Origin of the sequence: Brasilonema sennae CENA114 (genome assembly GCF_006968745.1) — a bacterium.
Classification (GTDB): Bacteria; Cyanobacteriota; Cyanobacteriia; order Cyanobacteriales; family Nostocaceae; genus Brasilonema; species Brasilonema sennae.
In genome coordinates this window covers 2166736-2224406 of record NZ_CP030118.1, presented here as the reverse complement: position 1 = coordinate 2224406, position 57671 = coordinate 2166736, and the positions used below count along the sequence as shown (strand labels likewise).

General features: G+C 42.1%; 49 protein-coding genes and 2 pseudogenes (2 of these 51 only partly in view). 15 read left to right on the top strand and 36 right to left on the bottom strand.

Going from position 1 to position 57671, the window contains the following annotated elements:
- Together DP114_RS09415 and DP114_RS09410 are read right to left on the bottom strand one after the other, a co-directional pair.
- Positions 1–1495, bottom strand: the 5' portion of a protein-coding gene (locus DP114_RS09415) for a CHAT domain-containing protein (protein ID WP_169265198.1). Its footprint begins 95 nt before the window's first position; only the first 1495 of its 1590 coding nucleotides appear in the window; its start codon is at positions 1493–1495; its stop codon lies beyond the left edge, outside the window.
- A gap of 271 nt (positions 1496–1766) precedes the next feature.
- The gene (locus DP114_RS09410) at positions 1767–4055 is read right to left on the bottom strand and encodes a PP2C family protein-serine/threonine phosphatase (RefSeq protein ID WP_169265199.1); all 2289 of its coding nucleotides are present in this window, start codon (positions 4053–4055) and stop codon (positions 1767–1769) included.
- A gap of 858 nt (positions 4056–4913) precedes the next feature.
- Between DP114_RS09410 and DP114_RS09405 the strand changes: the two genes are divergently transcribed.
- Positions 4914–5183, top strand: a complete 270-nt coding sequence (locus DP114_RS09405; RefSeq protein ID WP_169265217.1) for a hypothetical protein — start codon at positions 4914–4916, stop codon at positions 5181–5183.
- A gap of 561 nt (positions 5184–5744) precedes the next feature.
- On the opposite strand, the gene ndhM is transcribed toward DP114_RS09405, so the two are convergent.
- Entirely contained in the window at positions 5745–6119 is a 375-nt protein-coding gene (ndhM, locus tag DP114_RS09400) for an NAD(P)H-quinone oxidoreductase subunit M (protein WP_169265200.1), read from the bottom strand.
- Positions 6120–6171: 52 nt separating this feature from the next.
- The gene (locus DP114_RS09395; RefSeq protein WP_169265201.1) at positions 6172–6717 is read right to left on the bottom strand and encodes a LeuD/DmdB family oxidoreductase small subunit; all 546 of its coding nucleotides are present in this window, start codon (positions 6715–6717) and stop codon (positions 6172–6174) included.
- Positions 6718–7190: 473 nt separating this feature from the next.
- Between DP114_RS09395 and DP114_RS09390 the strand changes: the two genes are divergently transcribed.
- Complete coding sequence (locus DP114_RS09390; protein ID WP_048869887.1) at positions 7191–7469, top strand: Npun_R1517 family heterocyst differentiation transcriptional regulator; 279 nt, start codon at positions 7191–7193, stop codon at positions 7467–7469.
- 795 nt (positions 7470–8264) lie between these two features.
- Here the strand turns inward: DP114_RS09390 and DP114_RS09385 are convergent.
- The 8 genes from DP114_RS09385 to ctpB form a co-directional block, all read right to left on the bottom strand.
- The gene (locus DP114_RS09385) at positions 8265–8960 is read right to left on the bottom strand and encodes a response regulator transcription factor (RefSeq protein ID WP_169265202.1); all 696 of its coding nucleotides are present in this window, start codon (positions 8958–8960) and stop codon (positions 8265–8267) included.
- A gap of 245 nt (positions 8961–9205) precedes the next feature.
- The gene (locus DP114_RS09380) at positions 9206–9946 is read right to left on the bottom strand and encodes a class I SAM-dependent methyltransferase (RefSeq protein WP_171975964.1); all 741 of its coding nucleotides are present in this window, start codon (positions 9944–9946) and stop codon (positions 9206–9208) included.
- A complete protein-coding gene (locus DP114_RS09375) occupies positions 9927–10700 on the bottom strand; it encodes a polysaccharide deacetylase family protein (RefSeq protein ID WP_169265204.1) in 774 nt (257 codons plus the stop codon). The genes DP114_RS09380 and DP114_RS09375 overlap by 20 nt, the downstream gene beginning before the upstream one ends.
- A complete protein-coding gene (locus DP114_RS09370) occupies positions 10693–11424 on the bottom strand; it encodes a glycosyltransferase (protein ID WP_169265205.1) in 732 nt (243 codons plus the stop codon). Before DP114_RS09370 ends, DP114_RS09375 begins: the two co-directional genes overlap by 8 nt.
- Before the next feature lie 307 nt (positions 11425–11731).
- Entirely contained in the window at positions 11732–12409 is a 678-nt protein-coding gene (locus tag DP114_RS09365; protein ID WP_171975963.1) for a class I SAM-dependent methyltransferase, read from the bottom strand.
- Positions 12410–12438: 29 nt separating this feature from the next.
- A complete protein-coding gene (locus DP114_RS09360) occupies positions 12439–13686 on the bottom strand; it encodes a hypothetical protein (protein ID WP_171975962.1) in 1248 nt (415 codons plus the stop codon).
- Between the two features lie 87 nt (positions 13687–13773).
- Positions 13774–14739: a glycosyltransferase family 2 protein gene (locus DP114_RS09355; RefSeq protein ID WP_171975961.1), complete on the bottom strand. Its 966-nt coding sequence runs from the start codon at positions 14737–14739 to the stop codon at positions 13774–13776.
- Positions 14740–14863: 124 nt separating this feature from the next.
- Positions 14864–16210: a carboxyl-terminal processing protease CtpB gene (gene ctpB, locus DP114_RS09350; protein ID WP_169265209.1), complete on the bottom strand. Its 1347-nt coding sequence runs from the start codon at positions 16208–16210 to the stop codon at positions 14864–14866.
- A gap of 503 nt (positions 16211–16713) precedes the next feature.
- Here ctpB and DP114_RS09345 point away from each other — a divergent pair.
- Positions 16714–17406 carry a YdcF family protein gene (locus tag DP114_RS09345; RefSeq protein ID WP_169265218.1) on the top strand — a complete coding sequence of 231 codons (693 nt, stop codon included), beginning with the start codon at positions 16714–16716 and terminating at the stop codon, positions 17404–17406.
- Positions 17407–17803: 397 nt separating this feature from the next.
- Here the strand turns inward: DP114_RS09345 and DP114_RS09340 are convergent, their stop codons facing one another.
- The 8 genes from DP114_RS09340 to DP114_RS09305 all read right to left on the bottom strand — a co-directional run bounded on the left by DP114_RS09340 (position 17804) and on the right by DP114_RS09305 (position 26385).
- A complete protein-coding gene (locus DP114_RS09340; RefSeq protein ID WP_171975960.1) occupies positions 17804–18706 on the bottom strand; it encodes a hypothetical protein in 903 nt (300 codons plus the stop codon).
- A 296-nt stretch (positions 18707–19002) separates the two neighbouring features.
- Positions 19003–19911 carry a DMT family transporter gene (locus DP114_RS09335; RefSeq protein WP_169265211.1) on the bottom strand — a complete coding sequence of 303 codons (909 nt, stop codon included), beginning with the start codon at positions 19909–19911 and terminating at the stop codon, positions 19003–19005.
- A 142-nt stretch (positions 19912–20053) separates the two neighbouring features.
- Positions 20054–21094 (bottom strand): guanitoxin biosynthesis L-enduracididine beta-hydroxylase GntD, encoded by a 1041-nt coding sequence (gene gntD / locus DP114_RS09330; RefSeq protein WP_169265212.1) that lies wholly within the window; start codon positions 21092–21094, stop codon positions 20054–20056.
- A gap of 452 nt (positions 21095–21546) precedes the next feature.
- On the bottom strand, positions 21547–21849 hold the full coding sequence (locus tag DP114_RS09325) for a hypothetical protein (RefSeq protein WP_169265213.1): 303 nt from the start codon (positions 21847–21849) through the stop codon (positions 21547–21549).
- Positions 21850–21945: 96 nt separating this feature from the next.
- Positions 21946–24273 carry a single-stranded-DNA-specific exonuclease RecJ gene (gene recJ, locus DP114_RS09320; protein ID WP_171975959.1) on the bottom strand — a complete coding sequence of 776 codons (2328 nt, stop codon included), beginning with the start codon at positions 24271–24273 and terminating at the stop codon, positions 21946–21948.
- Positions 24274–24343: 70 nt separating this feature from the next.
- Complete coding sequence (locus DP114_RS09315) at positions 24344–24499, bottom strand: hypothetical protein (protein ID WP_172195180.1); 156 nt, start codon at positions 24497–24499, stop codon at positions 24344–24346.
- A 369-nt stretch (positions 24500–24868) separates the two neighbouring features.
- Entirely contained in the window at positions 24869–25507 is a 639-nt protein-coding gene (locus DP114_RS09310; RefSeq protein WP_169268967.1) for a GNAT family N-acetyltransferase, read from the bottom strand.
- A 29-nt stretch (positions 25508–25536) separates the two neighbouring features.
- Positions 25537–26385 (bottom strand): PD-(D/E)XK nuclease family protein, encoded by an 849-nt coding sequence (locus DP114_RS09305; protein ID WP_169268968.1) that lies wholly within the window; start codon positions 26383–26385, stop codon positions 25537–25539.
- Between the two features lie 325 nt (positions 26386–26710).
- Here DP114_RS09305 and DP114_RS09300 point away from each other — a divergent pair, with 325 nt between their 5' ends.
- The 3 genes from DP114_RS09300 to DP114_RS09290 all read left to right on the top strand — a co-directional run bounded on the left by DP114_RS09300 (position 26711) and on the right by DP114_RS09290 (position 30060).
- Positions 26711–28264 carry a GMC family oxidoreductase gene (locus DP114_RS09300; RefSeq protein ID WP_171975958.1) on the top strand — a complete coding sequence of 518 codons (1554 nt, stop codon included), beginning with the start codon at positions 26711–26713 and terminating at the stop codon, positions 28262–28264.
- Between the two features lie 361 nt (positions 28265–28625).
- Complete coding sequence (locus tag DP114_RS09295) at positions 28626–29468, top strand: lysophospholipid acyltransferase family protein (RefSeq protein WP_169267032.1); 843 nt, start codon at positions 28626–28628, stop codon at positions 29466–29468.
- A 397-nt stretch (positions 29469–29865) separates the two neighbouring features.
- A complete protein-coding gene (locus DP114_RS09290) occupies positions 29866–30060 on the top strand; it encodes a hypothetical protein (protein ID WP_169267033.1) in 195 nt (64 codons plus the stop codon).
- Positions 30061–30356: 296 nt separating this feature from the next.
- Here DP114_RS09290 and DP114_RS09285 read toward each other — a convergent pair whose 3' ends face one another.
- A complete protein-coding gene (locus tag DP114_RS09285) occupies positions 30357–31778 on the bottom strand; it encodes an NADP-dependent isocitrate dehydrogenase (protein ID WP_171975957.1) in 1422 nt (473 codons plus the stop codon).
- A 437-nt stretch (positions 31779–32215) separates the two neighbouring features.
- Here DP114_RS09285 and DP114_RS09280 point away from each other — a divergent pair, with 437 nt between their 5' ends.
- Positions 32216–32929: a GUN4 domain-containing protein gene (locus DP114_RS09280; protein ID WP_171975956.1), complete on the top strand. Its 714-nt coding sequence runs from the start codon at positions 32216–32218 to the stop codon at positions 32927–32929.
- 162 nt (positions 32930–33091) lie between these two features.
- On the opposite strand, the gene mtnA is transcribed toward DP114_RS09280, so the two are convergent.
- From mtnA to DP114_RS35725, 3 genes are all read right to left on the bottom strand, one after another.
- On the bottom strand, positions 33092–34153 hold the full coding sequence (gene mtnA, locus DP114_RS09275) for an S-methyl-5-thioribose-1-phosphate isomerase (RefSeq protein ID WP_171975955.1): 1062 nt from the start codon (positions 34151–34153) through the stop codon (positions 33092–33094).
- A gap of 367 nt (positions 34154–34520) precedes the next feature.
- Positions 34521–35216: an acyltransferase gene (locus tag DP114_RS09270; protein ID WP_169267037.1), complete on the bottom strand. Its 696-nt coding sequence runs from the start codon at positions 35214–35216 to the stop codon at positions 34521–34523.
- A gap of 656 nt (positions 35217–35872) precedes the next feature.
- Positions 35873–36001 carry a hypothetical protein gene (locus DP114_RS35725; protein WP_256379355.1) on the bottom strand — a complete coding sequence of 43 codons (129 nt, stop codon included), beginning with the start codon at positions 35999–36001 and terminating at the stop codon, positions 35873–35875.
- 277 nt (positions 36002–36278) lie between these two features.
- On the opposite strand from DP114_RS35725, the gene DP114_RS09265 reads away from it, so the two are divergent.
- Complete coding sequence (locus tag DP114_RS09265) at positions 36279–37919, top strand: purple acid phosphatase family protein (RefSeq protein ID WP_171975954.1); 1641 nt, start codon at positions 36279–36281, stop codon at positions 37917–37919.
- 208 nt (positions 37920–38127) lie between these two features.
- A pseudogene (locus DP114_RS09260) lies at positions 38128–38583 on the top strand (DUF72 domain-containing protein); the annotation flags it as partial.
- Between the two features lie 26 nt (positions 38584–38609).
- Here DP114_RS09260 and DP114_RS09255 read toward each other — a convergent pair.
- Both DP114_RS09255 and DP114_RS09250 read right to left on the bottom strand, forming a co-directional pair.
- Positions 38610–39230: a transposase gene (locus tag DP114_RS09255; protein WP_256379390.1), complete on the bottom strand. Its 621-nt coding sequence runs from the start codon at positions 39228–39230 to the stop codon at positions 38610–38612.
- 85 nt (positions 39231–39315) lie between these two features.
- Entirely contained in the window at positions 39316–39813 is a 498-nt protein-coding gene (locus DP114_RS09250; protein ID WP_169263472.1) for a helix-turn-helix domain-containing protein, read from the bottom strand.
- Positions 39814–39906: 93 nt separating this feature from the next.
- Here DP114_RS09250 and DP114_RS09245 point away from each other — a divergent pair.
- From DP114_RS09245 to rsgA, 3 genes and pseudogenes are all read left to right on the top strand, one after another.
- A pseudogene (locus DP114_RS09245) lies at positions 39907–40308 on the top strand (DUF72 domain-containing protein); the annotation flags it as partial.
- A gap of 147 nt (positions 40309–40455) precedes the next feature.
- The gene (locus DP114_RS09240) at positions 40456–40884 is read left to right on the top strand and encodes a hypothetical protein (protein WP_169267040.1); all 429 of its coding nucleotides are present in this window, start codon (positions 40456–40458) and stop codon (positions 40882–40884) included.
- 578 nt (positions 40885–41462) lie between these two features.
- Entirely contained in the window at positions 41463–42524 is a 1062-nt protein-coding gene (gene rsgA / locus DP114_RS09235; protein ID WP_171975953.1) for a ribosome small subunit-dependent GTPase A, read from the top strand.
- On the opposite strand, the gene DP114_RS09230 is transcribed toward rsgA, so the two are convergent.
- The 7 genes from DP114_RS09230 to DP114_RS09200 form a co-directional block, all read right to left on the bottom strand.
- A complete protein-coding gene (locus tag DP114_RS09230; RefSeq protein ID WP_171975952.1) occupies positions 42521–43465 on the bottom strand; it encodes a calcium-binding protein in 945 nt (314 codons plus the stop codon). The two genes, rsgA and DP114_RS09230, sit on opposite strands and share 4 nt — an antisense overlap.
- Before the next feature lie 634 nt (positions 43466–44099).
- A complete protein-coding gene (locus DP114_RS09225) occupies positions 44100–45509 on the bottom strand; it encodes a serine/threonine protein kinase (RefSeq protein WP_171975951.1) in 1410 nt (469 codons plus the stop codon).
- Between the two features lie 74 nt (positions 45510–45583).
- Complete coding sequence (locus DP114_RS09220) at positions 45584–46603, bottom strand: serine/threonine protein kinase (protein ID WP_171978146.1); 1020 nt, start codon at positions 46601–46603, stop codon at positions 45584–45586.
- A 118-nt stretch (positions 46604–46721) separates the two neighbouring features.
- Positions 46722–47099, bottom strand: a complete 378-nt coding sequence (locus DP114_RS09215) for a hypothetical protein (RefSeq protein WP_246163094.1) — start codon at positions 47097–47099, stop codon at positions 46722–46724.
- Between the two features lie 142 nt (positions 47100–47241).
- Positions 47242–48963: a TonB family protein gene (locus DP114_RS09210; protein WP_171975949.1), complete on the bottom strand. Its 1722-nt coding sequence runs from the start codon at positions 48961–48963 to the stop codon at positions 47242–47244.
- 306 nt (positions 48964–49269) lie between these two features.
- Positions 49270–50325, bottom strand: coding sequence for an IS630 family transposase (locus tag DP114_RS09205; protein ID WP_171975948.1), 1056 nt, complete (start codon positions 50323–50325; stop codon positions 49270–49272).
- Between the two features lie 152 nt (positions 50326–50477).
- Positions 50478–52997, bottom strand: coding sequence for a TonB-dependent receptor domain-containing protein (locus DP114_RS09200; protein WP_171975947.1), 2520 nt, complete (start codon positions 52995–52997; stop codon positions 50478–50480).
- 225 nt (positions 52998–53222) lie between these two features.
- Here DP114_RS09200 and DP114_RS09195 point away from each other — a divergent pair, with 225 nt between their 5' ends.
- A complete protein-coding gene (locus DP114_RS09195; RefSeq protein WP_171975122.1) occupies positions 53223–53462 on the top strand; it encodes a hypothetical protein in 240 nt (79 codons plus the stop codon).
- An 87-nt stretch (positions 53463–53549) separates the two neighbouring features.
- Positions 53550–53972 (top strand): hypothetical protein, encoded by a 423-nt coding sequence (locus DP114_RS09190; RefSeq protein ID WP_171975946.1) that lies wholly within the window; start codon positions 53550–53552, stop codon positions 53970–53972.
- A 60-nt stretch (positions 53973–54032) separates the two neighbouring features.
- On the opposite strand, the gene DP114_RS36560 is transcribed toward DP114_RS09190, so the two are convergent.
- Positions 54033–54947 carry a TetR/AcrR family transcriptional regulator gene (locus tag DP114_RS36560; RefSeq protein ID WP_216669984.1) on the bottom strand — a complete coding sequence of 305 codons (915 nt, stop codon included), beginning with the start codon at positions 54945–54947 and terminating at the stop codon, positions 54033–54035.
- A 264-nt stretch (positions 54948–55211) separates the two neighbouring features.
- On the opposite strand from DP114_RS36560, the gene DP114_RS09180 reads away from it, so the two are divergent.
- Entirely contained in the window at positions 55212–56195 is a 984-nt protein-coding gene (locus DP114_RS09180; RefSeq protein ID WP_216670012.1) for a Rieske 2Fe-2S domain-containing protein, read from the top strand.
- 89 nt (positions 56196–56284) lie between these two features.
- Here the strand turns inward: DP114_RS09180 and DP114_RS09175 are convergent, their stop codons facing one another.
- Together DP114_RS09175 and DP114_RS09170 are read right to left on the bottom strand one after the other, a co-directional pair.
- Complete coding sequence (locus DP114_RS09175; protein WP_171975944.1) at positions 56285–57199, bottom strand: alpha/beta fold hydrolase; 915 nt, start codon at positions 57197–57199, stop codon at positions 56285–56287.
- 20 nt (positions 57200–57219) lie between these two features.
- On the bottom strand, positions 57220–57671 hold the 3' portion of the coding sequence (locus DP114_RS09170; protein WP_169267052.1) for an SDR family oxidoreductase. The gene runs 373 nt beyond the window's last position; 452 of the gene's 825 nt are visible here — the last part of the coding sequence; its start codon lies beyond the right edge, outside the window; the stop codon is at positions 57220–57222.

The following is a 57671-nucleotide window of genomic DNA, read 5'->3' as shown; positions in this document are numbered from 1 at the left end:
GATGGATTTGTTGCCAACCATCAGATTGACAAACCCAGGTTGTACCGTAGGTGGACAAATCTTGCAAGTAATAGGTTCGCACGGCTTTTGCCCCTGTGAGACTATTTCGACATAATATCTCAGCATGGCGTTTTGAAACCGAAGGCTCTGGAATGACAATATCATTATCTCCGGTGCGCCCGATCCGGGTGATCCCAGGTCGCAATAACGAAGTTTTCCCTCCTGGGGAGAGCGATCGCAAACAAGCATTGGAAACCAAAGAAGCGATTCCCGGAATAGAAGTTTCTGGGAGTTCTGTGATCCCCTCATCAAAATTTTTTATCAGTTCTCCATCATAATCTGGATGCAGGTAAAGAATCGGCAATGTCCAAGCGGGTTGATTGAACCTGTAAACTATTAATAGTTGTTGCCTTGCTTCTGTCACGGCTTCATCAATTGGCAGTCGCTTTCGCAAACCAGCAGTAAAAGCTTGAATAAAAGTCTGGCTTTCTTGAGATGCTATTTCATCACGCATCGCCAATACTGCAGGCAAACCTTGACGTATCAGCACTTCTGCTAAACTGCTGTGAGGCACAGCCTGGTGATTAGCAGCTGCTGGTTGTGCTCCCCAACAAGCATTGAAAACTGCTAGTTTTACACCTGTACGAGTCAATACTTGGGCTAATTCCATCCCATTGAGGGTCATACCCGGTCGCAAAAATAACAAACCTCCGTCTGGTCCTTGCAGACCGTGACCTGCGTAAAACAAGACGTTGTATGCCTTAGTTTCTAGCTGTTGAATTAACTCAATAGGAGTTGGTTGCAGCAGTGTCTTCACCATACAAGGTGCATAACCACTGTTATAGTTTGCTACAATAGAACTATTGGAAAGAGTTTGTTCTAGTATATTGGCTTCTTCATGAAGTTCTAGATGCTTTTCATCCTCGCCCAAAACCAGCAGTATATTTAACCCCTGTTCTGAGCGTAAATACGGTAGAGGTTCGACTTCACTGGTGGTACGACTAAATAGTATGTGTTGCGACAGAGAAATGGCAGATTGACCTGGTTCGCGCTGCATAATTTCCCAAGGCAGGGCAATTAGATTCGGATCACGAACTTCCAGTCGCACGCGCAAACGCGTATGCTGCCCCATAGCAATGCCACGACTGCGTTCAAAGCTATTGAGAATTGATCCGTCAAATACCCAACCCCACAAGCTAATTCCTAAATATTGCATCAAACGAGCAGTGTAACTGGTGGGTTGAGCTGAAGTTGGGGCAGCAAAATCCAGAGGAAGAGGATTTGTCTGTTTGGGTGTTGCTCCTGGGGAAATATCTAAGCGACTGTGACCAGCAAACATTTGCTGCCACTCAAGCCATGCTTGAGTAAGATGTTGAGGCCATAGACAATCATGTAGAACATAGCCACTAGGATAAGGAGCATTCACCACCCAAATGGCGAAACTGTCATTGCCGGTATTGATGAGACGGGCGATCGCCAAGTTAAGGGATGGCATGGATTCGTTAGTCTTGGTTAATCTATAGAATCAAATAATTTCAAATAACAATTTTCAAAGGCAAAATTTCTACCTTTTCAGTTTTTGATTTAAAGTTATATCATCTATACTATTTCGGGCTTCTACCAGTTTATCGAGTTTTTGACGAAGTGCTGCTCTTCGGCTAACAGGTGTCACCTACTTTAACCAGTTATCTGTTATCTGTTATCAGTTTTTGTTAACAACTCTTAAGAGTTGACCCTCCGCGAGATTTCATTGCTGTGGCACAAACTCAGTTGTTCGATTCTCCATCAGGATCTGTGGAAGCGTCTTTTGAGGGCTGACATAGTCTCGCCACTTCTGGTTGAGCTTTGGGGATATTTAATGACTTGAATTTGGAGAATGAAATTTTCACTTCATCTCCTGTCTTGAGTAAAGGTTTTTTTGCTGTGGCAGAAGTTGGTTGTGAGTTAGATGAGCTTGCTTGCCGGTTAATAGAGCAGACTCGCAGATACATACTCGCGTTTTTCTCTGTTTGCTGTTGCTTGAGAATTAGCAAAACACTACCTTTTGGGGCGATCGCGCCTTTTGGGGGCGAGTTCGTTGTTGTGAATTCTATTTCGCTGTTAGTTTGAAGAATCACTCCTGGTGCATTCACATTGTCTTTAGCCGAACTGTCCTGAGAACCACTTGTGATCGGCGGTAGCGGCATAGATGGTATTCTATCCGGACTTATTCTTGGTGAGGAGTTGATAGAGAGCAACTTTGGACCCCATAGATATGCCAACAAACCGATAACAACAAATAGCAGCGGAACAACAATCACCTGTAGCGGTACTTTTAGACTTTTGGCGGGCTTAGTTGTTGGCATTACTTGAGTTTTTTGATTTCTACCCACAGGTGATGCAACTAGTGGCGTTTTGATCGCAGTGTTAGAAGCTATTGGTAATGTAGAGAGGTTAGCAAGGGAAGTGTGAAGGGTTGATTTTGGTTCTGAGTATTTAACTTGGCAGTGTACTAGCGCGATCGTGACATTATCGTGTCCATTTTGAATATTCGCTATTTCTACTAATTTATCTGTGACTTTAGCTATGTCATAATTTTCAGTAAGAATGGGTAAAATTTCTGTTTCCCAGTATTGATCTACGCGGTCAAAGTCACTCAAACCGTCAGAGCACAACAGAAAAACGCTATCTTCGTCGAGAATAAATCGTTGTGAAGTCGGATGCAATGAATTACTAGCACTCATGCCCAATGCCTGCACCAAAGAACCTGATGCTCCCTGTTGCACTGCATCTCGGTATGTGGCATAGCCCAACCGTACCTCACGAGAAGCAACATCGTCATCTAGGGTGACTTGATAGCAACCAGAGCGTGTAATCCAGTAAGCACGACTATCACCAACGTGACCAATGTACATTTGATGAGCAATGGGCAATGCCATTACTAGGGTTGTGCCCATGCGTTGACGCCCTTGCCGATGTTCGTCGTCGTTGCGCTCACTGATGATGTCATTGGCTGCTGCGGTTGCCCCTTCTAACGAAGCAAGTACAATAGATGAGTCTATATGCTCAGAAGGCAATTTCGTCAGTTCATGCAGTTGTTGTTGAATCGTTTCAATGGCTAAAAGTGATGCAACATTGCCTCCCTCGTGTCCACCAATGCCATCACAGACAATAGCTAAACCTGTTTGTGATGGTGGTTTGCTGACAATACTGCCAGCTGGGGGGTAACAAGCATCTTCATTACGTTGGCGACAAGGTCCTGTGTCAGTCTTGGTGACTATTTTGATAAGAGGTGTTTGGGTTTGCCCTAATTGTGTCAACCCCCTGTCTATAATCGCAACGAGTTGCTCACCAGAGTGTATAACTCCCGCAATCAGAGAACGACAAATTTCACTCAAAAATTCGGCGATCGCTCCTTTGGCTTGTGGCTGCAACTCCTGCCAAAATTCCCCGAGTTGGGGTAAACCAGGCGAAGTTTGATTGTCTTGACGCAATTCCAATAAGCGTACTAAAGACCCTTCCACTCTGACTAACTCTGGGTTCAGTAAGCTAGAGGCTACGCCTTCACTCGCCAGAGGTTGCCACAAATTAGCTATCTGCCACAGCAAATTCAGTTGGCGTATTGATGTTGCGTTATGCCAAGCTGTGGTTAATTCGTAAGCAATTTGGACTTCCAAGGGTTCTGTACTGTCTAGCACAGAAAGCGGAGGTTTTTCTAAAAGTAATATTTCTTTATCATAAGTGTCGCCACTTCTCGGCAGGATTCCATAAACTTGGGGTACATGCAAGCGGTAGGGAAATAGCCGCAAGTAAGGTTTTACTGCCTGTGCATGTTCTCCATTTGGCGTTTGGGGCAACAAACCAGGTTTGGTATCCAAAACAAGCGCCTTGCTGATAACCAAATAGCGATCGGCTAATAATTCTCCGGCATTAGCCAAGATTTCCCCGTCTGTCACAGCCCAGAGGAATCGTTTAGGCAGGGGTGTGGAGCATCGTAGGCAAAATTTGTGTGTCAGGGGGTTTGGAGCTTGACAAAGTTCATTTGTGCAGTAGAGCGTTGCCGCATCATTTTCCATAGTCTTCGCACCGATCAGCGGATTGGCATTTTTTCAACAGCATTGGCAGCGGCACTGTTGACCGCTCATTACGATTTGGATTGGATCACGATTTTAACTTGCGAACTCAGGTTCAAATAGTAAAATTTGGAAAAATTTGCGATAAATATAATAGATATTTTTCAGTCGGTAAGCAATGCCACCCACTGGCCTGACTCACACCAAACAGGATAAGGCATAGAAGCGATTTGTGTTGTTTGTTTATCAACATACAGCATTCCCACCCAAATTGGTCGTGAACTCTAAAACTGACCACTAAGGTTATTCTGAGCGAGAAAATTCTTGTTCACAAACGAAAGGGAATAACTGTAGCACGCTCAAAAGCACTCTGGGATGGGTAAAGTCATGTCACTTGGTCATACAGTCCTAGCATGATTACAGATGTATCTTAAAAGAACAGATGTTGGGACTAGAGCTTACTTCACCAAAATTTCATACCTTTACTGACATAACTTTGTCAAAGCTTCATCACCTCCCCTCTTCAGGATTTTCTTTAGAGAAAACTGTGTTTGAAGTCACAAGTTTTTTTCTTTGCTTTTTTTAATTGTCTATCTCAATGTGTATAAAGTGTCAAGTAGCTTGATTTTACACTTTAATCCTGGTTCAAAGAAATTATTCCATCAGAAAGAGGAGATAACTCAGCTTTTTCTCTAATTTATATGTAGGTGGTAATCAATTGACTTTAAAGACCAACAGGTAAAATTAAAGGACGTCTTGCTAGTTACTATTAGCTTTTCACAGTGACTCCTCTTTTGGGTTATTGATTACATGACCATTGCCAATGAAAATTCCACATATTTAAGAATTGGTGAAATCCGAATGGAAGATAACAAAGAAAAAGAAACTCATCGTGCAGTCAACCCTGGTGACGTCATTTCTGAAGAACCAGAAACAGTCGAAGAAAAAACACAACAACTTGCGGTTGATTCTCCAGATATCACGGGTGAACAAATTCAAGTTCCGGCTTTTTTTGGCGTTAAAGAGCCAGATGGTGAAGAAAAGGCTCTCCATCACGTGAGAGATGCAGAAGAGATCTCTGATGTGATTCGCCAAGCACGAGTAGACGAAGAAGGAAATAGAATTTGGTGAAGTGATATTAAACGGTTTGCAGTCAGCAATTAGCTCTGGTGATAGCTTTCTGCTGCCGTTTTCTACTCAAAAATTTCTGAATCTTACTGAGTTGCAATTGTTATAAATTTTATTATAAGTTATCAATTCCTTAAATAGGTGACATCTTGTACCAATAAAAATTAATTTAATTTAGTCACTCAGTATTAAACCAAAAGTTTTTTATTGAGTTGTCTGTCTCAATAAAAATCACGTCATTTCCTTGCGCATCTTTTTAATTTCTACGGTTTTCTACCCAGAGATGCAAGATATGAGCCACGTACCGGTGCGGTTACGCGTTGGCAACACATGAAAAAACCTACAGAGTTTATCTTCATTAATTTGCGACCTCAAAAGGGGTCGCAAATCAAAATTTTGATCACCTTGGACAAAGTTCATCCAAGCAGCGAATTCAGTACCTGATTTATGGTGAGCCGTACTAAGACGCGAGGGCGAGCGTCAATTGAGAAAAACGGTATACTGCAGAGCAGCTTACAATTTACGAACTTTGTTCTCATTCAGTACTGATTTTCCACTTTTACATCACACGCCATTACCTTCAGTATTTTCCTCAGATGCAACTTGGGGTAGCCCCATGCTGTAATTGGTGACGCGTGCGGAAAGATTGTAGCTGACTTCGCCTTTTTGCAAGAGCGATCGCAGAAAATGCTCCAAGTCGGAGCCAATACGGCGTAAATTGTAATCTATCAGGTCTTCCCCACTAGATGCCTCTACCAGTTCATCAAACTTGCGATAGACCTTTTGCAGAGCATCTTCATTCCAGTTGAATTCGTTGTCTGGGTCTACATCTAAGGTTAAAACCTGACTGCTAGGAACAAGTTCTCCATCTTGATCTATTTCGCCGGCAAAAATCCTTATGTGCCGGGTTGTGGACTTAAGCAGCATCGTGTTATCCATAAGCGGTTTTATTTAGGGTTAATCGCGCTCTCAATCATTGTAGACGCAATTCTTAGCGAGAAGAAATCATGCCTGTCTGACGAGCATAAGCAAAAATACCTCCTGCATCAATCACTGGTCCAATTTCTCCTAAAGGTTTGAGATTGTATATCTGATTAAGAGTGTGGTTAATCAGTTGATTGGTTTCAAAATCTATTGATACCTCATGACCAGTCTCAAATTTGTCACATAATCTTTCTTGTGATTCCCAAGGATAAAGTTCTCCTGTTGCAGCACAATTACGGAAAAAGATACGGGCATAAGACTCGGCAATCACTGCTTTGACGCCGCTTGCACCCAAAGCTATGGGGGCATGTTCTCGTGATGAACCGCAGCCAAAGTTTTCTCCTGCCACAATGATGGGGTAAGTTGTTTTGATTTCGCCTGGAGGGATAAATTTGCCGTAACGGTCTGGTAAACCTGCTAAAGCATAACTTCCAAGCTTTTCGTATTCATCTGGTTTGGAAGGAACTAAGGTAAGATATTCGGCTGGAATAATTTGGTCTGTGTCTATGTTGTCGTCCAAAACGAAAATTTTACCCCTAATTACTTTGGTCATTTCAGTTTCCTGCATTTTTAAATGAATAAATTGTACATTTAGTAATTTTACGGAATTATGGTACAGCAACGTCTGGCTATCATTATATAGGAAATAACCAGCGGATTCACTTACGTGTTAACACCAGTTTTACAGTAACAACTTAAACTCTTATTGACTTGGAGAGAAAGTTGATGTAAAAAGCTTTAAAAAGCTTGAACAAGTTCTTACAGAAACTTTATTGCATGGAATCCTAAAAACTGAATAATAGTTATGGTTTACTTGAACCATAGCTATTGCAGAAAACTGAAAAACCAGAGAGTGAAAATCAAACCGGAAGATAAATTAGGAGAGTAAAATGCAATGAGATTGTTTCCCGACAAACAAGGATTGTTAATTCCGACACTTTGAAAGTCAAAAAAGTATACAGAATTCTTGCTTGAAAAATAGCAGATCACCCAAATTACCTCTTAGTACAAGGAAGTCTAAAAGCTATGAACTTTGAAGCATTACCACGCCAAGTAAATAGTGTCGATGTAGGTGTTTATGAGTGCGAAATTCACCTGAAATTCCGGTTGATAGAAGAAAAAAGTCTGTTGAGCGATCGCGACCAACTTTTGCAGGTTCTGCTAGACGCTTTAACCGAGGGTTCTGACGACTTTTTAGAAACCTTGCAAGCAAATGTCAAGGCTCAAGAAGTTTCTGAGTTCAAAGCTTCACCGCAAATGAGACGCCAATTGATGCGCTTACGCAACTCTGCTGAAGCTAGTTAATACTTAAGTTTGTGTCACCCTACTAATGGCAGATTGTGCATTAATTTTTCCTATTGACAGATTCTTCTAATAATGACTTGGCTTGCTTAACCATCCCCCCACAAACCATAGCGCTGGGACTTATAATAGTCCTCACCCTTAGCACTACGGAAACAATGGGTGCCTACTTTAATGTCGTATTCATGCTTTGCTTTTATAACAGGGTTGTGGTTAGTAAAAATTAGATTTCAGTGTAATTCCCCTATCCGCATTATTCCTCTAAGAATCGAAGGAGCTTGAAAAAATCTGAATATTTTACTTTAAAAAAATAAAAATGGAGGAAAATAGCGAAACCTGAACAAATTAGTGTTGTTAGGAGATTTTCCTTTTTCTCAATGAGTTAAGTAGAATCTGTTGTACTTAAACTCAAGCGTGTTAAAATTAATTTCGCTTGCTCTAAATGGAAAAAATTCGGCGTTAAAGTTGCCATAGGTCAAGATCGTTCAGTAATCTACAGATTGCTACGCTCACGCTCGCAACGGGGCACACACCAAACGTATTCCCAAAAGGATAAACGCGCTGGGAGCCGTCCATAATTGCGGTATGGTGTAAAAAGCTGTATTATGCGCTTAGGCGCACGCTACGCGAACGGACGAGTATGACCTGTAAGACTTCAGAGGGCAAACCCAAAAAAGCAAGCCCAGCCCGAGAATCCCATCCGCTTTTAGCGGTGGGAGTCTCAACTCAAAAATTGGGGATGTAAGAAGCAAAATCTTCTGGTGGCTCTGCGACTTTTCAGAACGCAGAGCGTCAATGTTACTTTGCAAGACCGTGTTCTAAAGCAAAACGAACTAACTCTGTACGGCTATTAGTACCGGTTTTACTGAACAAACGGCTAACATACTTTTCTACATTTCGGACACTCGTTTCTAGACGCCGAGCAATTTCTTTATTCATCAACCCCTCAGCGACTAAGTTTAAAACACTTTGTTCTCTAGGCGTTAAATCAATACTAAAAGGTGCTGGAGATTGAGCTATTGCATTTCTTTGAGTTAACAAAGCTTTGATTTGGGCAATCTGATTAGCCAGTTCGGTAATATCTGGCGTATCACCTTCTTCTGTTGGAGTTGGAGTTCTGGCTATACGGCGTTCCAGTAAATTTTCCACAATAGCCACAAGTTCATCTGGATCAAACGGCTTGGCTAGATAGGCGTCAACACCAGCTTGATAACCTTGGATGCGATCAGTCGTCATACCCTTAGCAGTGAGAAATATCACCGGTAGCGATCGCAAGCGAGGATCGTCCCGCAGTTGTTTGAGGAACTGATAACCATCTACCTGAGGCATCATAATATCAGAAATTACTAAGTCTGGTGTATTTTGCTGCATCATCTCCCAGCCCTGTCGGGCGTTACTGGCAACTTGAACGCTAAAACCGCTCTCTTGCAAATAGTCTTTTACGGCTTCACGCAATCCTGGTTCATCATCTACCAGTAACAATTGTGCTGCCATTTACCGTTTCCTTTGCGCTACTTTTCTCCAATTTAGCGAACTTGAGTCACACTGGGCTACTGGTAAGATGGCGAGACTTGCTCGCGAGGGGGGAAACGCTTAACAGGGAAGAGAAAACTCTTCGCAAGCCAGAAGGGGATGGTGTTTCTTGCACTGGTTAAAGGCTTAGAGTGCCCATAGCATACCGCGATGGTTGGTAGTTAAGGCGCTGCTGAAAGCCCACAAATAGCATTAGGGTGGAATGGTTACTTTAGACATAGCTTTTTTGCTGTTCCTAACGCTATTAATGAGATGCCAAGAGGGAAAGAAACTTTAGACTCAAATCCCAGTAAATTTTCTAAGATTGTTGTCTTTACTGACTCGCTTTCTAGTTCGGCTACTGGGTAAGGTTTGCGTAACCACCGACTATAAAATAAGGCTATGGGAATAAGACTGGCTCCGAAATAACGGCATTTACTTATATTGAAGTAAACAGATAATTTATTGATTAATTCTTTGCGATGATAGCGCCGATAATGAGCAAGCATTTCATCGTGATAACCAAAGAGCCATTGTAAAGCTGGTACCGAAATACCTATTAATCCATCTGGTTTGAGTATATCTGAAAACTTTTTTATCACTGCCTGGTCATCTTCAATATGTTCTAAAACATCATTAGAAATGATAATATCGTATTTTTCTGGTGCTATGTAGTCTTCAATAGTCGTGTGATAAAGGTTGAGATTTTTTATATTATTCTCTAGTTTTAACTTTTGTGAAAGCCTGATAGCTTCTATGTCGATATCCAAAGCATCTACTTGCCAAGTTAAGTTTTGCGATAGCAAGATGTTCATTTCTCCAGAACCACATCCGGCATTTAATACCCGCATTTTTGGTGTTTGAGGTAACCAGTTCATTAAAATTTTGTACTTGGTTAGAGAATAGCGATCGCTAGAACGAGCTAAATAATCAGCCAGTTTGTAATTTCTATCTTCTGATGGTTTCATAAAACTCCGAAAAGTAAACAAATTCGCCTTGGGTTTGCAGCCAAATTAAATATTTTTCCAGACGCTCAACCATTTTTTTTCCGGAGTATTTAGTGATATAATTAGGTAGGTGAAAGTGGGTAATATCAGTAAATTCCCACGGATGAAAATAAAGGCTTATGTAATGGTCGTTTTTGAGAGTCAGTTGAGAAGCTAATTTTATTAACGGTAAGGGAAAATTCTTAAAGCTTAACCAGAACAAGGGAAATTTAATCAGCGGTGTAACTGAAACTGGAATATTAACTAAGTTATTTGAGTAATAGGCTGTTCTCGGTTTGAAAAAGTTATTGTATCTTCCTGGGATGTAAGTAGGATTCATAGACGAGTTATACTTGTATCCTGCTTTTGCTATTTCTGTATCATCTACTTTTTGAAGTCTCGGCATCCTGAAACCAAGAACTTTCTGGCTGGTTATTTCTTCCAAGGTTTGCCGTGACTTCTTTAAATCTTCTAATCTAAAATTGCAATGCTCGAAACCATGAGAAGCTATTTCATGTTTTTGGGAAATTTCTTGAATGAGGGGTTTGTAATAGATAGCAAATCTGGCTGTGACAAAAAACGTGGCTTTGATATTTAATCTTGCCAAAACTTGAAGAATTTCTTTTAATCCTTTGTAAGAAATTTCCATTTTTACTGTATCTTCAATTTTTTCACCGTATTCCTCTGGAATATCGAATTCTTCTAAATCAAAGCTGAGTAAAATAATGCTATTCATATTTTTTTAGTATGAAATCATGGTAGACGATTTGCAACAAATCAAATAACATTTCTATTGAATGCTTAAATAATTTGACTTGTGATTTTTTGTATAAATGTTTTTTGGAAACGACAACTGCAATTTCCCCAATAGTATATCTTTTCTTTTTTGCTAAGTATAGCAATTCTACATCAAAGGCAAATCCAGGGATAATTTGAGTTTTAAATAGATCTTTGGCTGCATATTTGTCAAATCCTTTGATTCCGGCTTGCATATCGGTAAAATTTAATTTTAAAAGACTTCTCGATATGAAATTAAATATTCGACCAGCCAGTATTCTCCGAAAATTAAACCCGTTGTTTTTTTCTGGGGTGAGATTTCTACAGCCAATGACAATATCAAAATCTGCTAGTTTTGCTACCATCAAATCAAGGTAGTCTAAAGAGTAAGCTAAATCTCCATCTAAAAAGCAAATATAATCGCCATCTGCATATAAAGCTCCGGTTTTTACGGCATATCCTTTGCCACGATGAGCTTTATAAGAAAGTAATGAAATCTGCTTACTATTGAACAATTGGATTTGACTTTCTAATATTTCTCTAGTTTGATCAGTTGAGCCATCGTCAACAAAAATAAAATCATACCAAGGTTTATTGACAACAAATTTAAGAACTGAAGAAAAAGTCGCAACTATACATTGTGCCTCGTTATAAACGGGCACAATTATGGAAACTGTGTTCATTATTTTCAAGCACTCCTCACACTATTAAATACATCCAACTCAGCTGTCGGGCATTTAAATTACACTTTTTGTGCGTTGGATTCCTGACACTAGGGCATTCTAGCGGGAAAAAAATCAACAGCTAATTAACGCATGACCATATCTATGTATGGTTATGCGACTAGGGATATACTTATTTCTACCTAGAATACCAACCTTGTTTGGGTTAGTTAATAGGTTAAAATAATCAAATTTTAGAAAAAAATGTCGTCGTGGCGACTACAAAATACTCCTTTTTTGGATGTACGACTCATAAAGAACTCACAAATCAGGATTCATACTGGCTTGGAGAATTCTTATTCGACTTGCACCCAAGGAAAAGAATATCACTGTAAGGACGGCGTGAAGGCATAGGCACGACAGTTGGATCTAACCCAGCATTACGAATAGCTTGGAGCGATTCTTCGCTATCCATAAAAAATATACCAGCACCTTTAGTCGGACCAAGCTTAGTCATGAGCCATTCTTGGGCATAGGTTATAGTATATTTCCACTGGGGACGATGACTGTGGGTTTTCCAAATCAGCACACCGTTTGGTTCCAAAGCACAAGCGATACTTGTCAGAATTGCACGTTGGATGTCAGGGGGAATCAGGTACATAACATCGGCAATGGTGACAGCGTGGAAAGAAGTATCTGGCAAAACAGCGGCGTCACCAACTTTAAATTGGATGTTACTTCTGTTGCTAACAGTACTTTGTGCAGCGGCAATTTTTTTCGCGTCAATGTCAATGCCAAGTACCTGTCGCTGGGGACTGGTGATGGCTAGTAAGTTACTCAGTAAACCGTGACCACAACCTATATCAAGAATTCTACCCTCCTTTGGTACGTAAGACTCTAACTGATATAAATTACTCAAAAACAGGCGAGTGCGGACAAAAAAGCGATCGCTCAATGGCAATGGATCATACAGTGCTACTAGTGTGCGCAAAATATTGTCAGTCACGGCAAGATTCCTTGCTTGTAGTGATGTCCTTAATGCTTAATAAGTTCCATAAACCAACCGGGTGGATTAATAGGAATTGTTACCTTAGTTCCTGTTGGTGCTTCAATAAACTGCTTTGAATAGTTCTTGAATTTTAAGTCAGCAAATGTAGGATAACGCCAGTCTACTACAATACCAGCAAGCATAATCACCAGAGCAATTCTAGCGGTTAACTGTAGCCGACGCGGTCTTGTTGCACCCAATAGCCAAGTTAATATTGTCACGAATGCAAGCATGGGTATAAACCAGTACCTAACACCTGTTCCAGGACGCCATAAAAGCCACCACTGAGGTACAGTTTCGCTGACTACTGGAGACAAAAGCGACATACCGAAAACTCCAGCAGCAAAGATAGAGAAAAGTCGAAGTTCTAAAGGCGCTTTCAGAAGACAGTAAAGGAATAGGGCGGTTCCTGCGACAGCGATTAAAATTGCTATGATACTATACCCAAAAGAAATAGAGCTGATCAATTTACTGCCTTTTTGTCCTATCAAAGCAGCTAAGAAAACTTGACTCGCAAGAATTTTGGTAAAGAGGTCTGGTGTTGCCCCTAAAGAAGTATGAACGCGGCTAGAATGTCCAGTTAATAGAATAGCTATGCCCTGAACGACAGCACCTGCAGTTAAACCTAAAAGTAAAATAAATGACCATCTTTGACGACGTAACCACCAAATGATTGCAGCAATAGGTGCCAGCAAAACCGAAAATGGTCCACTTAATCCTGACAACAGGATGACTGCGATGTCAAAAACTTGCCATACTAGAAGGCGGCTGGGTGTTGCTAACACGACCATGCAGGCTAGTATTGCTAAGTGCCAGTGTGCATTAGTGATGTTGGCATGAGTTTCAAAAGAGTTGGGTAAAGCTAAATACAGAAGTCCCAAAAACAACCTAGTCCGAAGGTTTGGGATTAACTGCGAGAAGCGCACCGAAGCAATAAGATAAACTGGCAGAATCTGAATAACAATTGCAGTTAAATTGAAAATCAACGGTGCCCATAGCAGTGGGAAAAATTGCACAAAACCAGCCGTCAGCCTGGAAATAGTTTGGAAGTAGCCACCCTTAGGCAAAACCAGGGATTGGATTATCCCGAGATTATAAGCTTCAGCATACCAACACTTGCCATCTTCAGCCCAAAATTGTGCATTGAAAAGTGCATCTGGTCTTCTGGAAACCAGAATAGCAAAAGCAGTTATAAAGATCAAAACTTGAAGACGCCAGCCAGCATGCAGCTTCATTTGTTGTTTGTCGATTCGTTGTACTAAGCTGTTCGGGATTTTACCATTTGGCTTGGTAGTATGGTGTCAATCCAAAATCTCAAATCTCTACAACGACTCAATTATCTTGGCATTCTCCGGCAACTTCGCTTCTGTTTGCCCAGCCGCACGTGCGCGAGCCGTGTACAATCCAATAGGAGTACTCACTAAATCTACAAGGCTAGCTTTTCCTGCTAAAGCTTTCACGCTGTCTTTTGGTAGTTCCTTCAACAACCAGCGTCCTAAAAGATAGAAGCATTCGCTGAGTGTGATATCCCGCATTAAATCCACACCGTGAAGTTCATGCAAATAGCGATTTGAGCGTCCGTAGCGCCGCCATTGACTTTCTAGTTCCTTGAGTGTGGCGCGGTGGCGGTGCTTCACAATGGCATTGGGGGCAAATTCCAAACGTCCAATTTTTTGTTGCAAAATTCGCCAACACATATCAGCATCACCTCCACTGGTTAGGTAGGGACGAAACAAACCCACTAGTTGCAAAGCTTGGCGTCGAATTGCTAAATTTGCTGTTTGACCGTAGGGACAGAAGGGATGAGCAAGAGTGTGCTTTTGTGACAGGGTTTCTTGGCGTTCTGCATGCTGTTCTAACAGGGTTTTTCCTGGTAGCGCCAAAATCTCACCGGCGACAAGGACAATATCTTGGTTGACAAAAGGAGCAATTAATGCATTTAACCATTCTGGTTCTGGACGACAATCTGCATCGGTAAAAGCAAGTATCTCACCAGTTGCGGCACGAATGCCAACGTTACGGGCGGCGTAGGAACTTTGGATCTGGTTCTCGCTTTTGGGACGAATTGTGATTTGGGTATTTTCACTCCCTTGTTGAAGTAAGGCAAAAGTGCGATCGCCACTGTTATTATCTACCAGCAAATACTCTACCTGGTGTTTTGGGTAAGTTTGAGCCGATAGACAACACAGCAACTCTGGTAAATCTGCCTCACCGTTATAAATAGGTATAACCACCGATACCTTTGGCAAGAAGGTATTAGTGGTTGTTTCAACTGGTTCATGATTCATGGTTTTGAGATTTTGGATTAAGAATTGAGGACTGTGGGTTATTTTATTAACAGCTAAGCACTCACCACTACTTACTAACTAGTCCTTTATCCAATATTTCCAATCCAAAATCACTTAACTTTAGCTAAAGTTTCAAGTCTACCGCGCTATTAGTCATTGGTTGTTGCTGCGACTGTCGGTTTTGTTGTGTGGGTTGAGCAAAGTTGTTACTAGACAAAGCTGCTAGCGCACGCGCGTATTGAGGATCGCTCTTAGTTCCGATCAAATCCGGATTTGCTGCGAGTTGACGCTGTTGTGCCTCTGTCAGATCTAATTTGATATCTGGCGCGATTCCCTTGTGGTTGATATCTGTCCCTTTGGGAGTGTAATAATGAGCTATGGTAATAGCTACACCAGAACCATCTGGGAGTTCATGAACTGACTGTACTAAGGCTTTACCAAAGGTTTGACCGCCAACAATTACTGCTCGGTTATTATCCTTGAGTGCGCCTGTCAGGATTTCACTAGCACTGGCTGAATTGCCATCCACGAGTATCGCTAGAGGGCGTTTTGTGATGGCAGTACGATTTGCCTTCATTTCGTCACTGCCTCCGACACGATCCACTGTCTTGACAATTGCACCGCTGTCCATCCACATCCGGGCAATTTCAATACTTGCTTGCAATAAACCGCCAGGGTTTCCACGTAGATCCAAGACAAAGCCATCAACTTGCTTGGTATTTAAATCGCGGATGGCTCGTCGCATCTGAGTTGAGGCATGGGCACTGAACTCACGCAGACGGATATAGCCAATGCGGCGATCGCCTTCTTGCTTTAAGGTGTAACGTACTGTCGGTACTTCAATACTTGCCCGTGTCAAATTCACATCAAAAGTACTTTGCCCAACTCTAGCTAGCCGCAAACTCAACTTACTCCCTGCTTTGCCACGAATGAGCTTTGAGGCATCTTCCACTTTCATTTGACTTGTGGGTTTGCCGTCAATTGCCACAATTTCGTCCCCAGCTTTAATACCTGCTTTCAGTGCGGGAGAATTTTCTATGGCTTCGATAACGGTGAGCTTCTTGGTTTTCTCGTTCAATTCCATCCGAATGCCAATTCCAGAGACTTCCCCAGATGTTTGGTTGGTTAAAGCTTCATACTGTTGGGGATCCATAAATCGAGTGTAAGGATCACCCAACTTTTCTAATGCTTGACGGATGGCAGTGTATGCTTCTTGACGGTTGGTATAGTCTTTACTCAGCAGAGTCTGTCTGACTGCTATCCAATTTTGTTTATTAAATGAGCCATCAACATATTCGCGATTCACTAATTGCCAGACGTTATCGACTACTGCTTTTGGGCTATCTTGCAAAGCTGCACGCACAGAACGACACCAAACTGGACCAAAAGCGGACAACGTAGCGGTTGAGGCGATTGCTCCGCTAATAAAAGCTAATTGGAGCGGCGAGTAACGTTTCGCAGATCGATTCATGTATCTTGACTAGAATAATTGTATTGTTGACAGTGTAGCAATCTGACTTTGCAGGAATTTATAAGTTTTTCTTCCTAATTATGCTTTGTTCATCACTTTTCCTTGATGTTTTTTGAGAAAACTACATATTGTTCAAACAGCTTCTTTACTTTAGCTTACTTTTCCTGCCAGCTAAGTGCCACCATATGATGGTTTCATCAGCAGTGCGATCCAATCCGGCAAAATTGCTTAAAATAGCACTTATGGTCAGGGGAACGCTTAACTCTTAACGCTTAACGCTTAACAGGCAATAGGGAACGCTTAACGCTTAACTCTTAACGCTTAAGTATGAAGTAATAATAAAGGTGTACGAAGCTTCGCAAAAATCTTTGGAGGAGTCCTATAGTACCCTCACCATTAACAGAGCAGTCAACTCTTCTTATGGAAATGTCTACTTCGCTCCTGAAAATAGTGTTACCTATTATACAAAAAAGCTTGTATTGAGTACCGATCACAAACCTAAAGTGACAAACAGCCAACCTAATTCAGTCTCAGAGCGGTTCCACAAAAAACGACAATTTTTGCGAAGACTCGCTTTGGGATTGTGTCTCGTATTGCTTAGCTGGGTAGTTTTTAACACTGTAACCATTATTTCTGCATCTTCTAGGCAAGTAGATGCCTTTTTTGTACTGGGTGGCAGTATTCGTCGGGAAATTTATGTTGCTGAGTTAGCACAACAATATCCACAAACCCCAATTTTAATTTCTCGGGGTTCTCCCGATCCGTGTATTTTGCTTGTTTTTCAACGCCTAGCGCCCCAGAGACTGCAAAACGTTTGGTTGGAAAAGTGTGCGGATTCTACGTTTGGTAATTTTTACTATTCCATTCCCATCCTGCGTCGTTGGGGAGTCCACAAGGTGAAGCTGATTAGTTCTCAAACACACTTCCCGCGTGCAAAATGGATGGCACAAATTCTTTTTGGTGTTCACGGTATTTGGGTAGAAACAGACATTGTTCCAGAACAAGGTGTGCCAGGTAACCAAGAATCTTGGTCAAAAACAGGACTAGATGTCACGCGTAGCTTGTTATGGGCGGGGTTAAGCCGGATTATTCAACCAAAATGTTTTTATGTTATGAAATTAGCAGACGTAAGTATTGACTTTTGGAGGTCTAGGGGTTTTCAATGTGAACGACAGCAGGATGTCAACCTGCGTTAGGATAAATTCTAGATACTCAATGCGTTCCTACCCAAAAATTAGCCGAGTTGGTTGGGCAAAAAACACAGGGCAATCCCTTTTTTATGAAAGAGTTTTTGAAATCTGGGAAATATATCTGGAAATCCCCTCAAATCTTGCACCTATCCGTATAAGCCTGGGGTTACTCAAAAGCAATGCAAGAAAATTACATCATATTTATTGGCTTTTATGGCTAAACAAGGGTTTTTAGGTGAGTACTGAGTGTTAAAATTACATCTTTTGTCTTGGTGCAAGACCTGAGATCACAAAGATGGCGATCTGTAGCAAAGCAGCAGCGCTTTGCTATCGCTATTACTGAGATTAGCATCAGGATTTCTGGAATTTCAAGAGTTATAAAATATCATTTAATTAAATAATTTCAGCTTCTTGGTTTTACCGTTGTATACATTACAAACTCTGGTTCATTAGACATAACCTCTAAGCTCACGTTAATGGACAATATCTGTTTTAAATGCTTGACATGAGTACCACCACAAGGTATTTTTGCTAACCCATCCTGCAATTGACAAGTCCATACTCTGTGATCATCAATTTTGGCTTCCTGAGGCTCGATTTTGATCGGAGAATCTAATTTAAGCCACTCGGCAAGTTGCTTATTTATACAAATTTCTATGTCCAATATTTGACTAAAAAAAGCTACTGTATCAAAGCCTTTCTTCTTCAGAGATTTTCCGAGACGATAGAAGTCATTACTCTCCTCCAGTTTGATCTGAGATTTTTGAATAGCGAGTTGGTCTAAGTTATAATTAGCAAGAGAATCCTTCTGACATTCTTTGCTCCAAAATTTTGAAGTACACTTGTTAAGCGCAAGAGCCGAAAGATGACACGATGAATGTGCTATGCTAAGTTGTTCGCGGCGCTCAGCATTGACTTCTAAAATTACTGTCTTGCCAGTTAAACACGTAGAAGAGTAGTCTGATGGAAATTTGACTATATGTGCGACTACAAAAAACCATCCGTTTTCACCTTTACGAACGGGTATTTGAGTGTCTAGATAAAATGTATGAGAAGCCAACTCAAATCCACAGGTTAATGTGTTGAGCACATCGAATTTATGACCATCTATAGTAACAGTACCAGTGTCACCAGGTTGATCAGACCATTTATAGTTAACGGGATGAAATGGTGTATTTTCAGTCACAACTACCCATGTACGTGTATCTTTATCAAATTCAGTAATAAAAATAACTTTTGAATGGCTGAGGGTAATTCCAGAGGGGAAGTCAATTTTTGTGCTTGCTTGGATTCCTGTTTGAAACATTACTTTTGTAGTAAGGGGCATAAAGCTGTTAGCAAAGATATTGGAAGAACCTGTTACATCGAGAATTTAATAGTACTATGCTCTAAAAATTACCATATTTATCACAAACACATTATCTCTTCTAATGAAGCTGAAAAACTATGTTGGATCAATCTAGAAGTCTATATACACTACGATGCATTATTACCGATTTAGACTACCACAAAAACTTTAGGTCTCTATAGCTATTTAAATGTGTGTGTTTAATGGATACCTTGGGCTATGCTGCCTAAATGGATAAAGTCGAGCTACTTGGTTCATTTTTTAGTATCCCTTAACAGGGGTAGTCCACCGAATTCAGAAATTAACGTACCACCCAACATTAGCAGACAGCCACTTATTTGCATTGTAGAAAGATGCTCTCTTACATACCAATAACCTATCAATGCTGCAAATACAGGCTCTGTAGCAAAGATTAATGCAGTACGAGTAGGTGTGGTAAACTTCTGAAATTGATTTTGGGCAGCATACGCAAAAGCAGTCGCAATCACCGAGCAAATAATCAGTGCTGAAAACACCTGTTCATTAAGAAAAACTTTTGGCAAGAAAACTATTTGGTAATTTTCAAATAGAACAGCACATATAAAACTGAAACACCCGCAAGTAAATATTTGAATCAACGCTAATAATAAAGCAGGAAATCTTTGAGTATAGCGACCTACAAGCGTTATCTGAAAAGCGTAAGAAATTGCACAGAAAAAAACAAGAATATCTCCAATGTTTGCACTAAGTTCTCGATTGTGGGAAAGCAATATAAGACCAAGCATAGCTACGGATACACCAAGCATTGTGTTTCTTTTCAGTGAATGACGAAGCAACCAGAGTGAGAAGAACGGCACTATTACGACAGAAAGTCCAGTGATAAATCCTGCTTTTGATGCGGTGGTGTACTGTAGTCCGAAAGTTTGAAAGGCATATCCTGCAAATAGCCAGAAGCCCAACCAAATTCCAGGCAGCCAAATTTCTTTTTTCCATAGTTGTCTTAGCATTTGGGGATAAAAGGCGATCACGAATAGAGCAAGTACCAAGGCAGCTATTAAAAAACGGGCACTTACAAAACTGAATGGGGGTATGATTTTAATTGCGTCTTTGATCAGAACAAAAGTAGCACCCCACGTAAAGGTTACCCCAAGGAGTACGAGGTCAGCTAAATAAGATTTTTTCATGACAAGCTAATCCGAACTTTAGTTATAGAACTCCTAATTTTTACGAAGCTCCCCGGACAGAATCTTCTATCCGGGAGATTTCGCGGATTTGTGCGTCCCCGACTTGCTACGCTCTTATGAGGGGATGTTAGGGCGCGACCCGTTAAAATAGAATTCTAGACGAAGCTGAAGCGCGAAATTGTCGTGATTTTCGCAAACTACTTGTCAGAAAAATTCTTTTTAGCCATCTATCATTTCCATCATTCCTTGCGTAAAAAGCTTTCCTACCGTGAACAGACCTATAGTTATCAATCAAACAAATGTCTCCTGGTTGCAAAACTATACTTTTCAAGTTGTAGTCTATCGCTTTAATTAATTCATTAAAAGCAATTATGGCTTCTTCATCATCTTTTAAAGGATGCATAAATAATGGATCTAAACACATATAAGGTGACTTGGGGTCGCCAAACAAAACTGGTACTTTTTTCTGATTATTTTGTATGTCCTCAAACCATGAAACAACTGAACCTGAAATAGCGCTAAATGTTTGAGGTTTTGTATGAGATTTATCTGGACGTATGCAAAATCGTGGCTCAAACAAAACTTTAATATGTTCTGAAGCTAAATTAACCATATCTATGGATGCGAAAGTTGTTTCTACTTTATCTGGGTTACGTAAGCACATTAGCCCAAGATAATCAGCTCTATGGGGATGAAAAGCATCCTCAGTGTGCCACAAAAGATCTGTTTCACTACTACAACTTAGTTGTTCATTTTCATAACCTTCAACAGGAAGAATATTATGGATTATTTGTCTCTCTTCTAGATGTGTACCCCACGTAAACACTTCTCCTAACAAGGAACCATATAAGATAAAAAGCACTTCTTCTAATAAAGTAGAATTATTCTCAGATGTTTTCCAATGTATCGGCGTTTTACAAATTCTCTTCTCATTAATGCAATTGCCGGATATTAGACATACTGCATTCACTTCCTTTAAGCGGAATTCGTTAATAAAATAACACAATCTTTTTGGTAAATCATGAGCAAAAACTCTAGCATTTATCAAAAAATTTTCATCTTCTACTGAACTATATTTAGAGGTAATTTCTTTAACAAGATGTTGAATAGAATCAATTTCTTGTTTTGTTAGATGAATTTGAGAGACAGAGCTATTTAAGCTTTTTTGGGGCGTTAATATCATATTTTTTCCTTATTAAAACTTACGCATTGACGAAAATCTGATTATGTAATTCAGACTTATTTGCTTTCTTTCCTTCTTTAAGTGCAAGCAAAGTCAACTTATGCTCTTTTGAGATAGAAATGCTCAGATCTTGCACCTGGAAAAATAGCGCATAATTATCACTCAGTATGAAGCCAGAAGTGTTTATGTAGCGAGAAAAGTTACGAAATATATGTAGCTTTAATCACTTAATTCTATTATGCGGCTTTATAGGGATATAGGCAAGATATGAGCTAAGGTCTTAGTTATTAGGCAGGGAAACCCGCTTCTCACATCTTGCACCTGGAAATATGAATGTCAAAAACACAACTACGTGTAAGGGGGAGCTAGGCGTTCAATGTCAAGTAAAAGAAGAGACACGACTATTTGAGAATAAATTAAATTCTCTGGCTGTTTGTGCAGCCTGACCTCAATCAGGTGGTGATGCTCCCTGAATATGCAGATAACTCCAATGGGTTATGAGGTAAGCAGTTAGAGAAAGGATGAGCCAGCGATACATACCAAGCAGAGTCCCTTGCCCCTTCGGGTATGCGCAGAGCGCACGCCCAGAGGGCGAACGCAGTCGCCTCTGTCGGGAAAGCCGTCATTCGCGCTGACTCACCAAAACGATGTAAACCCAAGCGATGCTTGGCAGTTTTAAACCATCCTTCAACCTGCCCTTCGGGTTCGCCAGTCGCTTTATGCCGGGGAACCCGTCCACCGCGCTGGTTCACCATCGACGCTTACCCCACCATTTGAGAGTAAAAGCTTAAATCATTACTATGCATCACTACCTGAATTTAGTCTAGAACGAGTCGCACTATGGATCTCCCTTATGCGATCGCCTCAATTACAGATAACGGAACTTCCGCAAAATACTGTCGCTGAAATTGTTCTTCCCGAACGGCAGCTAAAAATTTTTCCACCGCAGCTTCTGCTTGAGTTGTTTCAATGGTAGAGTGCTGAGTGAAAACCAACATACGGTCTTGACGTGAGATATTAAAACCTAAGTATCTCAAACTTCTTAACCCAAAAAGTAAGGTTTGGTCGTTAATACCAAGTTTTTCTAATAACTGGATACGGGTAACAGGTTGATTTGTGCGGCCCAGATATTTGGCAATTCCTACAAGCGTAAGCCAGGTTTGTTCTGGTGGTTGGGAATTTGGTTTTAACCAAGCAAGCACGAGGGGTTGTTGGTTGTGGAGCGATCGCCTCAAATGCGCACGTAAATCGTCCCAACTTGTCGGACACTCTTGCAGTATGAGTCCTGAATGATCAGTGGTTAGTGCTAACTCTTTTTCTAATGGTAAGTTGCGTAAATCTAAAATGAGTTTCGCATGCTGGGTACTCAATGCTGAGTTTGTGCGGGAACGAACAGCTATCAGTCGGATTTCATAGCGTTTTTTAAAGGTGTTGTAGTCCAGTTCCGCGATACAGTCACATCGTCCGGGAGGTAATTCATCTTTATAGTGTCCCCACCACACGCCAGGAAAAGGATTTCTCGTGGAGTCATCTCGAATATCAAACTCGGCTTTTATGTACTGTACCTTTTTTCCCTGAGAATCTTGCTGATTGCGATGCCAAGTATTTTCAAACCAACAGTTTTGAATCAAAAGTTTTGGAACTGGGTTTCCCATTCCACAGGGTTCTAGCAGCTTCAGTTCCAAAAATAAATCTTTCCCCAAATCTGCTACCGTTACAGCCAAGTCCGCTTGTACATTTGGTGTTAGGTTTGCTCCTCCCAACGATTGACGTAACCTCTGGTTAATTGCTTGTGTAAATAAAGGTATGTTCTCTACTCGAAGACTTAACCCTGCTGCATAAGGATGTCCGCCAAATCGATGCAACAAATGTGCTTGGTCTTTTACCAATTGGTATAAATCAACCGAATTAATAGAACGCGCCGAACCCCGCGCCAGAAGAACAGGAGAAAGATTGCTCCCCTGCTCCCCGGCTACCTCCGTACTCAAAAGAATCGTCGGGCGTCCTGTCTCCTGTGCGACTTGTCCTGCAACTAACCCCAAAACGCCAACAGCCCATTGAGGATCTTCCAAGACAATAACGCTGGTGGTTGATAAGTCCATTTTGGAAAGCTTCAGCGCGACTTGCCCAGCAACATCTTTCTGCAAAGACTTGCGACGACTGTTCGCTAATTCTGTGACTTCTGCAAGTTCATTCACACGCTTTTGATCGCGGCTTGTGAGTAATTCCACGCAAAAAGAAGCATCGCCTTGAATGCGGCTGACAGCGTTAATTCGGGGACCTAAACCAAAGGAGATATCTGTGGGGCGATCGCCACTTTTCTGGCATAATTCCAACAGCCGCCCGACACCTGGACGCCGCCTCTTATCTGGTGTTTTCTTAAAATCGTCTTGCAGTCGCCCAATTCCCAACTGTGCCAAGTAGCGACAATCTCCACTCAACTGCACCAAATCAGCAATCAGTCCAACTGCAACTAAATCCAACAAATCTTCTAGCGGTTGTTGCCCGACATTTGGCAGAGTTTGATAAAAAGCTTCCACCAACTTGTAAGCCACCGCCACCCCAGAAAGATGAAACAGTTGATGTGTTTGGCTCAAATAGCGAGGGTTAATAATTGCCGTCACAGGGGGACGTTCCACAGGTAAAGTGTGATGGTCTGTGACTATAACATCTACACCTAACTGCTTAGCATAAATAATTTCACTAATATTTGTACTGCCAGTGTCACAAGTGACAATCAATTTAAAGTCTTCTTTTGCAAGCTTCTCAATTCCTTGGCAGTTCAAACCGTGAGATTCCGTTAAACGATTAGGAATGTAATAAACAAGCTGCGTATTTTGAGCGAAAAATTGTCCCAAACCATCCCACAGAACAGCCGTAGACGTGATACCGTCCGCGTCAAAGTCTCCCCAAATAGCAACTTTTTCCCCAGCATGTCGTGCTTGTTGCAACCGTTCCACCGCCAGATGCATCTCTTGCCCAAACTCAAATGGACTCGCGGCTTGATAAGCTTGTGAATTGACAAAAGCTGCTAATTGTGCGTTCTTTCGTATTCCTCGTTGCCACAACAACTGTGCGGCAAAATGTCCACTCGATGCAGGTGCATATTGCTTCACCGCTTGGATAAACCATTCGGGGGGTTGTTCAGTTGTCGCAAGAATCCACTGTTGTTCTGGCATTTGAATTCTCCCCGCCAATGAAACGGGGATTATAGACTGTTGTTGATTTGTGCGGCTCAAAGCCACACTTTTAACTGATATAGGAATCCGGTTTGATTTGGTCAGACCAGTGCTTGATGAGGGTTTCCCGACCTAGGCATCTGGTGAGTCCAGCGCTCTTGGTAGGGTTTCCCTCATGTGCCACTTCTGTGCCCAGAGCAGCGCCTTGCGGGGGTTCCCAAGGCACGTTTTCGGGGGAAGCTTCCCCCGAAAAGCTGCCGCCCCGTTGTAGGCGGAACGCCTCCGGGCAGGGTAGAATGTGGCGTCAGGCGACGGGCGTTCCCGATAGCACTCCGGGTTCGCCAGTCGCCTGCGGAGGGAGACCCTCCCGCAGCGCTGGACTCACCGTAAGGCGTGGCCGTTCCCACTAGGGCGTTCGCCGTAAGGCGTGCGCTCTGCGCACACCCGATAGCCCTCCGGGTTCGCCAGTCGCCTGCGGAGGGAGACCCTCCCGCAGCGCTGGACTCACCGTAAGGCGTGGCCGTTCCCACTAGGGTAAACTAACAAAGTCAGCGCGCTTAACAGTGAACAGTAAACGACTGATAACTGATAACTGTTAAACTGGTGCTTCTTCCTCCGAAATTTGAGGTTCACTCACCAAAGTATTCAGCACGACTTCACTTGCAACTGCATCCGACTTGCGAGGACGCATCGCAGGACGAGAACGTCTGTAACCTGCCCTTTCAGCTTTTTGATGTTCATAATCAATAAGTCTGCCATAGTAATCGTGCTTGCTTAAATTCATCGACAAGAAAACATGTTGACGAACATTGCCAAAACCCTTACGGTTGAAAAACTTCACGGCGGGAGTATTTGCCGGATCAGTGTCTACCAGCATGAACCGCGCCCCATCTTCAATCATACGTGCAATAGCTCTATCAACCAGCTTGTCTGCCACACCGCGACGCTGGAATTTCGGACTGACTCCTAGCCACAGAATGTATCCGTAAGTCCAGCTTGCTTTAGTAATAATAGTTCCTAAAACGAATCCTGCCAGTTCTGCATCAACTTCCGCAACAAGACAGTATTCTGGATCAGTGTTGTAAAGTCCTATAACTTCCCACTCATCCCAGCAACGATATAAATAAGGATATGAATCGCTGGTAAATAACTCTTCACCCAAGTGATAAACAGGGGCTATGTCATCTATTCGTATTTCGCGGACATAAACCGCATCATTTTCATCAAAATGCATAAAATAATAATCAAAAAGTTATCTGTCATTTACAGACTGACTTCTTGAATGCTAGCTATATTCAGTAGGTTCGTCTCTACTATTGTAGAATTTGTAGAAGATATCTGCCCAGGAATAGTAGGTGAGTTTATGTCTTGAGCATGGCTTTGTCTATTGCACCGTGTTGTATACTGGCAGTAGTCGCAGGCTTTGCTACCTTCTGGTTCTTGTGGAAATAGTTCTCCTTGGTAGTAATGTTCCATCCAATTTGTGAATCGACTTAAAAGCTGGTTAAGTTTTTTTGCTGTTTGTTGGTGTCCGGTGGTGTTGTAGCTAAATTTAACGCTTTGCGGTTTACCTTCGGGTTGGACAAACCAGTAAGTCATAGAAATATTCTCTGGCAGATAATTACTCGTTTCAGCTAAAACATACAGGTAAAGACGCGTCTGCCAGTTTTGTTCCAACTTGCGTTTTTGAGATGGTTTGGGATAAGTTTTCCAGTCAAGAATTTGTGCTTGCTGGTTATCAGCAATTACTAAATCATAAATAACCGTAAGCAAATAGTCTTGAACTTGCAGAGTACGGTAGTGTTCGCTTTCACGAAAAGTTTGGCTATTGGGAATAGAGTTTAAAATTTCTGGTGCTGCATTCGCGAAAGCTGACATCCAGCGTTGCAGTTGAGCATCCTGTTGTAGGAAAGTATCAATAGGTAAACCCATTTCTCGCTGCTGCATTAGCAGGTGAAAGCGGCTTCCTAAAGTTTGCCGTTCCTCATGTTCTGGATCTAAGGGAGAATGGAGTTGCTCTAGGTAGGTGTGTTGAAATTGACGGGGACAACGTTCTAGTAGGTTGAGTTGTCCTTGCGACAGTCGCAAGAGTTGAGTTTGAGTTGATTGCATACTTGTATTCTAGAGTGAATCATTGCTTGCAGCTTAAATTTGCAGAACGTTTTTACCGTTGCTTCAGGATTAGATGATAGGACTGCTAAATTTATCGCGTAGTACAATAAGATATTAATTAGACATTTCCCGAAACAGCTAAAGTCTTACCATCTCTACCTTATAAAGTGTGAGCGCCCCAATGCTCATGTTGCTAGCTTGTACGATTGAAAGTTAAGAAGACAGAGAAAAGCCCAAAAACATGAACTTTTATACAAAAAAACTAACAAACTGACTTTATTTAAAGTGCAAAAATAGCTGATACCAAAACACAAGTGAGGATGTTATGAATCAATACGATTATGTTGTCATTGGTGGAGGTTCGGCGGGCTGTGTTGTCGCCAATCGTTTGACACAAGACGGTAAAACAAGTGTATTGTTGCTGGAAGCAGGCAATCCGCCTCACTTACCAGAACACGAAGTTCCTCTAGGTTGGGTCAAACTGTGGGGTACTGAGGTGGACTGGGCATATTTTACAGAAGAAGAACCACACCTTAATGGGCGCAAAATCTATTGTCCGCGTGGTAAAGTCCTGGGTGGTTCCAGTTCGATCAACGCCATGATCTACATCCGAGGCAATCGTCATGATTACGATCGCTGGCAAGAGTTAGGTAATCCCGGTTGGTCGTACCTTGATGTGTTACCTTACTTCAAGAAATCTGAAAACCAGCAACAGGGAGCATCCAAATTTCACGGAGTCGATGGGGAGTTGAGCGTTACTGATCCAATTGCCCCGGCGGTGACATCACAAAGATTTGTAGAAGCAGCCGTTGCACTTGGCTACGAACGCAATCTCGACTTCAACGCAGAGCAACAAGAAGGTGCGGGACTTTATCAGTTGACTATCAAAGATGGTAAGCGACACAGTACGGCGGCAGCGTTTTTAGTACCTATTTTGAATCGCCCTAACTTAACAGTTACTACTGGTGCGTTGGTGACTCGGTTATTATTTGAGGGAACGCGCACAGTTGGGGTGGAATACATACACCAGGGAACAATACACCAATCCTTTGTCCAACAGGAAGTCATTCTCTCGGCTGGGGCGATCGATTCGCCCAAACTGTTGATGCTTTCTGGAATTGGGAATGCAGAACACCTGCGATCGCTCGACATTCCCGTAGTCGTTAATTTACCCGGTGTCGGTCAGAATCTCCAAGATCACCTTCACGTCGCCGTGGCACATCAAGCCACCCAGGATCTGCAACCTGCCTCAACCAGCAATATCGCGGAAGCTGGATTGTTTCTGCATACTGAAGGTCGTTTAGATGCTGCGCCAGATTTACAGCTTTACTCTGCTCCTGTATTGTGGACACATCCTGCTTATGCCCGCTCTGGTCCAGGATTCGCTGCTTCAGTGTGTCTGACTAATCCCCAAAGTCGCGGCAGTGTCAGTCTGCGTTCTGCTTCCCCCAATGATTCACCGATAATCCGAATGAACTATCTCCAGAGTGAATCCGATGTGCAAAAGCTAGTTGCAGGAATTAAAATTATCCGCCAGTTGTTTGACTCAACTATATTTGATGAGTTCCGAGGCGAGGAAGTTGCTCCTGGTGCCAATGTAACTAGCGATGAAGCACTGCGAGCTTATATCAGAGAAACCTGCGACAGTGTATACCACCCTGTCGGCACTTGCAAAATGGGAACTGACGCCGATTCAGTTGTAGATCCCGAACTACGGGTACATGGTGTTGAGGGGTTGCGAGTTGTGGATGCATCAATTATGCCAAGCCTCATTACGGGAAATACGAATGCACCTACAATTATGATTGGTGAAAAGGCAGCAGATTTGATTAAAGCCGGAGGTCGTTTTTTAAAGCAAGTGTCTTTAAAAACTGCGTAGACAAGGGAGCGTTGTCTCACCTTGCTCAAAGCTGCCGATGGTGTTGGACACTGAGAGTCTTTAACTGTTGGCGATCTGCGTTCCGCGCAGCAGCGTAAGCGCAAGCGCACGCCCAGAGGGCGTATCTCTTTCAGAGACGCTGAGTCGCAAAGCGACACGCTGCGCGAACGCGAACGCGTAAGCGTGTCCCTTTGGGACTTACAAAGCAGCGTCTCGTAGAGAAGCTATCGCGTCACTACCTAAATTTTGTTTAGAGGATATTCGATAATTTAATGATTTTTCGGAGAAGTCTATTTGCCTGACGATAAACTGCTGAACCACATCTTGTCCAGCGATAATATGTGTTAGTAAAAAACAATTTATGAGTAATCAAAATTCAACTACATCATTACCAGGTTGGACCATTACGACGCGAGAACCCGAATTTATTGAATCGTTAATGCCAATATGGGAATGGTTTTACCGCCACTACTTTCGAGTTCAAACTTCAGGTTGGCATCACATTCCAAAGGATGGAAAGGTTTTGCTGGTTGGTTCACACAATGGTGGGATGGCGTCTCCCGACTTACACATGATGGTGTACGATTGGTTCCGTCGCTTTGGCACGCAACGCTTAGTGTATGGTTTAATGCACCCTTCTGCGTGGAAAGTCAGTCCTTCCATCGCCAGCCTCGCACAAAAAGTGGGAGCCATCCCCGCACATCCAAAAATGGCAAGTGCCGCCTTTGACATCGGTGCAAGTGTCCTTGTTTATCCGGGAGGACAATACGATATGTTTCGTCCTCATAACCAGCGTTACAAGATTCAGTTTGCAGGTCATAAAGGATTTATCAAACTGGCATTAAAAAAGTCAGTACCAATCATTCCGGTTATCTCTGTAGGAGCACATGATACCTTAATTGTTTTGGGTGATTGCTACGAACAGGCAAAACAGTTAAATGAGTGGGGTGTCCCTTGGTTATACCAGATAGACCCAGGAGTATTTCCCATATATCTAGGTTTGCCTTGGGGTTTGGGTATTGGTCCGCTACCCAATTTTCCCTTACCCGTCCAAATTCACACCCGTGTCTGTGCTCCGATTGTTTTTGAACGTTATGGCACACAAGCGGCTCATGACCGTGAATATGTGGATGCTTGTTATGATTTAGTTTACATGCAAATGCAACGCGAATTGGATTTTTTAGTTAGGGATGTGGCGATGTAGTTGATTGGGTTATGTTGCAACCGCGCTAAGAATATTTTTGAAAGCCACAGGCGATCGCAAGGGAGCAAGAGAAGCGCCTGGGCGTATCCCAAATGAAAACCCTGCTATTCCCTATCCCCAGATTGGTGAAACCAACTCCAGATGAACTAGAATCTTTAAGACAGAAAATCCGTGATCGCAAGAATACACGAAGCTACTCTAAACTTGATATATAAATGTATTAATGAACCTATGATGCCGCCAAAAGCGACAGTCAAAGTATTCACAAGCAGTTTGGTGCTTCTTGTGACTTGTGCCTGACTCAATTGGTTTTAGATCTCGTTATTATTAAAGTGCCAATATAGTGTAGATAAAACTTAACTCAAATTCTGACCAATTGGTTGTGGAGTTGTGCGCAATGGAATTACTCGTCTTTGGATTAGTGGTGGTTTATACAGGTGGTGCTTGGAAGTTCTTTAATGGATTTAACCGGACTAACTTCCAGCGAAATGTGCCCAATCGCCTAAAATTAGCTTTATTATGGCCAGCTTTGTTTGCCACAAGCAAATCTTATCGTCAAAACTTTAGAAAGGCTCTCAAAGGTCATAAATAACTTTTTTGTGTGAGTTGCCAGTGAGCCTTAGCTTGCAGGTTAGCGTAACGCACGAAAAATGTCTTGGGTGACAGATCTAATTGCCGATTTTCAAAATCTCGAAAGCTATGATCACTAGCGTTATTTTCTCTGCGTCCTCTGAGGTCAATTTTTAGCTAATATGCGGTTAGGAAAAGAGTAGCTTATAAGAGGAGGCTTGTGGCAGCTTATAGCCATATTAAGTACCTATGAAAAACTTAAACCCCCTCTCCATGAACGGAGAAGGGGCTAAAAAGCAAAATTTTACTAACTATCCCCTAACTAAAATGTTTAATGATTGCGTCCGCGAATTCAGAACACTTTAAGGGTTCGACTGGGGGTTCTAGCAACCTTGCTAAGTCGTAGGTAACTTGACTGTTAGCGATCGCATCGCCTAAGCCTTTCTTAATCAAATCAGCCGCTTCTTGCCAACCCATAAACTCCAGCATCATCACACCAGATAAAATCACTGAACCGGGGTTTATTTTGTCTAACCCTGCGTGTTTGGGTGCTGTACCGTGGGTGGCTTCAAAAATGGCACATGCATCGCCGATATTTGCCCCTGGTCCCATTCCCAGTCCGCCAACAATAGCAGCTGCTGCATCAGACAAGTAATCGCCATTCAAGTTCATTGTTGCCAGAATGGAATACTCATCGGGGCGAGTTTGAATTTGTTGGAAAATACTATCGGCAATGCGGTCATTGACCATTATTTTATCTTTCCACTTGCCATTACCGTGAGTTTCCCAAATTGAGTTAAGAACTGTTTCAACTTCCTTGACAATTTGAGCTTGCTTTTCTTTGGTCAGGGCGTTAAATCCAGGATCTATCATTTGGGCGTTTTCTTCTAAGGAGATATTGGCGTTCTTCTCCTTGTTACTCAAAATCCAAGATTCTCTTTCGGTAATGGTCTCATTGCGAAACTCGGTCGTTGCCAACTCGTAACCCCAATCGCGGAAAGCGCCTTCAGTGTACTTCATGATGTTGCCTTTGTGCACCAAAGTCACCTGTTGCTTATTTTTAGGGAGTTGCAAGGCGTGTTTGATGGCACGTCGTACCAAGCGCTGAGAACCCTTTTTGCTGATGGGTTTGATGCCAATGCCTGAGTCTAAAGGAATTCTCTTTTTACCGTGTTCTGGTGTTGCGGGAATAAGCTCGTTGTTGAGCATAGAAATCAGGCGAGCGCCAATTTCATCACCTTGTCGCCACTCAATCCCCAAATAAATATCTTCCGTATTTTCCCGGTAGACAATGACATCAAGTTTTTCTGGATTTTTATGAGGTGAGGGCGTACCTGCATAATAGCGGCAAGGACGTACGCAGGCATAGAGGTCAAAAATTTGCCGCAGAGCTACATTGAGAGACCGGATACCACCCCCGACAGGAGTTGTCAAAGGTCCTTTTATAGCAACACCATACTCTTTAATTGCCGTTTGAGTATCTTGGGGTAAATATTGATATGTACCGTATAATTCACAAGCCTCATCTCCGGCATAAATCTTAAACCAACTTATCTTCCGCTTACCCTTGTATGCCGTTTCCACTGCAGCATCAAGGACTTTCTCGGTAGCGGGCCAAATATCAATCCCCGTGCCGTCACCTCGAATAAAAGGGATAATTGGGTTGTCCGGAACAATTGGCTCTCCATTCTTGAAGGTAATTTTTGCTCCGGTTGTGGGCGGGGTAATTTTGTCGTACATCAAACACTCCTGATGGCTACGCTGCAACATAGTACCCTTTGGGGGATGAACTCAAAGGAGAAAAACTCATGTCTGGAAGGCTAGTAGATTTTGCTGTGTCTTGTTTTGATAGATGTGTGAAGTTTATGAGGCGCAGAGTTTTCTTTCCCCTGTTTGCATCGTGGGCACTCTTGCGTGGGATTTCTTCAAACCGTCGCTATTCTTTAAGCCTAGACGCTTTATTAGTATACTCTTTGAATATATAGCAAACCCAAATCAATTGTGAATTTATTCGTTAAAAGCGTCCTTATTTCGTAGTCACGGATAACCAAAGTAAAGTAATGAGTGGGCATTCTTTGCGATTTCCTGTAAACTACTCTTCGCTATCAGTGCAACGCCCGTCCACAAGACCTGATAGCCAGTAGCTTGTTCACCAACTGCATTCCGCGAGTAATAGCATGACAGACCCATTGATTGTATCAGGCACTCATAGTAACATCGACTCCCTCCGCCAACCGTTGGTCTCTGGGTCTACTAACACCCAACAGCAGGTGATCCCACAATTAGCTAACCTGGGAGATACAGGCTTAGATGTCCTGATGGAATTTTTATTTGGACGTAAAGAAAATCCTGCAACTTGGGTGGATGGGAAAGTATACCAGGTTCTTTATAACTCTGATTCATCCAAGGCAAAAGATTTTTTGCAAGCTTATTTCCCGAATGGGATCGTACCTCTGACATCAGAATGTGGCATTGATTACAGTTCTGTACAACAATTACTTGCAGCTTCTGACTTTCAAGCAGCCGATCGCATGACTCTACAAAAAATGTGTGAACTTACAGGAGGCGCAGCGGTGCAAAGAAAATGGTTATATTTTACTGAAGTAGGAAATTTCCCAGCCACTGACTTAAAGACCATCAACAGTCTGTGGTTAGTCCACTCGGAAGGAAAGTTTGGCTTTACCGTACAGCGAGAAATTTGGTTGAGTCTGGGTAAAAACTGGGAGAATCTTTGGGAAAAAATTGGTTGGAAAAAAGGCAATAACTGGACGCGTTACCCTAACGAGTTCACTTGGGATTTAAGCGCTCCGAGAGGTCATCTACCTTTATCCAACCAACTACGTGGAGTGCGAGTGATTGCTTCTTTACTATCTCACCCTGCTTGGAATTAGTCATTAGTCCTTATTTATTAGTTACAAGGGACAAAAAAGTCAAAGGAGTCAGAATGCAGAATACAGAACTCAGAATGATTACATCTACAAGGACACACAGTTTGAGCTTTGTTATAGTTATTCTGAGTTCTGGTTTTGAGTTCTCCTTAAGGGCAATTGCACTTAAGCAAATTGCTTGATTCGGGATTTTGTTAATTCCCCTGGAGCAAACACCCCATTTTCTGTGATGATTCCTGTAATCAACTGGGCTGGTGTGACATCAAAAGCTGGGTTATAAAATTCTGCCCCAGTTGGTGTAATAATAGTGTCGCCAATTTGGTAGATTTCCTCTGGATTACGCTCCTCAATTGGAATTTCATTACCGTGGGATAAAGAAAAATCAACGGTGGAAAGGGGTGCAGCAACATAGAAAGGAATGTTATGTGCTTTAGCAACGAGTGCTAAACTATACGTACCAATTTTGTTTGCGGTGTCTCCGTTAGCAGCAATTCTATCAGCACCAACAACAACGATATCAATCAAACCCTCCTTCATGCAGTGAGCTGCCATACTGTCAGTAATGAGCGTAACAGGGATGCCTTCTTGGACACATTCCCATGCCGTCAGTTTTGCACCTTGCAAGCGAGGACGAGTTTCGTCCGCGAACACCCGCGCTAAACGCCCTTCTCGAAAAACAGAACGCACGACACCCAAAGCAGTTCCGTAACCTGCGGTTGCTAATGCTCCAGCGTTACAATGGGTTAGAATTGTGAGTTTTTCTGGAGTTTGAGGTAAGACTTTCAAGCCATTGTCGCCAATCGCATAGCAGGTTTGCAAATCTTCCGCGTTGATAGATCGGGCTGTATTCAGTAGGGTTTGTTTAATGTCTTCTACTGTTCCAAAAGTTTCGTAGGCGGTTTTCAGCATTCGTGAAATTGCCCAAAATAAATTGACTGCTGTCGGACGAGTGGTACGTAGCAGTTGGGCTACTTTGTCCAATTGGTTCAAAAATTGATTGCGATCGCTAGTTTCAATTTCCCGTGCCCCAAGATACATTCCATATGCTGCAGCCACGCCAATTGCAGGTGCACCTCGTACAATCATAGTTTTAATTGCCTGCGCCATATCTGAGCAGCGATGGATTTCTACAAAAGCATACTCGTTAGGTAAACGGGTTTGGTCAATCAGTGAGACCGAGTTGTTATGCCAAATAACGGGATAAACCTGGTTTGTGGAAGAGTTCATGGAATTTAACGTAATGATTTTTTTCAAATTGTAACGTTAGAAATTCTACAGGTTATACCATATTTTTGTATCTGTACATCTCTGGGGTTTTCAGGTGGAACCCTTGTAAATGGGTAAACCCTGAAGAAAGGAATTCTTTAGAAAACAGCTTACTTTAGGCTAAAATCCTATATTTTGAGCTTTCGGCGATGGGAGTTATAATGTTTATATTAAAATATATAGAATTTTGTTAAAAAAATCACATATTTTTTTTCAAAAATTAACTATTTTGTCATCAATTGATAACAATGCCACTTCATTTTAGACAATGAATACTTGACTATCAAGTTTTGCAATTAACAAAAAGCCTGATAGTCGCTCCTATTTTTTACTCTGTGATATTGAGCAATTGTTTGCGGGTGCGGCTTTTAATCACTTTCGCCGGGACTCCCACAGCAACTGAGAACGGAGGAATATCTTTGGTTACAACTGCTCCTGCACCAATAACACTACCCTCACCGATAGTGACTCCGTCTAAGACTACGACACCATGTCCTAGCCAGCAGTCATCCTCTATCACAATTCCTTTGCAGGTAATACCTTGATATTTAATTGGCTCAATGGGGTCTACAAAATTATGATTATTTGCATATATTCCAGCATTTGCTGCGATCAGACACCGTTTACCTATTTTAATGTCTCCAGGTCCAGCGATACAAACGCCAGGACCAATGAAGGTCTCTTGATCAATCTCTATATATGAATCCTCCAAACACCCAATACTAACATTACGCTCAATGGCTACTTTATCGTTTAAATATATTCTATTGTTTTCGTGTCCTCGTGCATCTATACGAGCACCTTTAAAAAGAAACACTCCATCACCTACTTCAATACAAGAAGCTTTTATAAATTCAACACCCTCTTGAATAAAAACTGTTTTACCCATACGGGCAAAAAGACTTCGGTAGAGTATATTACGCAATTTTGGACCTAAAAGAATTGTGGGTAGAGCGCCTACTAAACTAAGAAATAAAAGTTCTTGAAAGCGCTGTGATTTTGAGAATAATTGCTCTATCTTCATAATAAATACATTATCCTTGTGTAAAGTTTATTGACAAGTATTGAGTTGGCATGGTGTGATTGAAAACCGTATTTCCTGACTTTGCGTTTCCACTCTTAGTGATAATTTATCATTGCATTGAGCAAATTGAGAGGTACATGAAAAACTCCTCATACTTGCTTCATATTTGAATTTGAGTTATGTGGAAACTCTTGAGTACAGGTACTGTAAAATACTCAAGTTAGATGCACCATATATACTTTTTTGGCGCTACACAATTTATGTTGTGTAGATTTACAAGACCAACTTGTAATAGTTTTATATTAGGTAGATAAACAAGTAGTATTTTCTCTGAGTTAGTTCAAAAGCCTTACATTAACTTTGTGGAAGTATAAACCATCAAACCGTCTAAATAGGCTAATGTTTTCTTTCTCAGAGAATGTAAAAATAAGGATTTTTACATCATTCCCCATAGAATTATTTTCTTTGAGGTTAGTTCCTGCTGATAACTGGTAATTTTTACCTAAGAACTACAGTTAAATCAACTGTTTCTTCAACACAACTTTTTCCTGCTATTTCCCACCTGTAGGATAAATTGATTTTCCACTTACCTACGTAAAAATACAATTGTTGTTGAATTTCTCTTGGTATTTTTATTCAAGTGCAACTAATAAATATTAAGGTGGAGTGTCTCCAACTTCTGCCATGACGTTAAAATTAACCATCGGTGCAAACAAGTAAGCACTTCCGCGATTACTATAACGGCTTTGCTGAAGCCAGTTTTTGGAGTGTGCTACTTTTCTCATGTTGCACGCAGATAATTTACTCACTAACTAGATGACGCTTGTAATGATACGGCTTTTTCTCAACCACCTCATTTATAAATTTATGATCTGCCGAATAGCATCAGACCACAGACGTATATTAAAACAGTGAACAGTGAACAGTAAACAAGGGGTGGACGAGTCCGTTTCCTACCAGATAACTGATAACTGATAACAGGTTGATTGTAAACTCAATGCTTAACCTAACTTTCACTTAGATCGCTTAACCTGATAAACGTGTGTTTATCTGAGCAAACATATGACATCACCACCACAGTTACTGACCGATCCGTTTGTGCAACTACCTACAGCAACTTCAGTGCGAGTCGTGTGGTTTACCGAGTTTGCTGGTTATGGACACATAGTTACCTACGGTGAGAATTTAGCACAAACTGCTATTGCCACAACTACCCAACTCAGGCGCACACGCGAAGACCAAAATTCACGCTTAGAAAACCAAACTCAAGACGGACAGGTTTATCAACATCCTGTCCAGCGTGATATTTGGCGACACGAGGCTGAGATTACTAATTTGACTCGTGACACGCGAGTTTCTTACCGTGTCACGAGTGTGCGGGAAGATGGCGAAAGCGTTAGTAGCAATATGTTTACCCTTGCATCCAAACCTAGTCCTGGTAAATCACTGAAAATTCTGCTAACTTCTGACCATCAAATCAAGCCAATGGTTGCAGCCAATTTGCAAAAGGTGGTGGAGACAGTTGGACGAGTCGATGCGGTTTGGTTCGCTGGTGATTTGGTCAATACTCCTGATCGCGCCTCAGAATGGTTTGATGATCATCGTGGCGGTGCTTTCTTTCCTTGTTTGCAAGGTCGTGCTAACTATGAAATGAACAGCAACGGAGTCAAGACAATCTATACAGGCGGTGAAATCATTCAATATGCGCCGATGTTTACTTGCATTGGTAACCATGAGATTATGGGACGTCGTGATCATGGAAGTCTAGATGATGAATTTGATGCTACGATTCCTCGTACAGTTGCTCTTAAGTTGTATGGACAAGAATCCTTAAAAGATAATTCTTTTAATACTGATACTTATGAAGAGATTTTCACTTTACCACAAAGTCAGGAAGGTGGAAAAACTTACTACGCAGTCAGCTTTGGTGATGTACGTTTGGTCGTACTGTATGCGACAAATATGTGGCGGACTCCTAACTTGGATGCAGAGGCTAGAGGTAGATATCGAGAACGGGAAAAAGATTTCAATACCCCAGAGAATTGGGGTCACGGGCAACATATTTATGAACCAATTGCCAAAGGCAGTACGCAGTATAATTGGCTAGTGCAAGAACTCAACAGTCCTGAGTTTCAGCAAGCAAAGTATAAAGTGGTCATGTTACATCATCCGCCCCATACATTGGGTGGTAACATAGTCCCAGCATATACAAATCCTGTACAAATTATCGAATGCGATGTTGATGGCGACATCAAGGCAATCCGTTACGAGTACCCCAAAGATGCAGATTACCTGATCAGTGATGTTGTGCCTTTACTTGAAGCAGCGGGTGTGCAGTTAGTATTTTATGGGCATTCTCATTTGTGGAACCGCTTTTGTAGTCAGTCGGGAATGCACTTTTTAGAAACTTCTAATGTTGGTAACTCTTATGGTGCTGCTTGGGGTGACAACAAGCGAGAAGTGCCTGTTGGTTATAAAGAGGATTACACTGAACTTGGTGATCCATATGGTTTAGAACCTGTGGTGCCTACAATTGTCCCGTTGTTAGGCGAGGATGGTAAACCAATGCCTTACATTGCAAGTAATGACATCACAGTGTTTAGTATCTTTGATACAGGTACGGCTACAGTGAGTAGCTATCGTTTTGATGTACGTAAACCGGATTCAGAGGTTATTAAGTTTGATGAGTTTCGGTTGAAATAAGGAACACTTCCTCGTGGCGATCGCCTGGTAGCATCGTATGCAAATGATTTTTCTGTACTAAGTGCGATAAGCCGGAGGACTTCGGCGTGAGCGCTCAGTCGAAGGTTTGACGCTACGCGTATCGCCATCGCCCAGAACTAGTACTCGATATTAAGTATTCAAACAACTATAGTGGATATAACTACAATCGACTTTTTTTAAATAATTTGTGAACTTTTTCATTGGTTGCGCTGTTTGGTCATATAAAGGTTGGATAGGCGAACTTTACCCTCAAGGGACTCGCCAAAGTGATTTTTTGCAACTCTACAGCCGACGCTTCACGACTGTAGAGGGTAACACCACGTTCTACGCTGTGCCTAATCAAGAGACAGTCACTCGTTGGGCGACACAAACACCCGAAAATTTTGAATTTTGTCTCAAATTACCGCGAGATGTGACTCACAACGGACAATTGCAACCTCATATCCCTGATGCTTTAAAATTTTTGGAAGGGATGCGCCCTTTAGGTAAACGTCTTGGACCTGTTTTTGCTCAGTTACCCCCCAGTTATGCGCCTACACTGATTGATGATCTAGGCGCATTTTTGGAAGCTTTGCAGCAAACAGGCGTACGTTTGGCGTTAGAAGTTCGGCATCAAGACTGGTTTACTGAACCATTAGCTAGTACAGCACGGCGTAAATAAACCAAGTATTAGACAGCTAACACTTTACCCTTATATGTCCACTGAAAAGGTTTAGCCATTGTTTTATTAAAGTAGTCGATAAATTCAAGAATTCGGGTTTTTAGGTCATCCTGACTCTTGAAGCTAGCACGCTGAAGTAACTTACGAACCAAAATACTGAACCAAATTTCAATCTGGTTGAGCCAAGAAGAGTGTTTAGGGGTGTAATGGAAAACAATTCGATGTGTTTTGTCACTTAAAAAAGCAGCACGGGATTTCATGGATTTGAGTATTCCCCTTTTTCCTTTAATACCCAGATCGATATTCAAACCTTCTTTTTCTGCAACCAAACGAACCAGCGATTCAGACTGATGCGTATTCAGACAATCCATGATTAGATGCCATTTTTTAGCATTGGGTTCACTTTCAATGATTCGACGAATATTGAGAACAAAATCAACTTCTGTTCGAGAATCTCCACAAGTAGGCTCGATAATCTTACCAGTAGCGACATCAAAATTAGCAATTAAACTCTGTGTACCGTGACGAATATACTCAAACTCCCTTCTTTCAACTTTACCAGGTCGCATCGGTAAATCTTTTTCTAGACGCTCTGTAGCTTGAATACCCGTCATTTCATCAATTGATATTGTACGCTCTGCGTTTTGATAACGTTCAATCGCACTTATGTATAAACCAGTAATATCTTCAACTTTTACGTCAAATTCTTCGTCCTTAGGGGGGGGTTAACCAGTAACTACTCTGGTGGGGTTTAAGTTCTGCCTCTTCTAGTAATCTTCCAACATGGCGGACAGATATGCTTTCAATAATCCCTTGCTTTATAATTTCGTCTGCTAGTTCTCTTGGTGTCCAATGACTTATTGGTCGTCCGTAGTCTTCGGGTTTTGAACATGCAAGGGCAAACAGTTTGATTACTTGCTCCATACTAAATTTTACTGGTGCCCCAATACGCTCCGAATCTCGTAGTCTCTCAAAAGTAGGCAACTTTTTATCGCTAGTTTTAAACCATCGGTTTCGCCATAAACGAGCCATATCCAGACTTATATTTAATGTTCGAGCAATTTCGCCATTATTTTTCCCCTCTGACGCTAGAAGAATTATTTTTGCACGTAGTACTATTTGTTGCCCTGTATTGTGTCGGTTTACCAACTCTTGCAGTTCTGAGCGATCGCCATCGCTTAAGTTTAATTGTTTTGGAGCTAATCCTGCCACATCCTAATTCTCCGCTTCTCAGCAAAAACTACTTTTAATCTAATTACTCATTCTCCCACAGTAATACCTGGTTAACTTACGCCGTGCTGTACTAGTGAGTTGACAGCACTTTTAGAAAGGCTTGGTGTTGGTAGGGTACTGCTAGACTCACGTCCTATCTACACTGGAGATGATGATCCACAACTACAATCTGAACGTCGTAAACCCAAAGTTCCTGTACAATTTAGCGTGACAGCGCCTTTTAGTTTGATTCGCTTTATTTCTCATCCCAACTTACCAGTGAATCAGCCTTTTATGGAAGAGTGGGTGACTCAGATTAAGCAGTGGTTGCAGCAGGGAAGGCAAATTTATTTTTTTGTTCATTGTCCTGTGGAAGAGCGATCGCCTACTACAGCACGTCATTTTCAAAAGTTATTGGAACACAGTGGTGCAACAGTTCCTCCTCTTCCTTGGAATATCCTGGAAAATCCCCCGAATCAACTCAGTTTGTGGTGAACGTACTGTGGTAATTTGAGTAGAAGAGCCAAAGGAGGGTTATACCAATTCAAAATTCAAAATTCAAAGTTCAAAATGAAGAAACCCAGACAGAACATGGGTTTGAGAATGTATATCTGTCATATCCTTTTGTAAAATTGGTATTATATGAGTCGTCTTTTTTATGAGAATTCCGTTTCATATAAAGGTTATCTCATCATTCCGTTTGTCTTTGGTATAATTGATAGTCACGAGATTTCTTCCTATAAACTCTTATCAGAAGTTGCGAATCAAAGTCAATTTCACAAAGCAGAAAATCCAGCCGAAATCTATGGCAGTAGTATAGAGAATATTATTAATATTGCCAAAGAACATATTGACGAATATTCAGATTTTATCAGTGATCGCGATAGTTTTAAATTTCGCTACGTTTATCGCAACAACTTAATTATCGTCTTTCAAGAGGCTGGAAGATATTTTTATGATCATTATCCTCCAGACTCACTGAATAATATTGCAGCACCAAAGTTATTCTCATCAGAATACGATTGCTTGAGTTGGATTAAACAAGGTATGGATGGATTGCACACACGCTAAACTTATATTTTGCACCGGATAAAATAAATGTCACAGTTATTACATATTATTTGATTCCGTTCTCGTCCGCCTAGGACTGTAAGTCCCCGGCTCATAGGCGAAGTCCATTAAAATGGACTGGAACGAGATATGATTTTTGAGTAAATTTAAACACTATTTAATATATAGCGCTTTGATATGAATAGACCACAAATCGTAGGGTGGGCATTGCTCAGAAAAGATATCTAATGGACATTTGAGATCTTAGTGAGAAATGCCCACCTTACAAAAAACCACTGTAAGCATTGGTGGTTTACAAAGTAATGGTGCAAGATATCAGTAAAGATAAAATGGCTCTTCACGAGTTTTGCCTTAGTTATCCGGAATTAGCAAGGGCGCAAGTGTTAGTATCTTTAACAAGCGCGTAAGGAGAAAGAACGATGAGTGTATTGTTAGCCGTCAAGGTAACCTTGACTACCCCAAACCATCGAACACAAGGCGCAGAGATTACCGTTCAGTCCTTTGTATCGTAGGAATGAAACTCAAAAATCCTCTGTGCGCCTTGTGCAAAACAAGTAGCACACATTGAGGAAGTTTAAATGAATTTAGATTCTTTGGGCTGGAGCAATTTTTTTGCTAACAGCTTTGAACCCTATCGCCAAGAAGGATTTATTGTTGGTAGGGTAGCCATTGAACATAGAAAGACATACATCCTTTACAGCGAATATGGAGAACTGTCAGCAGAAGTGACAGGTAAACTGCGGTATCAGGCTTCCCAAACCAAAGATTTTCCTGCAGTAGGGGATTGGGTTGTTATCCGTGCAAGAGATTCCGAAAAGCAAGCAACTATCCACGAGATTTTGCCCAGGAAAAGCAAATTTTCCCGCAAAATAGCAGGTGCGAAAACAGAAGAACAAATCGTTGCAACTAACGTTGATACTGTTTTGTTAGTCTCTGGATTAGATGGAGATTTCAACCCCAGAAGAATTGAGCGCTATCTTATTCTGGCTTGGGATAGCGGTGCAAATCCGGTGATTGTCTTAAATAAGGCAGATTTGTGTGAGAATGTTGAACGGTGTTTGACTCAAGTGGAGGCGATTGCCCTCGGCATACCCATCGTAGTTTTAAGCGCTACCAACCATCAAGGATTCAATGCCTTAAAGCCACACCTCCAACCTGGACAAACGGTTGCTTTATTAGGATCGTCTGGCGTTGGCAAATCTACCATCACTAATCAACTCATCGGAACAGCTGTTCAAACTGTTCAATCAGTGCGACACAGTGATGACCGAGGTAAACACACAACTACTCATCGAGAGTTAATTGTACTGCCAACGGGTGGCTTAATTATGGATACCCCAGGAATGAGGGAAATCCAAATTTGGGCGGGTGACGAAAGTTTACAGGAAACATTTGCAGATATTGAAACACTAGCACAGCAGTGTCACTTCCGAAATTGCCAGCACAACTGTGAACCTGGTTGCCCAGTACAGCAGGCGTTGGACGAAGGTAGACTCGACTACCAAAGATTTCTAAACTACCAAAAGCTGCAAAAGGAACTCAACTATCTTGCCCGTAAACAAGATGAAAGACTCAACTTAGCTGAAAAAGAAAAATGGAAGAAAATTCATAAGGCTATGCGAAATCACAACAAGCGTTAGATAAATCTGAAGTAGCTACTGTCAAGACTCAAATCTGAAACACCTGGTACAATTGCAATAAGTTCATTCAATTGACTATCAGGTTTTTTCAGGTTGATAGTTATTCCATTTGGTAAGCCAGCAGGAGATGATCCCAAGATATAGTCAGATGCTGTTCCTACAAGCTGGATTATATCCTCATTTGGGTTAAAGTCAGCAATCAGAGCGTAGTCCTTCTCCCCAGTGGTGAATTTGTTACCGTCATCATAGTAAACCGAGAAAGTACCAGCAGCATTCCGCCCTCCAAGGTTGAATGTATCTCTCCCTTCCCCTCCAATGAGGGTATCTATTTCATTTACTCCATAGCTACCACCAGAACTACCACTCGGTATGTATCCAGCGCCAGTGAGAATATCATTCCCTTTTCCACCGACAAGAATATCATTGCCGCGTCCACTGTTGAGAATATCATTTCCATTACCACCTAAAAGGATATCATTGCCACCGCCATCCTTGTAAGTTCCATCGTATAAGATGTCATTTCCATTACCACCAATCAGGATATCATTGCCGAACCCACCATCTAATCTGTCGTTACCGTCGCCGCCATCTAAATAGTCATCACCAGACAAACCTATAATTCGATCATTGCCATCACCACCAAACAGGAAATCCTTACCCAGTGAGCCAAATAACTGGTCGTCGCCTTTACCCCCATACAGTAAATTTACGCTCTTTGAGTCTCCTCCGTAACCTGGGGCATATGGTACTTTGCTAAGTCCAGCATATAGAATATCGTTACCGTCATTGCCTATAAGTAGGTCGTTACCCTCTTTACCTTCCAAAAAGTCGTCACCAGCAAGACCGATCAAAACGTCGTTTCCTAAATTACCATAAATGAAATCATTGTCTTGCGTTCCCTTTAAACAATCGTTCCCTGTTGCACCGTTGATAACTACCATAGAACACCTTTTCTAGGAATCAGTTGGAGTGGTGATGCTTATAAAGCTGTTTCATTATATATGTAACAAATAATACATGCAAATCACATGTCTTTATTTTTGTTACGAAAACAATCCTTGGTGCTTATCCAGAGTGACGAAAAAAGGGTGGAATTTGACAAGTCTTTCAAACATCGCATAGCAGCAAGTTCCTGTGTCGTTATTTTCCCTTACATTTCTATTCATAGCGCAGATATTGTGGAGTGATCTGCTGACAGGGTGACACAGAAAATTATACTAATTTGAAAAAAGAATGCGACAGATGGATTGTTGAAACTCTTAAGAGCAATCAATCGCTTGGTGTTGAACCAGAAGCCTAATATTTTTGGACTGTGGTTTATATCAAGTTCGCTTAATTGCTTATAAATCCCGAAGAACCCCACCCCGGTTTTGTCTGACGCCAAAACCTCCCCTCCCCTTGCTAAGGGGAGGGGATTGAGGGGAGGGGTTCGGTGCAGCTTGGTAATGATAAGTCTTTAACCGAACCTGATATTACAGGTGCGTAGACGCTTTCTCGGCTTGTCGCTACTGCATCGCTTCTCCAGTCGATACAACAGCTACAAAATGTTTTGCCAGTTAGCTTCAGATGATAAAACTATGAACCTGTATGAAAAATCCTATGTCCTAACCATCCCAAACTCAAGCCTAGATTAGAAGTGCCAGCCAAAATCAGAAAGGTATGAATCTTGCTAAAGGATTCTTGTAATTTTCTTGCAATCGAAGCCACAAACCAAGCCCAAACCACAACCCAAAACAAAGTCCTAGCCCAAAACAAAGTCCCAGCAACAGCCACAGCCCAAACCCAAGCAGCCCAAGTCAAAGTCACAGCAACAGCCACAGCCCACCAAACAAAAGCCCAAACAAAAGCCCAAGTACAAACCACCCAAAATAACGGAGCCTTAGAGAGAAAGAAAGCCAAGCAGTAGCCTATAAATATGTAAATAAACAATATACCAACCAACCTTACCCAAGGAATAATTCTAGGTGATTTAGTAGCTGGTTTTGACTTTGACTCGTCGAATTGGCGACGAACTACTTCTGTTTTATGAACTGGCTCATACCAAGTTACGTTCTGTTGTAGTAGCGCTTTAGGGGAGATTGCTTCGTTCCACTTCGTTTCACTCGCAATGACAGGTGATACCTTTGATTGCAACTTGATATCAACTAAAGGTGGAGGCACTGCTTTTGGTGCTTTTAGCATTGTCAACCATGCCTGCATTGACTGAGGGCGGTCGTTTGCCTCCAGCGCCATACCCTTGAGAATTGCTTGATTTAATTGATCGCTAATGCTTGGATTAATTTGTTTAGGTGATTTTAGAGAAGCATTATCGAGCTTGCGAGCCAAAGAGGTTGTTGGACGCTGACCTGTCACTGCATAATAGAGTGTAGCAGCCAGACAGTAAACATCGACAGTTGGCTCCCGACTACCTCTGACCTTCTGCTCATATGGCGCAAAGGCTTCATGACCATGCTTGTTAGTTGAACTAATAGTTGAGGGAACTACTTGTTTGGCAATTCCAAAGTCAATTAAAACCGCTCTGCCATTTCTCTGCAACATGATATTTCCAGGGTGGGCATCTCGGTGTACTAACCCTGCTTGATGCACTACGCTCAAAGCTTCCCCAATTTGGCAGATGCAAGGTAAGATCTCCGCTTCTGTTAAAGCTCCTCTACGCCTCACCGCTTCAAACAAATTTTCTCCCTCAACAAATTCCATTACCAAGCAGTGGATTGCACCTTCCTTAAACAGCTCAATCACTCCCACAATGTGAGGATGGGAGTCTTGAGATAAGCGTGCCAGTGTCCGCCCTTCTTTGATAAATGGCTCTATGTACTTGTCATACTCAGGATCATGCCTGAGATATTCATTGGGTGTCTTAATAACAACCGTCTGGTTTAGCTCAATATGCAACGCTTTGTAAGTAATCCCGAATCCCCCCTGCCCCAGGACTTCCCCAATTACATATTTGCCACCTTGCAAGCATTGTCCTGCTGTCCAAGGCATGAACACCTCTAAGTCTGAAAAAATACTTAAAAAATTACTTTAATGCCAGCACCCTGATGAAAGTTTAGCTCATTCTACGGTGTTTTGGTAGATGAGGGACCGGGAGACAGTGACGGTGGGCTTGTGGGCGGAGATGGTTTGAAAATAACAATCAAAGCAGCAATGCCTGAGAGTAAGGTTCCAATAGCTGCTATCGCTGTCCAATTGATTTTTTTCTCTTGATTTAAGTTGGTGTTAGGAACTCCAGCAGATTCAGGTTGGCGAGTTTCTCCAGTTAATCCTAGAGAATCGAGCCATTCCGGCATTGACTGCGATCGCTCCTTTGGATCTAGCTTCATCCCCGTCAAAATTGCTTGGTTTGTGCGATCGCTAATCTGAGGATTGAATTCTTTTGGAGACACTAAATGCTCACCATCCACTTTGCGCTTTACCGCATTGACAGGTGTTATCCCCGTCAGAAGTTTATAGAGCGTAGCTGCCAGTGAATAAATATCGCTATACGCACGAGCTATAGTACCTTTAGCGTAAAGCTCAGGGGGCGTAAATCCATCAGAAGTTTCCTTGGTTCGGCTTGTGGTTAAGATATGGTCAAAATCTAGAGCTAGATCAAAATCGATTAACACGGCTTCTGACTGCCTTTCTCGGTTCCCCAACAAGATATTTCCCGGATGCACATCCCGATGAATCAGTCCATTTTGATGTACAACTATCAGCGCTTCCCCAATTTGCTTAATGTAACCTAGTGCTTCTTGTTCCGAAAGTATTGGTGGACGGAGGTCAGCCAAACTCACCCCATCCACATATTCCATTACCAGACACCAATGCTCTCCTTCCTTAAAAACTTCTACAACCTGTACAATATGCTTATGCTTACACTTTTGAAGTTTTAACGCCTCCTGCCCAAACATCGTCTCTAAGCGTTCGCGTTCCTGCTGGGTAAAGGATCTGAGCAGTTCATCATTTAAGGTTTTAATGACTAGGCGATCACTCTTGCTATTTTTGACTAAATAAGTGATGCCAAAGCGTCCCCGTCCCAACTCTCTTTCAATAGTGTATTTTCCACCTTGTAAGCGATCGCCTGCTACCCAAGCCACATTTGCAACTCCCAAAATATCTGTATAAATTATACCAATGATATTTTTTTGATAAGATAATTCACTGGTATTATTATTTTTTTTGAGCGCAAAAAATCGATGCTCTGCCAACACGCTCTTAGAACTTAGTCACTGTGACATTAACACCAGATTCGAGTTTTGGAACCTTGAAATACTCAAACTGCTCTGCAGGTTGAGAAGTCTGGTTGATTTGATCAGCTTGTTTATTTGTTTCCTCTAAACATTGTTTGAAGGTATTGCCAGGAGATTTGATCAGCTCAAGCGGGTTAATCTTTTTGCATAGTGACTCGCGTACTACCCCGATTGAGTCAGAAACTTTTCTGAGATTGTTAGTTTGGTCTGTGACAGTAACTGTTCCACTATTAATCGTAGCTGGTTGAGTCACAAGAGCAGCAGCCTGACCGTTGTTAGTTACGGCAGGAGACACATTTTCTTCGTTGGCTAAGGCAGGATGAGCTACAACGCTTGTGCTCATTATTACAAAAAACGCCGTCAGTAAGCGTTTCATGACAGTATGTGCTCGACACTCACAAAAACTACATAAACATGATGACACAATCCAAACAAAAAAGTTCCAGACAGGTAAAAACCTGTGTCAGCAGCTTTGGTGAACCACGTTATTGATCATTCCATAACTCTAGCTGCCCGTAGACATTGATATTAAATGTAAATTGAATACTGATATAGTCTTTTGTATATCCTGTGGGAAAAGGAGCAAAAGGTACTGCTCGGCTCACAGCATTCTGTGCTGCCTCATCAGTCATGGTTGATCCAGAACCTTGTACAACCTGGAGATTGCTTACCAAACCTCCTCGGCTTACGATAAAGTTGAGTACTGTCCGTTGGGAAGATTGGGTGAGTCCGGGTATCCACTGCTGCTTTACTTTCTCTTGTAATTGTTGCATGTAAGCGCCCATGTCTACATCTTGGCGAGCATCAATACCTTGTGTCCCTGGATTGAGGCGGTTGGAATTGGGCAGCGCTGCTAAATTATTGGTTCCGAAATCACGACTCGATACACTCATTGAGCCACCCAAACGGCTTGCTCCACCTGATTTTGAAGATGTTTGAGAACGAGACAGTTTTCGTGGTGATGTCGTTGACTGACTTTGAGAACGCGATGGTGATATACGCTGTGTTCCTGGGGATACTTGGGAATTGGTTCTATTCTCAAACTCTTCAAGAGGGGATTTTGCAGCAAGCCGACTCCTATTTTCCGGACGAGTTAAAGGTACTAGTGGTGTCGTTTCAGGTGTAAGAACTGTTTGTTGAGGTTTGAGTGCTAATGGTTTGGTGGTAGGTGTAACTAATGTTGGGGAAGGTAATGGTTCTGGTGGAATCGTCTGTGGTGTAACAACTGTTTGCCGAGGTTTGAGTGCAAGTGGTTTAGGTTTTGGTGCAACTATGCTTGGCAAAGGTTCCGGTTCTAGTGGTGTCGTTTCAGGTGTAACAACTGTTTGCTGAGGTTTGAGTGCGAGTGGTTTGGTGGGTGCAAATGTGCTTGGGAAAGGTTCGGGTTCTAGTGGTTGAGGGGTAGGAACAACCGTCCTTTGTCGCAGTTTGAGTGCGAGTGGTTTGGTGGTGGGTGCAACTGCTGTAGGTAATGGTGATGGTTTTGGTGGAATCGTTTCAGGTGTAACTGTTCTTTGTCGCAGTTTGAGTGCGAGTGGTTTGGTGCTAGGTGCAATCGCTGTTGGCAAAGGTTCGGGTTCTGGTGGAATGGTTTCAGGTGTAACTGTCCTTTGTCGCAGTTTGAGTGCGAGTGGTTTGGTGGTGGGTGCTGCTGTAGGTGATGGTGATGGTTCTGGTGGAATCGTCTCAGGTGTAACTACTGTTGACTTTGGTGGTGCAAGTGGTTTGGTGACAGGAGCAATCGCTATTTTCTGAGGTTTGGCTTGCAGTTTTTGAGGAGGTGGATTTGATGATACTGTTTTTTGTTGTGTCTGTTGTGGAAGTAATATTTCAGAGGGTTCAGAACCACTCTTAGTTTTGGGTGTAGCTGTTTGTGTTGGTAACTCAGCAGAAATAGGTTTTCCAGGTTTTGCTTTTCCACCTGCAACAGAATTTTTGGCAGCCTGTTGTGAAGTTTCCGGGGGCGTCTTTGTCTGATTCGGAGGAACTTGAATGAACTCAATTGGTATTGTTTTGGAGAGTTCTTGCTTAGGCGCAAAAGCCCGAAGCCAAAAATCACTTCCAAGAAAGAGAACAGAGTGCAGCAGGATGGAAGCAACTAGATAGAAGATGAGATTTTGTGGGCGATTTTCTGGGCGATCGCCTTTGAGGGCGTGATCCCTTGCGGCATCACTTTTGTTGCGCTGTGAAGCATGAGACTTAGCCATGTTATTGTGCTTTCTTCCTAACAGCAGCCTCAACAAGTCTTATTTAACAGTGTTGGTGTAGTGACTGGCAAACATCAGCACTTTGAGCCTGTGTGCTGGCAATCTTTGATTTTAAAGATTTACCATCTACATTAATCGGCAGGATAGCATGAACCAGCGGCTATTCCCTGTCGAATCATAGCATCAATTTCAGTTCATTCCACCTGGGCTGTGAAAAGTTAAGACAGCGTATTTTTATCAATAAGTATTATTGCTTAACACTTTCTTTGCTAATGCTGAGTTTCAACCTCATCCCGGCTTTATACTCTAAGCGGCTAAGACCTTGACTTTTTTAAAAGATTGAAAATTGAGAGCCAACAAGCTATCTAGCTTTTCCTTTTGATTAGTGTTGGCAGTGGCAATACAGTTGGCGATCGCTAACTTAAAGTCCGAAAAATCTGAATAATATTTTGAGTATAAGCATTCATTTCTAACAAAGCGCCAAAGGCGTTCAATTAAGTTGAGTTGTGGTGAATAAGAAGGAAGGTACAATAGTTCTATACCTAGTTCTTTAGCATAACCTTGGACAAGTTGACACTTTTGATACCTGGCATTATCCAAAATAATTGTTACAGGTATATTCAATCCTAAATTAGCGAGTTTAAACAGTAGCTGACAAAGACTTTCCGAATTAATATAAGTTTCATTAGTTACTGTAATGATTTCTTTGCTGATTGCATTTACTGCTCCTAAAACATTAAAACGCTTCCGTCCGGATGGCGAACAAATAAATGTTCTAGTCAAACACCACAAAAAACCTAAGTATGCCCGGTGTACAAAATGTGCCGCATCTACAAAAAATACGGCTTTTTCCAGGGCTGAAGCTGACTTGAGTAATGGCTCAAGCTGTTCCTCTCTATAGGTTTCCTGTTCAGCTATCTTTTTTTCTTCTACAGTCTTTCCCGGAATAAACCCCACTTTTAAACAGCGCAACCCGAGCCTTTTTAAAAATGCTCTAATCTGTGTAGGACTACGCTTAATACCAGTCAATCTCTCAATCACTGCACTTGCTTCTGCCACCGTGGAAACCGGGTGACTTTCAAAGTATTCTTTGAAACTATCAGCATGTTGGTTCAGATGGCTTGGTTGTCCTTGATAACCTAAGTTTTTCAGCCCCTCTACCCCTCCAGATTGATATTGCCTGATATATTTAGTTAGCGTCGTCTTCGATATTTGACACAAACGACAAATTTCTTTATGTGTTATTCCCTGACTTTTGAGGTACAGAACTTCCATTTTTTTCTGTACCTTTGGATGGGGATGATGATAACGTTCATAGTGCAGATGAGAGGTTTCTTCTGGCGTAAAGTCAATTTGGAGCATAAATAACAAAGAAAACGCTTCGGGCGCAAAGCGCTCCCAATAGAGCGATTCCCTTCGGGATAGCTAAGCGCCAAAGGCGCACGCTGCGCGAACGCTTCACGCACTTACGTGACCCTTGTCTATAATACTCACTCGTCGCCGCACACTAAAGTCTATTTCCTAACCGTGCTTAGTATAACTGGATATTCAGTCCCAAAAATATTATTAGCAAAAAAGTAGATACCTAAATTATTTAATTCATATCCTAAACGGGCATTGACGATCGCCCAAGGACCTTGTTTGTACTGATTCGCATCATTAAGATACGTTGTCCCCGATCCCTGCAGTTCTAACCTGGCAAATATGCCTGTGGGTGCGCGGTATTGCAAGGCTAGATTGTAGGTAAAATCTGGTACATAAGAAGGCCTGTTCCCATTAAAGTTTTGACCTGTAAAGGGGTTGGTGTATTTGGTAAATTCAGCATCGCTAAAGCCAAATCCAGCGCTCACAGTCAATCTATCTATCGGAGTTGCTTGGGCCTCCAGTTCAAAGCCAGTAATACTGACATCACCATTGGCAACGTCTGCAAACAAGCCTGAGGCAGGATTAGGTACAGGCACCTGAAAGTTCTGCACTGGATTATGAAATACAGCCAAATTGACATTTAATCGGTCATCCAACCAAGAAGATTTCAAACCCACTTCGTAATTCCAAGATTTTTCTGCCTCATATGTCAACTCTTGCGGATTTACGCCTCGATAATTCACCCCAGGCGGTCTGTATCCTCTAGCGACAGAGCCATACACCATAATCTTGGGATTCAAGCGATATTCCGCAACAAAACGTGGTAAAAGTATATCTGCGTCTTTCTCGATATCATTAATTTGCCCACTGGAGGTAGGAGCGGAACCATTGGCTGGGATAAAAGTATCCTGTCTGTTGTCCAAGTAGCTATTAAAAGATTCATATCGCAACCCTGCAGTCAGCGTCAGAGCATCAATGGGTGTATAACTAGCTTGAGCAAAAACAGCCTTGGTGGTTTCGTTAATCGCGGCGCTTGTCTGATTGCGTCCGGGGATACGGGTGAAACCTAACTGCTGATAATATGCTGGTGCGTCAGCCCCGTATCTCACACCATCTGCACCTACGTTAAAATCTCTAGATTCAAAATAACCTCCAAACAACCACTGGAAACTCTTTGCCTCTTCAGGAGATTGCAGGCGAATTTCTTGGCTAAACACTGTTGAATCGAGATCCGCTACCTGTGTAAGAATATCACGTGTTGTTAAGTCAAGTTCATTTTCAAACTTTTGACCGGAGAAACGCCGAGCAGTAATTGAAGTTAAACGAAAGTCTGGCTGTTTGTAGACGACTCTTAGTGATTGAGTATCAGAATTGAGGTCACTAAAACCATCGAAGTTTTGCTGTATCTTATAGGGGTCTCGCTGTCCAAAAAAAACATAAGCGGGAGCGCCATCTCGATAATTATCAACTGAAGCATTAAAAGAAACCTCCAAATCCTTTGAGGGAGTCCAAAGCACTTGAGCGCGACCAGTTTCTCCCGATTGGTAATCTATATCTTTATTTGTAAAAGTATTTTGTACATAACCGTCTCGCGAGCCATATTTACCTGAGAGGCGGAAAAACAGTTTATCCTCGATTAGAGGTCGACTAATACCACCCCGGAGATCGAGAGTGTCATAATTACCGTAACTAGCGCTACCGTTAAATTCAAATTTGTCAGTAGGCTTTCGAGTGATAATATTAACCACGCCCGCTTCGGCGTTTCTACCATAAAGGGTAGATTGAGGACCCCGCAGCACTTCCACTCGTTCAATATCGGGTTGGTCTACATTCAAGAAATCAGCGTAATCATAGGGAACATCATCTACATAGAACGCTACTGGATCTCTAGAGAGAAAGTTAAAGTTACTTAAGCCCCGAATGCTGTATAGAATAAAGTTGCGGCTGCTGGGGGTGAAGGTAGCAAAATTTGGCGTCTTGGCAGAAATACCACTTACTGAAGTGATGTCAGCATCTTCAATTTCTTGTCTTGGAATGGCGGTAATACTGATAGGAACATCCTGCACATTTTCTGGTCGCTTTTCTGCGGTGACAAGGAGTTCAATTGCTGGCTCTGATCGAGTCGTCAAGCTGAGAATCAAACCTTGCTGACTTTGAACCACCTTGCCGACAGGTGTCTTGTCAATACCAGTTACAGTCACCCGCACGCTGTTGGCATCAACAGCAGTCACAGTCACAGCAGCAATACCCGCGCTTGGATTTTCCTGACGAAACTCTTTGCCTTGTGGTAACTGCAACTGAGCATTAGAAATATTAACAATCAGGCTATTTCCTTGAGTGGAGCTAGAACTAGCAAGTGCCTTACCTCCAGCAGTTTTGAGGATGACATTAATGCCATCAGCTGTTGAATTGAGTTGGACGCCTGTTATTTGAATCAGAGATTGAGGCTGGAAATCAATCGTCGGAGATTGAGACAGCCACTGTTTAATGGTGGTAGCAGGTAGAGGAATTTCGCTGAGTCGATTAATTTTGGTTATGGGAGATTTGGAGTTGGAAGTATTGGGTTGGACAGTCTTCTGTTGCACCTCGTCAGCCTTGGCAGGGAAAGCTACAAAGACTGATGCTGTCAAACTCAACCACATCCAATGAAATAATTTGTGTTGCTTCACCGAAATCCCTCACATCCTTAAAAGCTAGACTGCACCCAGTAGACAGTCGAAAAATTAATGTACGTCTAGCAGGTGCTTGTGTCAAAAGACAAGCTGTCAAACTTTATTCTCAATTGGCTCAATGGTTAACAATGAAGCTAGAGAACTTAAGGCTGGTGTGCGTCAACCCATCAACTCTCATCAAAAACCATGCGTCATGAACAATCCTGATAAAGTAGTTCAATAATGGGAAAATCAACAGTTCCAAGCAAAAACCGACTGCTGATTTGGCAGCCGCTGTTGGTACGCGACTTCCTACTCCTGTTCCTCGGTGAAAGTATTTCGCTCCTAGGCGATCAATTTTACTTAGTGGCATTGCCCTGGTTGACTATCCAACTAACGCACTCTCCCGTGATTTTGGGCGTAGGGCAAGTGCATAAGTTGATTTTAATTACAGCTATCAACAATACAGCAGGTTATCAATAGGGCGATTGCCCAAAGGGCAGACGCAATCATGCGTATCACGCATCTATATAAATAAATCACTAACACTACCAAAATGAGGACACAACTATGACCGAACAAATCAATGAGCCGAATAACTTTGAACTCCACGCCAAAGACACACAGATCAGCTACTCGACAACTAGTTTCATCGGTGAGGCGCAGTTCACTTATAACACTCACAACCTCAGCCGCCAATTCAGAGGGGAGGAAATCAGCACCCTAGATACCGCGATTGGTAAGCTAGTTACAGTACTCGTCGAACCTGACGGTGATACAGGGAAGGAAGTCCGGCTGACTCTGCTAGTACCAACTATTAATCTGCCATCTAGTCAACAGAACCCCATTCAGACCGAGGCGATTTTGACCACCAAGCGCACTCCCAAACGCGGCGGTTCTCCTATCCTTGAAGGTCAGCTACAAACTTATCACACTGTGAGCCTCACAGGAACAGCCAGCCGAGTTGACTTCCTAAGTACAACTCAAAGTTAAACGGATTATAAATCATGCACCTATAACTTGGTGGGTTGAAGCAACTGGGTTAATAGATTGCTATGAACTGGTACCAGTCTGCTTCACCCAATGAATCACCGTATTATGTGAGACTCCAGTTCTTCTTTCAATTTCCCGAAAACCAACACCATTGCAATACAGTTCCAAACATTGCTGCTTGACTTCATCTCCATATCCTTGCAATGAATAAACTTCAGGGAATTGCTTACCGCAGTCTTTGCAGAGGTAACGCTGCTTGCCATGACGATGCCCGTTTTTAGAAATACGCTCAGAATCACAGTGGGGACATTTCATTACTATCATTACTTTTTTGTGCAAAAGTTCATCCCCGACATGAGGGCGTAAGTATGCTATCAGTAACGCTTCGATTTGCTCAAAAATCTGCTGGCGGTGGGTTTCATTGCTGCGGAGTGCATGGAGTAGCAAAGTATTAAAGGCATGGGTACAGACTTCACCTAGTAAATGGCACTGTTCAGTACTCAAGGCAGGATTACGCGCTTGCAGTAGTTTTGCTGTAAAGTTAATCGCTTCCTCGGTAAAGCTATCATCAATGCTTTGGAAGATAGCTTGGGAAGTGAAGTATTGAACAAAAACCATCCGAGACGTGGGTTGCTCAAAAAGTTGCTGGAATGTTGCTCTTAAAGTGCGGATAAATCTCTCAAACGGAAGTTGAATGATTTCTGGCTGATCCAGCTTTGCCCATACCGCGTGTACTCGCTCTACATGACGCAATTCCAAAGCATGGAAAATCGCCAATTTGTCTGGAAAAAACTGGTAAAGCGAACCTATGGCTGTGTTAGCACTCTGGGCGATCGCATGAGTTGTCGCCGCCTCATAACCCACTTCATCAAAAACCTCGGCTGCCGCGTCTAAAATGCGATCAACACGTTCCTGACTGCGCTTTTGCTTAGGTTGACGGCGCATAGATGCGTTTTTCTTTTTTGGCGAATTCATAGTTATCTTCTCTACACCGTTACATTCTTTCCAATATTCCTCTTGACAAATATGAACTTTTACTCATAAATTAAAATAAAAGCGAATAATTGGTCACATTTTATTTGACGATTCTACCTGAGCCTAATTGAGTTGCCTGATAGAGGCATTTCAACATACGTCAGATATACGTTGTACATCCACCGCAAGTCAAATCTGCTTGCGTCATATTTGGATTGCCAATTCGTGAACTTTATTAAATAAGGAGAGTTTAACATCATGTCTATGCTTGCTGGTGCGCCCTGGCTATTGGCACATAAGTCTATGTTGGAAGTCAACAAGCCAAAAAAAGTATCTCTTTACGGCAGTGATTATGTCCTTTGGCAAGATAAAACAGGCAAAGTGAATGCCCTGCCCAATGCTTGTCCACACATGGGTGCTATGTTATCTGAAGGCTGGTGCCAAGAACGTGAAGATAAATCAAGTGCAGTCGTCTGTCCTTTTCATGCACTTGAGTTTAATAGTGAAGGTTGCACAATTTTGCCCGGTTCCAACAAGAAAACTCTGCCACAACTCAAACCCCTAGAACTGATTATTCAGGGAGATTTTATTTGGTCATACGGTGGCTTTGAACCCAAAATACCGATTCCCAATATCTTGAATGAAATTGCCTCCAAATATGAGTTTATCGGTCATACATCTGATACGAGTGTGAAGACTGATTTACTGAGTATGCTGCTAAATATGCACGATTACAATCACCAAAACGGAACTCATCGACCTTTATTTAGGATTGAGGAAGTGCATTTTGAATCGTTTATTGATAACGGGCATCACTCCCATGCATTTTATGAAATGCCAACAGCACCAGCTAGCTTGGGTGAAAAACTGAAAAATCCAAGTGTGTTGTTGCTACCAAAAGTTCTTAAGCCTCATTTGGAAAATCACTTTCCATCCTTAGTCATAGCTCATGCGGAAAACGGACTTGGTAAAGTTGCTCAAATCCACTTGTTTGTCCCAGAGTCCAAAACTCGGACACGAACTTACGTACTGATGTATGGGTTAGCTAACAATATCACAATTAAGGTTTTTGGGCAGACGTTTCTCAACTTTGCTAAAGTCGTGGTTGAGCAAGATACAGATATTTTGGGGAAAATTTATCCGAATACACCCCAAAAAATTAAGCTAAATAATGAAGTAGGTATGGATTGGGTGAGGCGCAATTTTGAGAGTTGGCCAGAAATTGCGACACCAAACCTCTCGAAATAGTCCTCCATTTCTATCAATAATGACTCACGATTCCTGCACATTTTTACCTCAAACACCCACCCGCATGAAGGAAAGCAGGGTGGGGAGATTTATGAAATATCGTTGATAAACGGCGCTAACGCCTCAACAAATTCAGCAGTTGACTCATATGGTAAAACATTCCTACCAGGAATTTTGATTCCACGACCATTTGGCAAACAAGCAAGGTAATCAGCTAAACGTTCATCTGGTTTTTCTTGTTTACCTTCTTTGCTAATATTTGATGCTGTTTCCCCAACAACGACCAGCGTTGGTTGCTTAATAGAAGCGATCGCTTGACTATAATTTTTGCGCCAAAAACCAGCTAAAAAAGAGAAAACTGCATGACGACTATCACTCTTTGCTGCACCTTGTTGCAAGGTGTTTATCCATTCAGCATCAACTGCATCTGCTGAGTCAAACAGTTGACGTGTTGAGAAATCACGCAAAAACTTTTCTCTTCGGGCATAGCGATAAAAAGCATTACCCAAAGGCGAATCTAATAGATTCCAGATAAGTTTATCTTGCCATTGAGGTGTTTTCTTTGTAATGATTGCCCAACCGGGAGGACCAGCTAATACAAGTCCGGCTATTAAGTTGGATGGTTCTTTTTGAACTAATTCAATTGCAACTGGAAATAAAGCACCCTGTACGACCAAAATGACAGGTTTTTGCACCACCGTGTTTAAAAAGTGTTGCAACTGTTCTGCCCAGTCACTTGGAGTGTAAGCCACATGGGGCATATCGCTTTCACCGCATCCCAATAAATCGGGGTTGTAAATGGGATTGCGACGACCTTGTTTATACCATTCGCTGGAAAAACGCTGCCAAAACTGCCGGGATAAGCCAACGCCAATCGGGTGTATTAATAATAGGGGAATACCCTCGCGAGTTGATTGAGTTGGGTTATCAACCTCATAGGCGCAGCGATAATTTTTCCAATTGTAGAAGTGGGTAGGAGATACTGTTTTCTGTTGAGAAATCATGGGACTGCACCTAAGAAGAGCTAAAAAATTATCTGGGGATGAATTAATTCATATCCCGCATCTTTTATCTTTTTATTAGACACCTTGGCGTTATATGGGCGCTTACTCTCTTGGGAGGAATCCCATGTGACTTTGGGTAGATTGTGTGTTTCAAACACACCTTGAAGTAATTCCCCAGTTGTGAGATGGGCATCATCAACTAAGTTATAAATGCCTTGCAGTTGAGCGTTACGAGCGAACTCTATAGCAGCAATAATGTCATCAAGGTGAATCCAATTTGTTGTATCCTTGCCATTGCCAGGTCGGGTTGTGTCAGCATATCGACCAAAGATTTTTACCAGTTCTCGACCTGGACCGTAAATTCCTCCCAATCGCAAAATACAAACACGGAGGTTTGCACTGGATGCTGATAGTAAAACTTGCTCGGTATCGCAAATAATTTGTCCATTTTGGTTAGCAGGTGCTGGTGGTG

What these genes read in the sequence shown, in the direction of transcription:
- DP114_RS09410 (WP_169265199.1), bottom strand. Translation starts at nt 4,055, where the DNA reads ATGGAAAATGATGCGGCAACGCTCTACTGCACAAATGAACTTTGTCAA.
- DP114_RS09405 (WP_169265217.1), top strand. Translation starts at nt 4,914, where the DNA reads ATGGAAGATAACAAAGAAAAAGAAACTCATCGTGCAGTCAACCCTGGT.
- ndhM (WP_169265200.1), bottom strand. Translation starts at nt 6,119, where the DNA reads ATGGATAACACGATGCTGCTTAAGTCCACAACCCGGCACATAAGGATT.
- DP114_RS09395 (WP_169265201.1), bottom strand. Translation starts at nt 6,717, where the DNA reads ATGACCAAAGTAATTAGGGGTAAAATTTTCGTTTTGGACGACAACATA.
- DP114_RS09390 (WP_048869887.1), top strand. Translation starts at nt 7,191, where the DNA reads ATGAACTTTGAAGCATTACCACGCCAAGTAAATAGTGTCGATGTAGGT.
- DP114_RS09385 (WP_169265202.1), bottom strand. Translation starts at nt 8,960, where the DNA reads ATGGCAGCACAATTGTTACTGGTAGATGATGAACCAGGATTGCGTGAA.
- DP114_RS09380 (WP_171975964.1), bottom strand. Translation starts at nt 9,946, where the DNA reads ATGAAACCATCAGAAGATAGAAATTACAAACTGGCTGATTATTTAGCT.
- DP114_RS09375 (WP_169265204.1), bottom strand. Translation starts at nt 10,700, where the DNA reads ATGAATAGCATTATTTTACTCAGCTTTGATTTAGAAGAATTCGATATT.
- DP114_RS09370 (WP_169265205.1), bottom strand. Translation starts at nt 11,424, where the DNA reads ATGAACACAGTTTCCATAATTGTGCCCGTTTATAACGAGGCACAATGT.
- DP114_RS09360 (WP_171975962.1), bottom strand. Translation starts at nt 13,686, where the DNA reads ATGAAGCTGCATGCTGGCTGGCGTCTTCAAGTTTTGATCTTTATAACT.
- DP114_RS09355 (WP_171975961.1), bottom strand. Translation starts at nt 14,739, where the DNA reads ATGAATCATGAACCAGTTGAAACAACCACTAATACCTTCTTGCCAAAG.
- ctpB (WP_169265209.1), bottom strand. Translation starts at nt 16,210, where the DNA reads ATGAATCGATCTGCGAAACGTTACTCGCCGCTCCAATTAGCTTTTATT.
- DP114_RS09340 (WP_171975960.1), bottom strand. Translation starts at nt 18,706, where the DNA reads ATGTTTCAAACAGGAATCCAAGCAAGCACAAAAATTGACTTCCCCTCT.
- DP114_RS09335 (WP_169265211.1), bottom strand. Translation starts at nt 19,911, where the DNA reads ATGAAAAAATCTTATTTAGCTGACCTCGTACTCCTTGGGGTAACCTTT.
- gntD (WP_169265212.1), bottom strand. Translation starts at nt 21,094, where the DNA reads ATGATATTAACGCCCCAAAAAAGCTTAAATAGCTCTGTCTCTCAAATT.
- DP114_RS09325 (WP_169265213.1), bottom strand. Translation starts at nt 21,849, where the DNA reads ATGGTGAACCAGCGCGGTGGACGGGTTCCCCGGCATAAAGCGACTGGC.
- recJ (WP_171975959.1), bottom strand. Translation starts at nt 24,273, where the DNA reads ATGCCAGAACAACAGTGGATTCTTGCGACAACTGAACAACCCCCCGAA.
- DP114_RS09310 (WP_169268967.1), bottom strand. Translation starts at nt 25,507, where the DNA reads ATGCATTTTGATGAAAATGATGCGGTTTATGTCCGCGAAATACGAATA.
- DP114_RS09305 (WP_169268968.1), bottom strand. Translation starts at nt 26,385, where the DNA reads ATGCAATCAACTCAAACTCAACTCTTGCGACTGTCGCAAGGACAACTC.
- DP114_RS09300 (WP_171975958.1), top strand. Translation starts at nt 26,711, where the DNA reads ATGAATCAATACGATTATGTTGTCATTGGTGGAGGTTCGGCGGGCTGT.
- DP114_RS09295 (WP_169267032.1), top strand. Translation starts at nt 28,626, where the DNA reads ATGAGTAATCAAAATTCAACTACATCATTACCAGGTTGGACCATTACG.
- DP114_RS09290 (WP_169267033.1), top strand. Translation starts at nt 29,866, where the DNA reads ATGGAATTACTCGTCTTTGGATTAGTGGTGGTTTATACAGGTGGTGCT.
- DP114_RS09285 (WP_171975957.1), bottom strand. Translation starts at nt 31,778, where the DNA reads ATGTACGACAAAATTACCCCGCCCACAACCGGAGCAAAAATTACCTTC.
- DP114_RS09280 (WP_171975956.1), top strand. Translation starts at nt 32,216, where the DNA reads ATGACAGACCCATTGATTGTATCAGGCACTCATAGTAACATCGACTCC.
- mtnA (WP_171975955.1), bottom strand. Translation starts at nt 34,153, where the DNA reads ATGAACTCTTCCACAAACCAGGTTTATCCCGTTATTTGGCATAACAAC.
- DP114_RS09270 (WP_169267037.1), bottom strand. Translation starts at nt 35,216, where the DNA reads ATGAAGATAGAGCAATTATTCTCAAAATCACAGCGCTTTCAAGAACTT.
- DP114_RS35725 (WP_256379355.1), bottom strand. Translation starts at nt 36,001, where the DNA reads ATGAGAAAAGTAGCACACTCCAAAAACTGGCTTCAGCAAAGCCGTTAT.
- DP114_RS09265 (WP_171975954.1), top strand. Translation starts at nt 36,279, where the DNA reads ATGACATCACCACCACAGTTACTGACCGATCCGTTTGTGCAACTACCT.
- DP114_RS09240 (WP_169267040.1), top strand. Translation starts at nt 40,456, where the DNA reads ATGAGTCGTCTTTTTTATGAGAATTCCGTTTCATATAAAGGTTATCTC.
- rsgA (WP_171975953.1), top strand. Translation starts at nt 41,463, where the DNA reads ATGAATTTAGATTCTTTGGGCTGGAGCAATTTTTTTGCTAACAGCTTT.
- DP114_RS09230 (WP_171975952.1), bottom strand. Translation starts at nt 43,465, where the DNA reads ATGGTAGTTATCAACGGTGCAACAGGGAACGATTGTTTAAAGGGAACG.
- DP114_RS09225 (WP_171975951.1), bottom strand. Translation starts at nt 45,509, where the DNA reads ATGCCTTGGACAGCAGGACAATGCTTGCAAGGTGGCAAATATGTAATT.
- DP114_RS09215 (WP_246163094.1), bottom strand. Translation starts at nt 47,099, where the DNA reads ATGAGCACAAGCGTTGTAGCTCATCCTGCCTTAGCCAACGAAGAAAAT.
- DP114_RS09210 (WP_171975949.1), bottom strand. Translation starts at nt 48,963, where the DNA reads ATGGCTAAGTCTCATGCTTCACAGCGCAACAAAAGTGATGCCGCAAGG.
- DP114_RS09205 (WP_171975948.1), bottom strand. Translation starts at nt 50,325, where the DNA reads ATGCTCCAAATTGACTTTACGCCAGAAGAAACCTCTCATCTGCACTAT.
- DP114_RS09195 (WP_171975122.1), top strand. Translation starts at nt 53,223, where the DNA reads ATGGGAAAATCAACAGTTCCAAGCAAAAACCGACTGCTGATTTGGCAG.
- DP114_RS09190 (WP_171975946.1), top strand. Translation starts at nt 53,550, where the DNA reads ATGACCGAACAAATCAATGAGCCGAATAACTTTGAACTCCACGCCAAA.
- DP114_RS36560 (WP_216669984.1), bottom strand. Translation starts at nt 54,947, where the DNA reads ATGAATTCGCCAAAAAAGAAAAACGCATCTATGCGCCGTCAACCTAAG.
- DP114_RS09180 (WP_216670012.1), top strand. Translation starts at nt 55,212, where the DNA reads ATGCTTGCTGGTGCGCCCTGGCTATTGGCACATAAGTCTATGTTGGAA.
- DP114_RS09175 (WP_171975944.1), bottom strand. Translation starts at nt 57,199, where the DNA reads ATGATTTCTCAACAGAAAACAGTATCTCCTACCCACTTCTACAATTGG.